Annotated in this window: 54 protein-coding genes; 28 read left to right on the top strand and 26 right to left on the bottom strand. The window is 32.2% G+C overall.

Features of this window, described 5'->3' with window-relative positions; all coding sequences use genetic code 11:
- From CHB81_RS05525 to CHB81_RS05570, 10 genes are all read left to right on the top strand, one after another.
- Positions 1-292, top strand: a 292-nt coding sequence (locus CHB81_RS05525) for an integrase core domain-containing protein (protein ID WP_141130362.1), incomplete at its 5' end; no start/stop codon positions are given.
- Between the two features lie 90 nt (positions 293-382).
- Positions 383-3,127 (top strand): histidine kinase, encoded by a 2,745-nt coding sequence (locus CHB81_RS05530; protein ID WP_089350903.1) that lies wholly within the window; start codon positions 383-385, stop codon positions 3,125-3,127.
- A 243-nt stretch (positions 3,128-3,370) separates the two neighbouring features.
- Entirely contained in the window at positions 3,371-6,400 is a 3,030-nt protein-coding gene (locus CHB81_RS05535; RefSeq protein ID WP_089350904.1) for a SusC/RagA family TonB-linked outer membrane protein, read from the top strand.
- A 4-nt stretch (positions 6,401-6,404) separates the two neighbouring features.
- A complete protein-coding gene (locus CHB81_RS05540; protein WP_089350905.1) occupies positions 6,405-7,880 on the top strand; it encodes a RagB/SusD family nutrient uptake outer membrane protein in 1,476 nt (491 codons plus the stop codon).
- A 71-nt stretch (positions 7,881-7,951) separates the two neighbouring features.
- Positions 7,952-9,322, top strand: coding sequence for a glucoamylase family protein (locus CHB81_RS05545; protein WP_089350906.1), 1,371 nt, complete (start codon positions 7,952-7,954; stop codon positions 9,320-9,322).
- Between the two features lie 11 nt (positions 9,323-9,333).
- Positions 9,334-10,047, top strand: coding sequence for a prolyl oligopeptidase family serine peptidase (locus CHB81_RS05550; protein ID WP_089351196.1), 714 nt, complete (start codon positions 9,334-9,336; stop codon positions 10,045-10,047).
- Between the two features lie 93 nt (positions 10,048-10,140).
- Complete coding sequence (bglX, locus tag CHB81_RS05555; protein WP_089350907.1) at positions 10,141-12,441, top strand: beta-glucosidase BglX; 2,301 nt, start codon at positions 10,141-10,143, stop codon at positions 12,439-12,441.
- Between the two features lie 132 nt (positions 12,442-12,573).
- Positions 12,574-13,356 (top strand): glycerophosphodiester phosphodiesterase family protein, encoded by a 783-nt coding sequence (locus tag CHB81_RS05560; protein WP_089350908.1) that lies wholly within the window; start codon positions 12,574-12,576, stop codon positions 13,354-13,356.
- A gap of 38 nt (positions 13,357-13,394) precedes the next feature.
- The gene (locus CHB81_RS05565; RefSeq protein WP_089350909.1) at positions 13,395-15,314 is read left to right on the top strand and encodes a discoidin domain-containing protein; all 1,920 of its coding nucleotides are present in this window, start codon (positions 13,395-13,397) and stop codon (positions 15,312-15,314) included.
- Positions 15,315-15,409: 95 nt separating this feature from the next.
- Positions 15,410-16,801: a M20/M25/M40 family metallo-hydrolase gene (locus tag CHB81_RS05570; protein ID WP_089350910.1), complete on the top strand. Its 1,392-nt coding sequence runs from the start codon at positions 15,410-15,412 to the stop codon at positions 16,799-16,801.
- A gap of 105 nt (positions 16,802-16,906) precedes the next feature.
- On the opposite strand, the gene CHB81_RS05575 is transcribed toward CHB81_RS05570, so the two are convergent.
- The 12 genes from CHB81_RS05575 to prmA all read right to left on the bottom strand — a co-directional run bounded on the left by CHB81_RS05575 (position 16,907) and on the right by prmA (position 27,314).
- The gene (locus tag CHB81_RS05575; protein ID WP_089351197.1) at positions 16,907-17,590 is read right to left on the bottom strand and encodes a YiiX family permuted papain-like enzyme; all 684 of its coding nucleotides are present in this window, start codon (positions 17,588-17,590) and stop codon (positions 16,907-16,909) included.
- Positions 17,591-17,842: 252 nt separating this feature from the next.
- The gene (locus CHB81_RS05580) at positions 17,843-18,757 is read right to left on the bottom strand and encodes a hypothetical protein (RefSeq protein ID WP_089350911.1); all 915 of its coding nucleotides are present in this window, start codon (positions 18,755-18,757) and stop codon (positions 17,843-17,845) included.
- 17 nt (positions 18,758-18,774) lie between these two features.
- The gene (gene kdsA / locus CHB81_RS05585; RefSeq protein WP_072971167.1) at positions 18,775-19,593 is read right to left on the bottom strand and encodes a 3-deoxy-8-phosphooctulonate synthase; all 819 of its coding nucleotides are present in this window, start codon (positions 19,591-19,593) and stop codon (positions 18,775-18,777) included.
- A gap of 339 nt (positions 19,594-19,932) precedes the next feature.
- On the bottom strand, positions 19,933-20,565 hold the full coding sequence (locus CHB81_RS05590; protein WP_089350912.1) for a hypothetical protein: 633 nt from the start codon (positions 20,563-20,565) through the stop codon (positions 19,933-19,935).
- A 480-nt stretch (positions 20,566-21,045) separates the two neighbouring features.
- Complete coding sequence (locus CHB81_RS05600) at positions 21,046-21,351, bottom strand: hypothetical protein (protein ID WP_089350914.1); 306 nt, start codon at positions 21,349-21,351, stop codon at positions 21,046-21,048.
- 71 nt (positions 21,352-21,422) lie between these two features.
- Entirely contained in the window at positions 21,423-21,755 is a 333-nt protein-coding gene (locus CHB81_RS05605; RefSeq protein WP_089350915.1) for a hypothetical protein, read from the bottom strand.
- Positions 21,756-21,777: 22 nt separating this feature from the next.
- A complete protein-coding gene (locus CHB81_RS05610; protein ID WP_089350916.1) occupies positions 21,778-22,230 on the bottom strand; it encodes a 2-dehydro-3-deoxyphosphooctonate aldolase in 453 nt (150 codons plus the stop codon).
- A 137-nt stretch (positions 22,231-22,367) separates the two neighbouring features.
- On the bottom strand, positions 22,368-23,048 hold the full coding sequence (locus tag CHB81_RS05615) for a lysoplasmalogenase (protein ID WP_089350917.1): 681 nt from the start codon (positions 23,046-23,048) through the stop codon (positions 22,368-22,370).
- A 7-nt stretch (positions 23,049-23,055) separates the two neighbouring features.
- Positions 23,056-24,327 carry a sterol desaturase family protein gene (locus CHB81_RS05620; RefSeq protein ID WP_089350918.1) on the bottom strand — a complete coding sequence of 424 codons (1,272 nt, stop codon included), beginning with the start codon at positions 24,325-24,327 and terminating at the stop codon, positions 23,056-23,058.
- 137 nt (positions 24,328-24,464) lie between these two features.
- Positions 24,465-25,973: a WG repeat-containing protein gene (locus CHB81_RS05625; RefSeq protein WP_089350919.1), complete on the bottom strand. Its 1,509-nt coding sequence runs from the start codon at positions 25,971-25,973 to the stop codon at positions 24,465-24,467.
- Between the two features lie 86 nt (positions 25,974-26,059).
- Complete coding sequence (locus CHB81_RS05630; protein ID WP_089350920.1) at positions 26,060-26,335, bottom strand: ATP-dependent Clp protease adaptor ClpS; 276 nt, start codon at positions 26,333-26,335, stop codon at positions 26,060-26,062.
- Positions 26,336-26,480: 145 nt separating this feature from the next.
- Positions 26,481-27,314, bottom strand: coding sequence for a 50S ribosomal protein L11 methyltransferase (prmA, locus tag CHB81_RS05635; protein ID WP_089350921.1), 834 nt, complete (start codon positions 27,312-27,314; stop codon positions 26,481-26,483).
- 113 nt (positions 27,315-27,427) lie between these two features.
- Here prmA and CHB81_RS05640 point away from each other — a divergent pair, with 113 nt between their 5' ends.
- From CHB81_RS05640 to CHB81_RS27105, 3 genes are read left to right on the top strand one after another with little or no spacing between them, the layout of a single operon-like run.
- Positions 27,428-28,564 (top strand): hypothetical protein, encoded by a 1,137-nt coding sequence (locus tag CHB81_RS05640; RefSeq protein ID WP_089350922.1) that lies wholly within the window; start codon positions 27,428-27,430, stop codon positions 28,562-28,564.
- Complete coding sequence (locus tag CHB81_RS27100) at positions 28,524-30,005, top strand: hypothetical protein (protein WP_254920979.1); 1,482 nt, start codon at positions 28,524-28,526, stop codon at positions 30,003-30,005. Before CHB81_RS05640 ends, CHB81_RS27100 begins: the two co-directional genes overlap by 41 nt.
- Positions 30,006-30,007: 2 nt before the next feature.
- On the top strand, positions 30,008-30,862 hold the full coding sequence (locus CHB81_RS27105; RefSeq protein WP_254920980.1) for a hypothetical protein: 855 nt from the start codon (positions 30,008-30,010) through the stop codon (positions 30,860-30,862).
- Positions 30,863-31,176: 314 nt separating this feature from the next.
- Here the strand turns inward: CHB81_RS27105 and tpiA are convergent, their stop codons facing one another.
- The 6 genes from tpiA to CHB81_RS05675 form a co-directional block, all read right to left on the bottom strand.
- On the bottom strand, positions 31,177-31,929 hold the full coding sequence (tpiA, locus tag CHB81_RS05650; protein WP_089350923.1) for a triose-phosphate isomerase: 753 nt from the start codon (positions 31,927-31,929) through the stop codon (positions 31,177-31,179).
- Positions 31,930-32,030: 101 nt separating this feature from the next.
- Entirely contained in the window at positions 32,031-32,525 is a 495-nt protein-coding gene (locus CHB81_RS05655; RefSeq protein WP_089350924.1) for a TlpA disulfide reductase family protein, read from the bottom strand.
- A gap of 405 nt (positions 32,526-32,930) precedes the next feature.
- Positions 32,931-33,590, bottom strand: coding sequence for a dienelactone hydrolase family protein (locus tag CHB81_RS05660; RefSeq protein ID WP_089350925.1), 660 nt, complete (start codon positions 33,588-33,590; stop codon positions 32,931-32,933).
- Positions 33,591-33,661: 71 nt separating this feature from the next.
- Positions 33,662-34,687 carry a hypothetical protein gene (locus CHB81_RS05665; protein WP_089350926.1) on the bottom strand — a complete coding sequence of 342 codons (1,026 nt, stop codon included), beginning with the start codon at positions 34,685-34,687 and terminating at the stop codon, positions 33,662-33,664.
- 85 nt (positions 34,688-34,772) lie between these two features.
- Positions 34,773-35,894, bottom strand: a complete 1,122-nt coding sequence (locus CHB81_RS05670) for a BT_3928 family protein (protein ID WP_089351198.1) — start codon at positions 35,892-35,894, stop codon at positions 34,773-34,775.
- A gap of 82 nt (positions 35,895-35,976) precedes the next feature.
- On the bottom strand, positions 35,977-36,516 hold the full coding sequence (locus CHB81_RS05675) for a DUF1599 domain-containing protein (protein WP_089350927.1): 540 nt from the start codon (positions 36,514-36,516) through the stop codon (positions 35,977-35,979).
- Between the two features lie 194 nt (positions 36,517-36,710).
- On the opposite strand from CHB81_RS05675, the gene folP reads away from it, so the two are divergent.
- The 3 genes from folP to CHB81_RS05690 all read left to right on the top strand — a co-directional run bounded on the left by folP (position 36,711) and on the right by CHB81_RS05690 (position 38,899).
- Positions 36,711-37,538 (top strand): dihydropteroate synthase, encoded by an 828-nt coding sequence (folP, locus tag CHB81_RS05680; protein ID WP_089350928.1) that lies wholly within the window; start codon positions 36,711-36,713, stop codon positions 37,536-37,538.
- Positions 37,539-37,559: 21 nt separating this feature from the next.
- Positions 37,560-38,216: a hypothetical protein gene (locus CHB81_RS05685; RefSeq protein WP_089350929.1), complete on the top strand. Its 657-nt coding sequence runs from the start codon at positions 37,560-37,562 to the stop codon at positions 38,214-38,216.
- A gap of 140 nt (positions 38,217-38,356) precedes the next feature.
- Positions 38,357-38,899, top strand: a complete 543-nt coding sequence (locus CHB81_RS05690; RefSeq protein ID WP_254920981.1) for a hypothetical protein — start codon at positions 38,357-38,359, stop codon at positions 38,897-38,899.
- Between the two features lie 18 nt (positions 38,900-38,917).
- On the opposite strand, the gene rlmH is transcribed toward CHB81_RS05690, so the two are convergent.
- From rlmH to CHB81_RS05725, 7 genes are all read right to left on the bottom strand, one after another.
- Positions 38,918-39,391 (bottom strand): 23S rRNA (pseudouridine(1915)-N(3))-methyltransferase RlmH, encoded by a 474-nt coding sequence (gene rlmH, locus CHB81_RS05695; protein WP_026982293.1) that lies wholly within the window; start codon positions 39,389-39,391, stop codon positions 38,918-38,920.
- A gap of 86 nt (positions 39,392-39,477) precedes the next feature.
- On the bottom strand, positions 39,478-39,780 hold the full coding sequence (locus CHB81_RS05700; RefSeq protein ID WP_089350931.1) for an antibiotic biosynthesis monooxygenase: 303 nt from the start codon (positions 39,778-39,780) through the stop codon (positions 39,478-39,480).
- A gap of 128 nt (positions 39,781-39,908) precedes the next feature.
- Positions 39,909-41,324: an adenosine deaminase gene (locus CHB81_RS05705; RefSeq protein ID WP_089350932.1), complete on the bottom strand. Its 1,416-nt coding sequence runs from the start codon at positions 41,322-41,324 to the stop codon at positions 39,909-39,911.
- 343 nt (positions 41,325-41,667) lie between these two features.
- Positions 41,668-41,952 (bottom strand): GNAT family N-acetyltransferase, encoded by a 285-nt coding sequence (locus CHB81_RS05710; protein WP_089350933.1) that lies wholly within the window; start codon positions 41,950-41,952, stop codon positions 41,668-41,670.
- A 6-nt stretch (positions 41,953-41,958) separates the two neighbouring features.
- On the bottom strand, positions 41,959-42,354 hold the full coding sequence (locus CHB81_RS05715) for an OsmC family protein (RefSeq protein ID WP_089350934.1): 396 nt from the start codon (positions 42,352-42,354) through the stop codon (positions 41,959-41,961).
- 3 nt (positions 42,355-42,357) lie between these two features.
- Positions 42,358-43,239, bottom strand: a complete 882-nt coding sequence (locus CHB81_RS05720; protein WP_089350935.1) for a pirin family protein — start codon at positions 43,237-43,239, stop codon at positions 42,358-42,360.
- 431 nt (positions 43,240-43,670) lie between these two features.
- A complete protein-coding gene (locus CHB81_RS05725; RefSeq protein WP_089350936.1) occupies positions 43,671-44,771 on the bottom strand; it encodes a DNA alkylation repair protein in 1,101 nt (366 codons plus the stop codon).
- 327 nt (positions 44,772-45,098) lie between these two features.
- Here CHB81_RS05725 and nadC point away from each other — a divergent pair, with 327 nt between their 5' ends.
- The 7 genes from nadC (at position 45,099) to priA (ending at position 51,327) form a co-directional block, all read left to right on the top strand.
- Positions 45,099-45,956, top strand: a complete 858-nt coding sequence (gene nadC / locus CHB81_RS05730; RefSeq protein WP_089350937.1) for a carboxylating nicotinate-nucleotide diphosphorylase — start codon at positions 45,099-45,101, stop codon at positions 45,954-45,956.
- 110 nt (positions 45,957-46,066) lie between these two features.
- On the top strand, positions 46,067-46,990 hold the full coding sequence (locus CHB81_RS05735; protein ID WP_089350938.1) for a YihY/virulence factor BrkB family protein: 924 nt from the start codon (positions 46,067-46,069) through the stop codon (positions 46,988-46,990).
- Between the two features lies 1 nt (position 46,991).
- Positions 46,992-47,423: a DUF2147 domain-containing protein gene (locus CHB81_RS05740; protein ID WP_089350939.1), complete on the top strand. Its 432-nt coding sequence runs from the start codon at positions 46,992-46,994 to the stop codon at positions 47,421-47,423.
- Positions 47,424-47,437: 14 nt separating this feature from the next.
- Entirely contained in the window at positions 47,438-48,178 is a 741-nt protein-coding gene (gene bla-B1-FLAV / locus CHB81_RS05745; protein WP_089350940.1) for a subclass B1 metallo-beta-lactamase, read from the top strand.
- A gap of 34 nt (positions 48,179-48,212) precedes the next feature.
- Positions 48,213-48,512 (top strand): nucleotidyltransferase family protein, encoded by a 300-nt coding sequence (locus tag CHB81_RS05750; protein ID WP_089350941.1) that lies wholly within the window; start codon positions 48,213-48,215, stop codon positions 48,510-48,512.
- Entirely contained in the window at positions 48,505-48,798 is a 294-nt protein-coding gene (locus CHB81_RS05755; RefSeq protein ID WP_089350942.1) for a DUF86 domain-containing protein, read from the top strand. The genes CHB81_RS05750 and CHB81_RS05755 overlap by 8 nt, the downstream gene beginning before the upstream one ends.
- A 78-nt stretch (positions 48,799-48,876) precedes the next feature.
- A complete protein-coding gene (gene priA / locus CHB81_RS05760; protein ID WP_089350943.1) occupies positions 48,877-51,327 on the top strand; it encodes a primosomal protein N' in 2,451 nt (816 codons plus the stop codon).
- A gap of 1 nt (position 51,328) precedes the next feature.
- Here priA and CHB81_RS05765 read toward each other — a convergent pair whose 3' ends face one another.
- A complete protein-coding gene (locus tag CHB81_RS05765) occupies positions 51,329-52,027 on the bottom strand; it encodes a LytTR family DNA-binding domain-containing protein (protein WP_026729423.1) in 699 nt (232 codons plus the stop codon).
- Positions 52,028-52,205: 178 nt separating this feature from the next.
- On the opposite strand from CHB81_RS05765, the gene rpsF reads away from it, so the two are divergent.
- The 5 genes from rpsF (at position 52,206) to CHB81_RS05790 (ending at position 57,218) form a co-directional block, all read left to right on the top strand.
- Positions 52,206-52,547 carry a 30S ribosomal protein S6 gene (gene rpsF, locus CHB81_RS05770; RefSeq protein ID WP_007810575.1) on the top strand — a complete coding sequence of 114 codons (342 nt, stop codon included), beginning with the start codon at positions 52,206-52,208 and terminating at the stop codon, positions 52,545-52,547.
- A 5-nt stretch (positions 52,548-52,552) separates the two neighbouring features.
- Positions 52,553-52,849, top strand: a complete 297-nt coding sequence (gene rpsR, locus CHB81_RS05775) for a 30S ribosomal protein S18 (RefSeq protein WP_002987043.1) — start codon at positions 52,553-52,555, stop codon at positions 52,847-52,849.
- Between the two features lie 65 nt (positions 52,850-52,914).
- Complete coding sequence (gene rplI / locus CHB81_RS05780) at positions 52,915-53,355, top strand: 50S ribosomal protein L9 (protein ID WP_089350944.1); 441 nt, start codon at positions 52,915-52,917, stop codon at positions 53,353-53,355.
- A 101-nt stretch (positions 53,356-53,456) separates the two neighbouring features.
- Complete coding sequence (locus CHB81_RS05785) at positions 53,457-56,636, top strand: carboxypeptidase regulatory-like domain-containing protein (protein ID WP_089350945.1); 3,180 nt, start codon at positions 53,457-53,459, stop codon at positions 56,634-56,636.
- Positions 56,637-56,744: 108 nt separating this feature from the next.
- On the top strand, positions 56,745-57,218 hold the full coding sequence (locus CHB81_RS05790; RefSeq protein ID WP_089350946.1) for a DUF6495 family protein: 474 nt from the start codon (positions 56,745-56,747) through the stop codon (positions 57,216-57,218).
- The last annotated feature ends 453 nt before the right edge of the window (positions 57,219-57,671 follow it).

A 57,671-nucleotide genomic window follows, 5' to 3' on the forward strand; every position in this document is an offset into this window, starting at 1 on the left:
AATCAAAAATAAAGTCTTATGCAGTATGACCCAAAACTCAGACCCGTATGAAAATGCCGTAGCAGAAAGAATTAATGGAATTTTAAAACAAGAATTTATGATCGATAAATATCATCAAAAAATAAAAATTACAAAACAAATTATAAAAGAATCGATCAATATTTACAATGAACAAAGACCACATTATTCTAATCATATGCTAACACCAAATCAAATGCATTGTCAAAATCAAATCCAAATAAGAACCTATAAAAACAAAAACAGTTGCAAGAACGTTCTTGCAACTGTTTAATTAATTATTTTTATCTAATAATCAGTGTCGTTTTTTTAGGACGAGACAATTAAATATTTGTCATTATCTTTGAATATAAAATACCATATTTTGAAATCGATACTTATAAAAACGTTATTTTTCTTTTTCGTAGCTTTTCAAATTCAAGCACAAGAATTACTTCCTTTTGTAGAAAATTATAATAAATCTGATTACCAGGGCGATAACCAAATTTGGAATGTTGTTCAGGGAAAAGATAATGCGATGTATTTTGCCAATAATCACTATTTACTGCGATATGATGGTGTTCTTTGGGAAAAATACTCATTACCTAATAAAACCATTATCAGATCAATTTTGATTGAAGGTGATAAAATTTATTCTGGTTCCTATAAAGAATTTGGATATTGGTACAGGAAAGAGGGTAAAATGCATTATGTTTCAATTACAAAAAATCTGCGTTTATTTGATGAAAAAGATAATGAAGAGATTTGGAAAATTTTCAGATTTAAGGATTCCTTGTATTTTCAATCTTTCAATGATGTTTTCATTTATGATGGTAAACATATTAAAAAAATCAGATTTCCTTTTTTAATTTCCTATTGTTTTGTGGTTGACGATAATGTATATGTTGCTTCTGTTGCAAAAGGTATTTTTAAGATGGATGGCTCCCGAATTGCGAATCCAAAAGGATGGGACGTTCTAAAAAAGACTGTAGTTCATGCCATCGAAAAATACCAAAACAAAACCTATGTGTTTACTCAGAAAAAAGGAATTTTTATTCTGGAAAATGGAAGTTTAAAGTCCTGGGATAATCCTTTGAATGAAACTTTTAAAGCAGCTACAATTAATATTGCTAAATTTATTAGAAACAATAAATTGGTTGTTGGAACAGGTAATCGGGGTGTTTTTATTTATGATTTCAACTCAAATACCTACAAGAATATCGACAGAAATAATGTGTTGATGAACAACTCTGTCTTAAGTATTGGTTTTGATAAAGAAAATGATTTATGGCTGGGATTAGACAACGGAATTGCTCATGTAGAAGTAAATTCTCCAATATCTTTTTTCTACGATAACTCAGGAATTTTGGGTTCTGTTTATTCGGTAGCAACCACGAATAAAGGGTATTTGATTGCTTCAAATCATGGTATTTATGAGTTTTATGCAGGAAAATTTAATATGCTGCCTAACACTCAGGGGCAAGCATGGAATATTACAAAAATTGATAATAAATATATCATTGGACATAACGATGGAACATTCTCTTATGACAACGGTTCTTTGGTCAAAATAAATAATATAAGCGGAGGGTGGAATTTATCGAAAAGCAGTATCAATAACACTTATTTTCAGTCTACTTATAGTGGTGTTATATTGTATGATAATCCATCAGATTTTGCACAGCGTAAAATTATTAAAGGGCTTTCGAAACCCATAAAATATGTCGCTCAGAATAAAAAGAACGAAATTTGGGCAGCAGATAATTATCGGGGATTATATCGCGTTTTGTATGATGATGATTATAAAACCAGAAAAGTCGAAAACGTTTCGCAGCAAAGTAAAATAAAGAACGATTTTGGCGTTAAGATTTTTGAATTTAGAAGTGAGATTCTTTTTCTAATCAATAATGTATGGTATACTTATAATTCGCTTGCAGGTAAATTAGAAGAAAACCAATTATTTAATTCTAATTTCAAGAATATAACTGATGTCGTATCTATTGATGAGGATCATTTTATGGTTTTGCAAAACGGAATCTTATACCATATTTACGCAAATGGAAATAAATTTTTATGGAATATCATTCAGGAGAAATATTATAAAGGAAAACTGATCAATGATAATCTTAGAATTTTTAAAACTCAAAATCACTATTTGTTGAATTTGGATGATGGTTTTATTTCGCTTCAATTGAAATATGAAAACAAACAAAATTCAGATATTAAAGTAGAAGCGTTTAACGATGGTAATTTAGTTCCTAATGATGCTGAAATCAAATTTAACACAGAATTAAAAATTAATGTGATATCTGGAATTTATGGTGCAAGTAAGCCTAATTTGTTCTATAAACTGAATAATAGTAAAGATTTTATCTCAGTAAAAGATGGATTAATTGTGTTGAATAATTTAAGCAGTGGTTACCATTCAATTGCTATTTTTAATCATAATGGAGCTAGTTATGAAAAAGTAGCAAATTTTGATTTTAAAGTTGCCGAACCCTGGTATTTTTCAATTTGGATGATTTTATTGTATTTTTTGGTCATAGCAGGAGTTTTATTTTTCTATTATAAATGGAATAAATTTCGCTATATGCAAAAATTAAAATTGCAGGCAGAAGAATTAAAACATCAAAGAGAAATTCTGGAAATGGAATTAAAAGCCGAAAATGAATTGAATGTTCAGGAATACGAAAAGCATATTTTGGAACTTGAATTGCAGACAAAATCATCTGAAGTTGCCGGAAAATCATTGTCTATTGCGAAGCAAAGTGAAATGATTGAAAATATTCAAAGTATCCTTGATTCAGAGAAAGATTTTAGTAAGCTTAAAAGCGAAATCAAAAAAGCAATTAAAATAAATGAAGTAAATAAACACGAATGGGAAATTTTTGAAACAAACCTGAATCAAATTCACAACGAGTTTATCATTAATCTTTCAAAGAAATTTCCAAATCTTACTCCAAAAGATATAAAGCTGTGTGTTTATCTTAAAATGAACCTTTCTTCAAAGGAAATTGCCCCTATGATGAACATCTCATTTAGAGGTGTAGAGCTACATCGTTATCGCTTAAGAAAGAAGCTAAACCTCCTTCAAGAAGATAATCTGTCAAAATTTTTACTTAATATCTAATTTCAGTTATTGAATTTTGGTGATATTTTATTTTTTAACCACTTTTTTTATGGTATTGTAATACATCATTAGTACATCATAAAGAAATGTTAATAATCTAAAATTAACATTTATAATATTGATTTGCAGTTGTTTATGTGTGTAATTTAACATAATGATGTATCTATGTTGTAGTGGTTTTGATGTACTACAACGTTGTAATTGTTTAATTTGGTCGAACTAACTTAAACGATTACAAACTGTATGAAAAATTTTATTTTTAGCTTTTTAGCGCTCTTGCTTCTTCCAGCTTATATGTCTGGACAAGCAATTAAAGGAAAAGTAGTAGACAGTAGCGGAATGGGAGTTCCCGGAGCAGTTATTAGCGCTCCGCAATCCCGAACATCTGCTGATGCTGATTTCGACGGAAATTTTACAATAAATGCCAAAGAAGGTGAGATTTTAAAAATCTCTATGCTGGGCTTTGATGCTGTTTCTATGGCAGCGAAATCTGGTATGACTGTTACATTAAAAGAAGCAGGTGATACTGCTCTAAAAGAAGTAGTTGTTATTGGGTATGGTACCAGAAAGAAAATTGATAATACTTCGGCAATTACTTCTATAAAAGCAGAAGAAATTACAAAAACTAAAGTATTGAATGCGTCACAGGCAATTCAAGGTAAAGCTGCGGGGGTTCAGGTAATATCTTCAGATTTGCCGGGAAGTACTCCATCGGTTGTTATTAGAGGTTTAGGTACAGCATTAGGAGGAAGGAGTCCTTTGTATATTGTTGATGGAATGCCAACGGAGAATATCAACAATATCAATACAAATGACATTACTTCTTATGAGATCCTTAAAGATGCTTCATCTTTAGCAATTTACGGTACCAGAGCTGCGAATGGAGTTATCATTATTACTACTAAAAAAGGTAAAGGTGAAAAAGTATCAGTAGAAATTGAAAGTTTTGCTGGTTTTAGACAACCGCTTAAAAAAGTAAAAATGGCAAATAGTAACCAATATGCAGCATATTCAAATGCGGCTTTAGGTAAAAATACTTTTGCAGCTAATCAACCTGTTAATACTAACTGGTTTGACGAAATTACAAGAACAGGATCATATACTCAGAATAACATCTCTATTTCTGGTGCTTCAGAAAATATTAAATATTTTTTCAGTGCAGGAAATTACGAAGAGCAAGCAATTTTGAACGGATTAAGTTATGGACGTACTACTTTTAGAAACAACAATGAATTTAAAATTTCTAAAAAAGTTACTTTAACCCAAAATCTAAGTTTTACTTCCGCTAATTCAAATCCAAAACCGCTTGGTGCTTTTACAAATGCTTACAAACAATCACCTTTAGTTCCAGTACGTTTTTCTGATGGGCAATATGGTGTATCTCGTTATGATGCAAATGGTGTTGCGAGTCAAATTGGTTCTTCTTTTAATAACGTTGGTAATCCAGTAGCTCAATTGGATTTTTATAATGAAAGACAAAAAAGTATTACTCTTCAAGGTGGTCTAAAATTAGATTATGAAATCATAAAAGGATTAAAATTTACTTCACAGTTTAATGGAGAGTATTATTCTTGGAACCAATACAATTTTGAGGATAAACAGGGTATTTGGATGGCAGCAAACCCAAATACAACAGCTGCTGATTATGTAAATAGTCATAAAAGTGATCCTGTAAATTTATTAACAAGAGGTAGAGAACAATATTTTAATTGGAACTTATCTAACTATTTTACTTATAATAAAGTTTTTGGAAATATTCACGATGTTGAATTAACTGCAGGTATGGAGGCTTCTGTAAAAGGGCCAAGAGAAACTTTATCTATTGCAAGAAAAAATGTTAGTTCAAACTCTAACTACTGGTCTTTATATAATGCTAAAGATGCACATGGTGTAGAATACGTTAGCGATATTACAAGTTTATATGATGTAACGTATAACGAAAGTAGATTAGCGTCATATTTTGGTAGATTCCAGTATAAGTTAATGGATAGATATTTAGTTACAGGAACAATCAGACGTGATGGATCTTCAAATTTTGCTAAAGATTATCGTTGGGGAACTTTCCCATCTTTTGGTATTGGTTGGATTATGACTAAAGAAAACTTTTTGTCAAATATTAAAGGTTTAGACTTATTAAAATTAAGAGGTTCTTGGGGTAAATTAGGAAATCAAAATGTTCCATTAAACAGTCAGGCTTATGCTTCAGGTCTTGACGGTTATTTAGGAGGTTCAATTTTATACCCAGGTACAACAATTAACTCACAAATTGATCCAAGCTTATCATGGGAAATCACAGAGGAAACTTCTGTAGGTCTTGATTTTGAATTGCTAAATAACAGATTAAAAGGATCGTTCGATGTTTATGATAAAAACACAAGTAATGTAATTTTAAATACAAAACCTTACATGACTTCAGGATTGACAATACCATCTCCTGCGCACGTTGGTGAAGTTTCAAATAGAGGTTATGAAATTGCTTTACGTTGGGATGATAAAATCTCAGATAACTTAAGTTACTGGATAGGTGGAAACTATTCTTATAATAAAAATGAGCTTTCTAGCTTAAAAGATTTTGATATTTCACCACTTGTTGGAGGAAATTTAGGAAATGGTCAAGATACAAAAATGCTTAACAAAACCTCTATAGGTCAGCCATTAGGTAGCTTTTATCTTTACGAATATGCAGGTGTAGATTCTGCAACGGGTAAAATGTTGTATTACAACGCTGCTGGCAATAAAGTAGTTCAAACTGAATTGGATGCTAATAAAGATAAAAGATATGCAGGTTCAATTTTACCAAAAAGTAATTACGGTGTAACATTAGGAGTAAATTATAAAAACTTTGATTTCTCTGTTGACGGATACGGTACAGGAGGAGCAAAAGTTTATAATGGTAAAAAAGCACAACGTTTTACAGGTGAGAACGTTGAGGAATCTTTAACAAATAATTTCTGGACGGCTGCAGGTCAAAATAGTGTAAACCCTAAGCCATTTAATGAAGTGCCTTATGCATCGACTTACTATTTAGAATCAGGTGATTTCTTTAGAATTAACAATATCACTTTAGGATATAAACTTCCTTTAAATGAGACAAGTTTTGTTAACTATTGCAGAATTTATGTAAATGCTATTAATCCATTTATTACGCAAAAATTCTCTGGATTTTCGCCAGAATTAAATGGAGATGGAAATCCTTACGGAACTCAAGGAATTGAGCTTGATGCTTATCCTTCTTTAAGATCTTTCGTTATTGGTGCTAATTTAAAATTTTAATATTATGAAAAAGATATATATATCAATGTTTGCGCTGTCAGCATTGTTTTTTACAGGTTGCGCAGACGACTTTTTAGATGTTAATCCTACCCAAGCTATACCAACAACAGATGTTGAATTGTACAATACTGACAATGGAGCAAAAACATTTGTAACTTCAATTTACGCCAAATTCCTTGATTGGGATATGAGTTCATTTGGTTGGATTGGTTTAGCAAGTATTACATCTGATGATGCTGACAAAGGATCTTCACCAGGAGATGGAGGAACAGATAAAGATGTTCTAGACGCGTTAAGTTATAATTCATCAAACCCATCTGCAGAAAGTACTTTTATTGCTCAGTATGATGGAATTAACAGATGTAATCAGGCATTAAATATTATTCCAAAATTAGATAAAGCTGATCCTGCTTTAAGAGAAAGATTAATGGGGGAGGCTAAATTTTTAAGAGCTTTCATGTATTTTACTTTAGTAAAATGTTACGGAGGAGTTCCTATTGTAGATCGTTTACAAAATCCAACTTCTGAAGCAGATAAAATAATGTTACTTACTCGTAAACCACTTGCTGAGGTTTATACTTTTATTGAAAAAGACTTAGCAGATGCAATTGCAGTTTTACCAAACAGAGGTGCTTACTCAGCAGATGAAAAAGAGAGAGCGACAAAAGGTTCTGCTTATGCTTTATTGGCTAAAGTTAGTTTGTACCAAAAGAAATGGCAACAAGTAGTTGACAACTGTAATTTAATTACAGGATATGCGCTTAATCCAAGTTATGCTAGAATGTTCCGATTAGAAGGTGAGAATGATATCGAATCTTTGTTTGAAATTAACGGAAACGGTGCGGTACCAACTAAAGGAATCGTGGGATATTCAAACGTTCAGGGTGCTCGTGGTGCCGGTGGATGGGGATGGGGTTTCAACACACCATCTGTAAGTTTGCTAAACGCTTATGAGACTGGAGATCTTAGAAGAGACGCTACTATTATTTTCAGAAATTCAACTTTATATGATGGAAGAGTTGTTCCTGCAACAGTTGAAAATCCAATGTATAATTTTAAAGCTTATTCTTCTTCATTTACAGATGCATGGGAAACAAATGCAAACATTAAATATCTAAGATATGGTGAAGTATTGTTGATGAAAGCTGAAGCATTGAATGAACTAAATCTGACTTCTCAAGCGATTCCATTATTAAATGAAATTAGACACAGAGCAGGATTAGGTGATACTCCAGCAACATCACAAGCCGATGTTAGAAAAGCAATTTGGAAAGAGAGAAGAGTTGAGTTGGCTTTTGAATTTGACAGATTCTTTGATTTAGTAAGAACTGGACAAGCAAAAGATGCTTTTGCAGCTGATAAAAGCGATATTTTCCCTAACGGAAGAACATTTACAGAAGGTAAAAATGAATTATTCCCAATACCGGCATCATTCATATTGCAAGCCAACGGTTTATCACAACAAAACCCTGGTTATTAATTAAAATCCTTAAATCACTTCCCTCAGTTTTGAGGGAAGTGATTATTTATTCAATATTTAAATTTTTGATAATGGTTAAAATTTCAGTTTTATTATTAGTTTTTAGTTTATTTGGTTGCGGATCTAATTCTGATAAATCAAAAGAAAAAGAAGGAGAAAATGTTACAACTGTAAAATTAACAGATGAAGAACTTTTAGCTACTGTTCAAAAACAAACTTTTAAGTATTTCTGGGATTATGCTGAACCAAATTCAGGATTGGCCAGAGAGCGTTTTCATCCAGATGGGAATTACCCTGAAAATGATTCCAATATTGTTACAACCGGAGGTTCTGGTTTTGGATTAATGGCGATCGTTTCGGGAATGTCTCAAGGATATATTACCAAAGCACAAGGAGTTGAAAGACTAAACAAAATAGCAGATTTTTTAGGCAAAGCAGATCGTTTTCATGGAGCATGGTCGCATTGGATCGACGGAAATACAGGAAAAGTAAAGCCTTTTGGAACCAAGGATAATGGTGGAGATTTAGTCGAAACTTCATTTTTGGTTGCGGGAATGATTACAGTTCGTGAATATCTAAAAGATGGTTCTGTAAATGAGAAAGCAGTTGCTCAAAAATATGATGCACTTTGGAAAGGTGTTGACTGGCAATGGTACACAAACAATAAAAATGTATTGTATTGGCACTGGTCGCCAACGTACGATTGGCAAATGAATTTCCCGCTTGAAGGATACAACGAATGTTTGATTACTTATGTACTGGGAGCATCTTCGCCAACACATGCAATTAATGCAAAAGCATATCACGAAGGATGGGCGAGAAGTGGCGGAATTGTTTCTCCAAAAACTAAATATAATATTCCGTTAATTTTAAAACACAATGGAGCAGAAGAATTTGGAGGACCATTATTTTGGGCTCATTATTCTTATGTTGGGCTTGATCCAAATCAGTTAAGTGATAAATATGCTAATTATTGGGATTTGAATGTAAATCAGACAAAAATCAATTATGAGTATTGTGTTCAAAATCCTAAAAAAGGTTACAGTGCAGATTATTGGGGATTAACAGCGTCTTATTCCAGAAATCCAGATGGATCAATCGGGTACAACGCACATATGCCAAGCAATGATCAGGGCGTTATGTCACCAACAGCGGCAATAAGTTCAATTGTTTATACCCCAAAAGAGTCAATGGCAGTAATTCGTAATTTGTACGAAAACCATAAAAAAGAAACGTGGGGAGAAGCAGGATTTTATGATGCTTTGAGTTTGCAAAATAATAACTGGGTTGCAAAACGCTATTTAGCAATCGACCAAGGGCCGGAAGTAGTTATGATCGAAAACTACAGAAGTGGTTTATTATGGAAGCTATTTATGAATGCCCCTGAAGTAAAACAAGGATTAGTTAAACTTGGTTTCAAATCTGGAAAATACGGGTTTTAATGGCATTTAATATGAAATATAAATTAGCATTAATTACACTACTATTTTCTGTGTTGAGTTTTGCACAAAGCGATATTACCGGAACAATAAAAACAGAGGTGATGGTAAAACATGAATTAGGTTACGCTTTACACAAACCTGCAAATACAAAAGAAAATAAGCCATTAATAGTCTTTATTTCGGGAGATGGAGAGAAGGGAACGGACATTGAGAAAGTAAAAATTAATGGACCTTTAAAATATTTAAAAACACATCAATTAGATGCTTACGTTTTGGCTCCGCAATGCAAAGAAGATGAAAATTGGGATATTGAATCGATTAATGAATTGATTTTAAAAATTCAAAAAGAGAATAAAATAGATCCAAACAGAATATATGTTACAGGTTTAAGTTCCGGAGGTTGGGCAGCATGGAATTTAGCGCTTTCATACCCGGATAAGTTTGCTGCAATAGTGCCAATTTCGGGTTTTGTTGATTTGATCGAATTAGAAAGTGTTTGTAAAATTGCTACTATTCCAACCAGAATTTTTCACGGATTATTAGACGATGTGGTAAAAGTAGATTACGCAATTACCATTTACAAAGAGCTAAAAAAATGTAATGCCAAAGATGTTCAATTAACCATTTTTGATGATGCAGGTCACGATAGTTGGTCACGAGTTTATGACAATCCTGAGATTTATAACTGGATGTTTAAACAAATAAAAACGAATACGAACAAATAAATATAATAGAATGAAATCGCTTCGATTCCAAATTATAAACAGAATGAAGAAAAGCGATTCCATGTTCCATTAAGAAATAAATATTAAATACACATGAAAAACAAATTAGTCTTACTTTTTTTAGGATGTGCTGTTTTGGGTTACGCTCAAAAAAAGACCACTAAAAATACAGTAAAAATTAAACCAAAATCAGAGTTTGTAGCGGAGTTGATGTCGAAAATGACGTTAGATGAAAAATTAGGGCAGCTTAATTTACCAACTTCTGGAGATATTACGACAGGACAAGCAAATAGCTCTAATGTGGCTAAAAATATTGCTGAAGGTAAGGTTGGAGGTTTATTCAATATTAAATCTGTTCAAAAAATTAAAGAAGTACAAAAAATTGCTGTTGAACAAAGCCGTTTGAAAATTCCATTGCTTTTTGGTATGGATGTAATTCACGGTTACGAAACAACATTCCCAATTCCGTTAGGATTATCTTGTACTTGGGATATGGGTTTAATCGAAAGAAGTGCACAAATCGCTGCTCAGGAAGCAAGTGCTGACGGTATCAACTGGACATTCTCTCCAATGGTAGACGTTTCTCGTGACCCTCGTTGGGGAAGAGTTTCTGAAGGTTCAGGAGAAGATCCATATTTAGGAAGCCAGATTGCAAAAGCAATGGTTAACGGATACCAACAACACGATCTTTCAAAAAATAATTCTATCATGGCGTGCGTAAAACACTTCGCTTTATATGGTGCGCCAGAAGCAGGACGTGATTACAATACTGTTGACATGAGTCATATCAGAATGTTTAATGATTATTTCCCTCCTTACAAAGCTGCTGTTGATGCAGGAGTAGGTTCTGTAATGGCTTCTTTCAATGAAATTGACGGAATTCCTGCAACAGGAAACAAATGGTTAATGACAGATGTTTTAAGAAAACAATGGGGCTTTAAAGGTTTCGTAGTAACAGATTTTACCGGAATCCCTGAAATGATCGAACACGGAATGGGTGATTTACAAGCGGTTTCGGCTTTATCATTAAATGCCGGTGTTGAAATGGATATGGTTGGTGAAGGTTTCTTAGGTACTTTGAAAAAATCTTTAGACGAGAAAAAAGTAACAATCGAAACAATTGATAATGCTGTTAAACTTATTTTAGAAGCAAAATATGATTTAGGATTGTTTAGCGATCCTTATAAATATTGTGATGTAAACAGAGCAAAAACAGAAATTTTTACAGCAAGCAGTAGAAAAGAAGCAAGATCAATTTCAGCACAATCATTGGTTTTATTAAAAAATCAAAATCAAGTATTACCTCTTAAAAAATCAGGTACAATTGCTTTAATCGGACCATTGGCTGATGCCAAAGAAAATATGCCGGGAACCTGGAGTGTAGCTACAAAAATGGAAAATGCTATTTCATTATTAGCAGGAATCAAAGAAGTAGCAGGATCTTCTACAAAAGTATTATATGCTAAAGGAAGCAACTTAGATTACGATGAAACTTTTGAAACTAACGCAACAATGTTTGGTAAAACCTTACACCGCGATGGTCGTTCTAAAGAAGAATTATTAGCAGAAGCATTAAAAGTAGCGAATCAATCAGATGTAATTGTTGCAGCACTTGGAGAATCTGCAGAGATGAGTGGAGAATCTAGCAGCCGTACGAATTTAGAAATTCCACAAGCTCAAAAAGATTTATTAAACGCTTTATTAAAAACAGGAAAACCAGTTGTTTTAGTATTATTCGATGGTCGTCCGTTGGTTATTAAAGAAGAGAATGAAACTGTTCCTGCAATTTTAAATGTTTGGTTTGCAGGTAGTGAAGCAGGTTATGCTATTGCCGATGTTTTATTTGGAGATGTAAATCCTTCAGGAAAATTGACTTCAACTTTCCCAAGAAGCGTTGGACAATTGCCAATTTATTACGCACATAAAAACACAGGAAGACCACTTTCTAACACAGAAGGTAAATTTGAAAAATTCAGATCTAACTATATCGACGAAAGAAACGAGCCATTATTTCCATTTGGTTTTGGATTAAGCTATACTTCTTTTGAATATTCTAACTTGAAAATTTCATCTGATAAAATGAATTTCAACGGAAAATTAAAAGTAACCGTTGATGTTGCAAACACAGGAAATTATGACGGAAAAGAAACCGTTCAATTATACATTAGAGATTTAGTAGGTTCAGTAACAAGACCAGTTAGAGAATTGAAAAATTTCCAAAAAATAACTCTTAAAAAAGGAGAGAAGCAAACTGTGTCATTTGACATCACAGTTGAAGATTTAAAATTTTATAATTCTGATTTACAATTCGTAGCAGAATCTGGACAGTTTGATGTTTTCGTTGGTGGAAATTCAAATGCAGACAAGAAAGTTAGTTTTGAATTAACTAAATAGTTGGTTTATTTATTGCAATTAGCCCTTCGGAATTGGTTGACGAAGGGCTTTTTTTTCGCTTTTTGGTTAGTGGTTTATAGGTAAAATCGTTAGTCAGGACTTTTAGAAAAATATAAATTTAATTTTTATAAAATGAAAATAAGTAAAACATTCCAAGTATGTTCTTTAGCCATCGTAGTTGTTTTTTCTTCTTGTAATGTCGGAAAAAATGCGATTGTTGCACATCGCGGCGCATGGAAGAAAAATAATTTACCTGAAAATTCAATTGCTTCCCTTAGACATGCAATTGATTTAAAACTCGCAGGTTCAGAATTTGATGTTTGGAGAACTGCCGATGATTCCCTTGTGATCAATCACGATGCGCATTATAATAAATTGCTCATTGAAGAAACAAATTATGAAGATCTGATAAAGTTTAAACTTTCAAACGGAGAGAAGCTGCCAACTTTACACGAATATATTACAGAAGGGAAAAGAAATAACAAACACACACTTTTGGTTTGTGAAATAAAACCTTCGGAAATAAGTAAAGAAAGAGGAAAACAAACTGCCATAAAAACGGTTGAAACCATCAAAAAACTTAAGGCAGATAAAATAACGTCTTACATAAGTTTTGACTACGAAATTCTGAAACAAATTCAACAAATAGATCCCAAAGCTTCTTTACAATATCTGGAAGGAAATAAATCTCCAGCAGAAGTAAAAAAGGATAATATTTCTGGTGTTGATTATCATTTCTCTGTTTTTCAAAAACATCCTGAGTGGATAAAAGAAGCAAAAGACAATAAGATTATTTTAAATGTCTGGACGGTTAATGATGCTGATGTTATGGATTGGATTATCGGGAATAATTTTGATTACATAACTACCAATGAACCTGAATTACTTGCTGAAAGATTAATGAAGAAAAAATAACTCTATTATATGGAGTCTATTTAACTAAAAAATAAATTATGAAAAAACTATATTTAATCCCCGTTTTGCTAATGATTATTGGTTTCAATACCAAGATATTGGCACAAAACATTATTCCGGGTAAAACGGAATGGTTTGATCCAAATAAACCTGCAACTACTTATTGTAATCCAATTAATATTGGATATAATTATACAACAGAAAATCATAATGGTATTCCGGAATCCCGCCGTTCAAGCGCAGATCCGGTAATTATTACTTTTAAAGGCGAATATTATTTATTTGCTACAAATCAGGCAGGATTTTTTTGGAGTAAAGACATGTCTGACTGGAAATTTGTTTATGGAAGTTTTCAAAGAAAACCTGCAGATGATGATCAATGTGCACCGGCGGCTTGGGTAGTAAATGATACTTTATTCTATGTGGGTTCAACTTGGAAAAGAGATCATCCAATCTGGAAAACAGCCGATCCAAAATCAGGACAATGGTTGCGACATGTAGACAAAGCAATGCTGCCAACCTGGGATCCTGCGATTTTTCAGGATGACGATAAAAAAGTATATATGTACTACGGATCAAGCGGAAAATTACCTCTTGTAGGCGTAGAAGTAGATTATGATACCTGGTTGCCGAAAGGAAATCAGGCAGATTACGAAAAACTATACAAAGCGACAGAAGTTGAGGATATTCAGCGTCCATACGGTCAGATTAAAGAAGTCGTTGGATTAGATCCTGCAAATCACGGTTGGGAACGTTTTGGACCTAATAACGATATGGAACCAGCACCTTGGGGCAACTTTATTGAAGGAGCATGGATGACTAAACACAACGGAAAATATTATATGCAATACGGAGCTCCGGCAACCGAGTTTAAAGGTTATGCAAATGGAGTACATGTTGGAGATAATCCGTTAGGGCCATTTGTATATCAAAAACACAATCCAATGTCATATAAACCAGGAGGATTTGTGATTGGAGCCGGACACGGAAATACCTTTGCAGATAATTATGGAAATTACTGGAATACTGGAACTTGTAAAATCTCTATTAAAGACCGTTTTGAGCGTCGTATTGATATGTTCCCGGCTGGATTTGACAAAGACGATGTAATGTATTCGATAACTTCTTATGGAGATTTTCCAATAGTATTACCAACTGCAGAACGCAATCAGGAAAAAGGAGCTTCTTCAGGATGGATGTTGCTTTCTTATAAAAAGCCGGTAACAGTTTCTTCTTCAGAAGAATGTATGGAAGTTGAAACACACAGAATGGACAATGGCGGTAAAAAAGTATATGAGAAATTTTGTTATGGAGCGAATAATCTAACGGATGAAAATATTCAGACCTATTGGTCAGCAAAAACAGATAAATCGGGAGAATGGTTACAACTTGATTTGGGTAAACAAATGCAAATAAATGCTTTGCAAGTAAACTATGCAGATCATAAAGCAACGCAATATAACAAAGCGATGGATATTTATTATCAATATAAAATTTTCATGTCTGATGATGCTGTAAATTGGACCTTAGTAGTTGATAAATCTCAAAATGCTAAAGATGTTCCTCATGATTATGTCGAATTGACAAAACCAATTAAAGCGCGTTATATCAAAATGGTGAATATTCACACTGCATCGGGATTATTTGCAGTTTCTGATTTTAGAGTTTTTGGAAATGGATTATCAGAAAAGCCAAAAGCAGTTTCGGATTTTAAAGTGAACAGAAATGCAAAGGATTCACGAAATGCAATGATTACATGGAAAAAGCAAGCAGATGCAATTGGTTATAATATTTATTACGGAATTAGTCCTGATAAATTATACAATAGCATTATGGTTTATGACGAAGGTTCATATGATTTTAGAGGTTTAGATAAAGGCACTAAATATTATTTTACAATTGAAGCATTTAATGAAAGTGGAATAGGAGCAAAAAACAAACTAAAAGAAGTAAAATAATTCTGGTTTTATTTAAGAAAAGGTTGTAAAAAAATTATTGCAATTATAAAGAATTTTGTTCCTTTGTTATACAACCCAAAATGCTATAAAACACCATGAAAAAAACGATTCTTTTAACTGTTTTGGCTTTAAACGGCTTAACATCTTTTGCACAATCAAACGATGAGAAAAACATTAAATTATTTTACAAAAAAGCCTTAACCGAAGCGAAGTGCTACACTTGGTTAGAATATTTATCAAACGATATTGGTAGTCGTTTATCAGGATCTGCAAGTGCCGAAGAAGCAGTTCAATACACCAAAAGACAACTAGAAACTCTTGGACTTGATAAAGTATATTTACAAGACGTTATGGTTCCGCATTGGGTTCGTGGCGAAAAAGAAACGGCTTATATTTTAGATAATAAAACAAAAACCGTAGTGCCAATTTGTGCTTTAGGAGCCTCAATTGCAACACCTAAAACAGGAATTACTGCTGAGGTAATTGAAGTTCACAGCATAAAAGAACTGAAAGAACTAGGAGATAAAGTAAAAGGTAAGATTGTATTTTACAACAGACCAATGGATCCTGAAAATGTACCAACCTTTACGTCTTATTCAGAAGCGGGAGATCAAAGACGTAGCGGAGCTCAGGAAGCTGCAAAACTAGGTGCAGTTGGAACAATTGTACGTTCTTTAAGTTTACGATTAGATGATTTCCCACATACAGGAAATCAAAGTTATGGTGATTTACCAAAAGAACAATATATTCCGGCAGCAGCAATTAGCACAAATGGAGCAGAATTGTTGAGCAAGCTGTTAAAAAATAATCCAGCATTAAAGTTCTATTTCAAACAATCTTGTCAAACATTGCCAGATGTGTTGTCACACAACGTGATTGGTGAATTAACAGGAACAGTAACTCCGGAAAACGTTATGGTTGTTGGAGGTCATTTAGATTCTTGGGATCTTGCCGATGGTTCTCATGATGATGGTGCAGGAGTAGTGCAAAGTATGGAAGTAGTTCGCATCCTTAAAAACCTAAACTATAAGCCTAAGAATACAATTCGTGTTGTATTATTTATGAACGAAGAAAATGGCGGAAAAGGTGGAGCTAAATATGAAGAAGTTTCAAAAGAAAAGAAAGAGAATCATATTTTTGCTTTAGAAAGTGATTCAGGCGGATTTACACCAAGAGGATTTTCATTAGAAGCTGATGATGCTAACTTGAAAAAAATACAAGGATATAAAGACTTTTTTGAGCCTTATTTTATAAACAGCTTCATAAAAGGGCACGCAGGTTCAGATATTGAGCATTTAACGTCTAAAACAATCGTTAAAGCTGGTTTAATGCCAGATTCGCAACGTTATTTTGATTATCATCACGCTGCAAACGATAAGTTTGATGCTATAAACAAAAGAGAGTTAGAACTTGGAGCAGCAACAATGACGTCATTAATCTATTTAGTAGATCAAAACGGAATCGTTCTTCCAACAGCGACGAATTAAGTTGTAAAAAACAGAAATAAAAAAGCGATGAGTATCTCATCGCTTTTTTTATATAGAAAAAACTGCGTAAAGCCGTTTAATCAGTTCAATCCGTGGGGAATAAATTTAATAAGTATCTATTACAGTTTTCAATAAAGCAGAATCAACCAAATCAGATGGAGCAACAACTTTCTCATCAAGTGGAATATCGTTTCCATATCTTTCTTTTATTATTTTCTGAACCCTTTCATCACTTAAATTGAAATCCTTCAATTGTCTAAGTTTTGATAATTCGATGCCAGCGCCATTTTTGTATATTTTCCAAACCAGTTCTGAGCAATAAATGCGTGTATCATCCCATTCAAAAAAGGCATCATATTCTTTACCCATAAATTGCTGGCTGTAATCCTTCATTTTTTGCAAAGTTTCAGGCTTCAAAACCGTATCTGCATTTTTAAGCCTTTTTACAACATACTTTTGACCTTTTCCGTGTTGAATCCAATCAGTAAGTAAAGTGAGTTTTACAGGCTGAACGGCTTCAAAAACAAACAAATTTCCGTTTATTTTATAGATAATTCCGCAATGCGAAAATTTTGAATTAGTTGCAATTCGTACCGCTTCACATTGTTTAGATTCCGAAGTTTGAAAAATAATATCACCATCCTGAATTTTATCAAGTAAAGTAGTTTCCTGCTTCGTTTTTGTATGCGAAAATGGATTGTTCGGAAAAACCTTCATGGCAACAAACAATGCACATCCAAAACTGAGTAAAAATGTAATTAAGGGAAAGAGATATTTAGGTTTTTTCATTTTTAAATTTAATATAAAATATTTTATGTTATCATTGTAGAGAAAAAAAGCCCACGGGTTCAACGGATTAAACAAATTTACACAGATATCCGTTAAAACAAATGTGCACGCTTTTTATGAAAATTAGAAATCTGGGAGGATCAGTTTAATCCGCTGAATCCATGGACAAAGTAATTAAATCTCAGCAAATAAATGGCAAAAAAAAATAGTTACCAAAATGATAACTATTTTTTAAATATGTTTTATGAAATATTAGAGTCTAAAAATTCCACCAACAGCGATAATTCTTTGAAAAAAGAAGAAATCTTGCGAAGCTTTATCGTCGCTGCTTGTTGTAGTTCTGATATCCTGCATATTGATGTAACCACCTTTTAACTCACCTTGTAAGTAAAAATATTTGAAAAAAGTAAAGTTAATTCCCGCTTTTGCAGATAAACCGTAACCAGAAATGTGAAAATCATCATGACGTTCCATTCCTAATAAAGTTGTATTTGTTTTTGGGTATAAAACTCCAACTCCTACACCTTCAGTTAAGTTAATTTGGACTTTATCTATATTTGGCAAACCAAACCATTTCGAAATATCGTCATGTCTGGAAACCTCAGTATTAATATAGTTCAAACCATCTGTATGTTCGTACATTAAAAAAGCAGTACCATTTGGATTAGTAACACCTTTATCATAACCACCTTCAATAGCACCACCTTGAGACATATCTACAGGTCTATTATTATAATATGAGCTATCTCCGTTGTAAATAGATCCAGCTTGATCAGCAGGCAAATTAATATAACCAGTAACATTAGCTGTTTGATTTTGTGTCATCACATATTTCATGTGATCCCAACCAATAGAAACGCTATAGTGATCGTTAATGAAATATCCCATTCTAAAATTAGTTTGTGGGATAGTCATGTTTGCTGGATTTACATAATCAATATGATATCCTTTTGGTTTATCATGAGCTTTCATATCAGCAACCGTAAAGTTGTAATCTTTTCCTCTAAAATTCACATCAGATTTAGTATAACTATCTCTGTTACCTCCCCAGGAAATAAAGAATTTTCCTTTATTATGAGCCGTATATTTTTGTACTGCGATTTCTTCTTGAGCAAAAGTGTTTAAAGAAACACACATCATGAAGAAAAATAAAATTTTTGTTTTCAATGAACTAGTATTAAAAATTAAAATGAGTTAACTGTTTTTCTGATGGCAACCAACTTCGTCATTAAACCTTCAAAATAGTCTAAATGAAGCATATTAGCACCATCGCTTTTTGCATTTGCAGGATCAAAATGAGTTTCGATAAAAATACCGTCAACACCCACAGCAATACCCGCTTTGGCAACAGTTTCAATCATATCAGGTCTTCCGCCTGTAACACCGGCAGTTTGGTTAGGTTGTTGCAACGAGTGTGTTACATCAAGAACCGTAGATGCATATTGCTGCATAGTAGGGATTCCTCTAAAATCAACAATCATGTCCTGGTAACCAAACATAGTACCACGATCTGTAACCATAACATTCTCATTATGACAATCTAATACTTTTTGAACCGCGTGTTTCATGCTTTCAGGACTCATAAATTGTCCTTTTTTTAAATTCACCACTTTTCCAGTATTTGCAGCCGCCACAACAAGGTCAGTCTGACGAACTAAGAAAGCAGGAATTTGCAATACATCAACGTATTGAGCAGCCATATCAGCATCTTCATTAGTATGAATATCTGTTACAGTTGGAACATGAAAAGTTTCAGAAACTTTTCTTAATATTTTTAATGCTTTTTCGTCACCAATTCCAGAAAAACTATCGATTCTGGAACGGTTGGCTTTTTTAAACGATCCTTTAAATACATAAGGAATCTGAAGTTTGTCGGTAATACCAACTAATTTTTCAGCAATTCTGAGAGCCATTTCTTCACCTTCAATGGCGCAAGGTCCCGCCAATAAAAAGAAATTCCCACTATCAGTATGCTTAATTTGTGGAATATGTTGTATGTTCATAATATGATTTTTTGACAGTGCAAAGGTAGTTATGATTTGTGAATAGCAGATGAAGATTTAAGTTTTTTTTAAGAAGCTATTCCCGCTATTCACTGCAATCTTTTTCTCTAAACCCTTTTTTTCTTGGCATTTGCAGGAGCTTCCTCCGGTCGCTCTGCAAAAACCAGAAAAAATGGGCTTTCTCAAAAAAGGATTTCCTCCCGAAGCATCGGGACTATCAGGGCTAGAGCCGTAGTGGAATTATAGTTCTTTTAAGAAATTGTGTGAGTAATATTTCCGTAATTGAAATTTGAAATGCAGATGAATATTTTGTGTACCCTAAGATTCAGTTAAGAATTATTAATCATTCTCAATTTTCTTTCTCAACAAAATTGTTTTAATGACACTATGCAAAATGTTTGTATTCCAGTCCTTTAAGTAGCTATATCCAACATTGATATTTATTGCGTCATCTTTAGAATAAATTGCAAAATATGTCACATAACTTTTAAATCTAACTTTCTCCCAAGGGATAAATTCACTTTTAGGCTTCAAAGATGCATTACTCAGGATATTTAAACCGTCTTTAGTAAATGTAACTTTTCCAATTTTAAATTCCTCTCCTAATTCTTGTCTTTGAATATAATTTGTTGCTATATCTTTAAAATACAAATCCCAAAGTGAAGCCAGAATTTCATTGCAAAGTTTATGATATTCATTTTTTCTTCTGCCAAAATAAGTTTTGAAATTGATCTTCATAACCTGATTATCATAATTGCGAATTGATATCACGTATTCACGTCCAAAAACAAATTTATACTGCATCCAATTTATACCAAAATGATATTCAGCAATTTCGTCTTTTTGAAAGGTTATGAAAGAATCATTTTTTAAATCCTTGCTGTCAAATTTTATTTCGTTTGGATTTAATATTAATTTTCTGGGGTAGTTATCCGTAACTCCTCTTTGAATGGTAAATTCTTTTGGATTCATGTTTCGTTTCTTAGGTTTTGGGTTATTGCTGAAAATCTAATTTTCCTCTGAAATTTCACATAAAATATCCAAAACAAAATCTGTCCAAGAAAAAACAAAATATTGATAAAAGTATTAATATAAATTACCATTTTTATTTGAGACAGGAAGCTTTCAGGATCGTGTAAATTCATTTCGACGAATTCGTATACATTTAAATTTGCAGCTAAAATTGCTGGAAGTGTTAGTGATAAATGAATTGTGAATTTCTTTAAATCTATTTTTTCAGTATTTTTAGAAAGTTTCCAGTAATAAAAACTAACAACACTTAGAACTATAAACTTAATCAAGTTTGAAACTATGCGAAGACCAAAAATATCAGTATTCCAGCCGGGAACTTTTGAAGATAAAAAATCGGAATTGAGATATAGTATATAATATGGAAATATAATTATCGATAGAAGAACAAAAATTAAAAAAGCTGTTTTTGTTTTGACCATTTTATTCCTCATAAGATCTTTTTATAAAATACTGTACGATTATAACAATCAGAAGTATTATTGTAAAAAGAAAAGAAAACGCAAATATCCCTATTAAACCCATTCCGCATCTGTATGGCTGGCCTTGAAGCTGCTCTTCAAAGTTATTTGAAGCAATTAAAAATGCGATAATTGTTAAAGCAATTTGTAAAATAATGCTGATCATTGAAATAGTTCCAAATTCTAAAGTAATAGACTCAGCAATTGCTTTTCGACCAAATATAAGCTGGAAGAATATAGGTAAGATGATTATAATTAATGTAAACATTACGTGTATATAATTCTTAATAATAGTTTATATAGATTTTGCTTTTTCAGTTCCATTATTTTTTGAACAGATTATTTTATTTGATTTTTTTCGGAATATCTTTTTACAAAATATTGTATGGTCATAACTAATAAAATTATAATAAAACAAATAACAGCAAGCCCAAAAAGTCCTAAAAATCCCATTCCGCATCTGGTTGTATTTGGATGTTCCTCGAAGTATTTATTAAAGTTGTATGAAGCAACTGAATATGCGATAATAGTTAATATAATTTGTGAAATAATGCTGATCAAACAGACCGTTCCAAATTCTAGTGTAATATTTCTGTAGATTGCTTTTGTACCAAAAAATAATTGAAATAGTAAAGGTAAAATGATTAAGATTAAAGGAATGATTCCAAACATAGATTGTTGTTTTTCTAAATTATTACTCCTTCTTCAAACCTAATCCCATTGGAACCATCAAAATACCCTTTTCATAAATATTCAAATAAAGAGTAATAGGTTTCTTTTGACCTTCCCATCTTAATTCATAAACATTTAAAAAGCCAGCACCCATATTACTTCTTTTGGTCGGGAAAGGACAACAGGTTTCTAATCGTTTATAGGTTATTTTTTCGCCATTTGGTCCCGTAAGAGCATTTAAAAAACGAGATTCATTCAAAGCTTCGTCGGTAGTATTTCTATAAAAAATATTGACAGGATAATCAGGATCGTAACCGTATTTTTTGTCTTTACTAAAAAGCATAATAGCAAAGGTATTGTCTTTTTTCAGAACTAAATCGGGAGCATTGTCATCTACGTTTTTCAAAGTGGATTTTGTACTCACACAAGAAGCTGTAGTAAGAAGTAAAACGATAAAAAGGGCTATTTTTTTCATGGTTTAGGTTATTGGTAATGCAAATGTAAAAAGTTTTTTGCCACTCCCGATCGCTATCGGGATAAAGGATTAAAAAGATTAAATCTATGTAAAAAACAGAATCAGTGCAAATCAGTTCAATCTGTGAGATCAGTGTGCTATTCCGGATTTTTCTTTGGATTCAGTTTTAATATACCAACTACAATCAGATATTGTGCCACAAGATATGTTAGCATAATAAAAAACGAACTTTTCTCGATTGGTGTATAAAATTTATTTACCGCCAAAATACTATCGGAAAGAACAAATACTATCGCTCCCAGAAAAACGTATAAGTTCCCAGGTTTTTTCCAAATTAAAAAGCCATTAAAAGCAAACAAAAGCATGATCGAAATTACAGAAGCATATACCGTTACCGGAATTCTTAAATCGCCTAAAGTGGGCAATAAAACCGAAAGCATGCCTATTAAATAACAAGCAATTAAAATACTTCCGATTCCAAAAATAGCTGTATTTCTTTTGACTTCGCCCTTAATTTGTTTGTTAAAAAGTATAGAATAGGTGATATGTGAAATCAGAAAAGCAACTAATCCGAGGATAAAATAGATTTCGGCAATGTCAGTAAAGAGTAAAATTACATCGCCAATCCACGAGAATAATAAGGCAGTTAACAAGGTGTTTTTTGATGGGAACTTTCGATAAAAATAAACTCCAAAACCTAATAATGGAATCAAAATGGGTTTTAAAAATAGGTTTAAGCTTTCATATCCTAAAAACAAAATAAGCAAATAGACCACACTAAATGCAATATAGATTTTAAAAAACATCGAATTTCTCATAAGCGGTTTATGAATTTATGGTTTGGGTTTGGTAAGTTTTAAAATCAATTTTCACAAAGTAAATCGTAGTCAGGAGTGATAAACTTAAGTAGGCGAGAATAATATAATTGCCAATTGGTAAGACATTATTTAAGCCAAACCAATCACCGTAATAAGATATAATTGCAATTGCGACCGCTAAACGCAGACCTTCCCAAAAAACGGCATATTTGCTCTTATCCATCAATTCAGTGTAGCTGTAAATTGTTAACAGAATAAAAAAGCCATAGATAAAGATATTTGGTAAGCCAATTTTGGCAATATTATCAAATAGATAACTCACAAACAAAAGTGTGATTAAAACCTGTGCGACTGACCAATAAATCAGCTTTTGAGAATTTTGTGTGCCGTATTTGTCAAAATCAAAAACATTCTCGATTTTGTGTACAGGATATTTTTCTTCAAAGTTTTCTGGACGCCAGCCAGTTGGTTTAAACCAAATTGTGAGTTTGTCTTTCCAGTTTTCGGCTCGCCAAGCATCTTTAATTAACAAGCTTAAATGTTGAAAGTTTATTCGGATTGGATTCCAGGTTTGCGCTGGTCTTGTTATTCCAAAAACTGGAGGAACATTGTCTAATTCTGCTTGGAAAGTACCAAAAAGTTTGTCCCAAAAAATAAATATCTGCGAATGATTTTTGTCTAAATATTCAGGATTTATGGCATGATGCACACGATGGTGGGAAGGAGTTACAAGAATATATTCCAGAACCCCCATTTTTTTAATATGCTTGGTATGATACCAAAATTGTAAAAATAGATGCAATGGTAAAGTAATTGCAATTACCGAGGCCGGAACACCAATTATTGCGGCAGGAATTAATAGAAAAGTAAACAGATTTAATAAACTTGCAATAGGTTGACGTAAAGCGCAAGCGAGATTAAATTCTTCGCTGCTGTGATGAATAGCATGTTTGTTCCAGAGAAAATTAATTTGATGTGCCAGTCGATGGCTCCAATATCCATAAAAATCGATCACAAAAAAAGCAATACAGTACGAGAGAACATTAGGTTCGAGATGATTGATTGCCAATTTAGAAACCAGCCATTCATAGGATATAAAAGTAAGACTTAAGCCTAAAACATCCTTTACAGAATTGGTAATTCCTGAGCTAATGCTGGACACACTGTCTATTAAAGGAGCAGTGTCGTCTTTTTTATAAATGCCATATGCCTTTTCGATTACAATTAGGACTAAAAAAATAGGCATGGCGATAATCAATATCTTTCCATATTCTTCCATAAAAAAACATTCTATTTTATTCAAATATAGAATAAAATAGAATGTTTTTTTAATTATTTGCAATTAAACAATTAAATAGAATCTAAGTTTAAATTTTAGTAGAATGCTGAACTTCAAATTTGCAGGAAAACAATTATTTATTTTTCTTTTGAAAAATCGACAGAATAGAATTTCGGTGTTTTTTGATTGTTAATTCCAAATTTAACAACCTCCTTAATTATTTTATAAGAATCATATTTTAACTCTAAAAGGATTTGATTATTGCCGTTTATAATTCCGTATTTTTTGTTTTTCTGAACAATGAATTCTCCCGTAGAATATATTTCGGTAATGAAATCAAACTCTGACGGAATTGCAATTGTATTTTTATTACTGATTACACCAATTTTATTTTCGTTTTTGAAAATTTGATAATTACTTTTCGAAAACCCGCCGAAGTTAAATTTATTCTTAACAAATTCACCAGCAAAAACTTCTGTTTCAGAATAATTGTTGTCTTCAACGGTAAGAAGGTATTTTTTTGAGTTTTTTACAGCGAAAATTTTACTTTGGGACACATTATAGAAGTCATAATCTTCCGGAATTATAATTTCCCCTTTTGATGAAAACATTCCGTTTTTATTTTCCAAATTAGCTGTAATATAATATTTAGAAAGCTGTTCTATATGTTTATAAGAAACAGGAATTATTTCTTTTTCTAAAAATGGATTTATTACACCTTGTAAATCTTCTTTACGAGCAAAATATTGATTTTGAAATTGAATACTATCTTTATAAAAAGCAGAAGAAATATAATCGTAAATTAATGGTTTCAAAACAGAATCATTTTTAGTAATAAGACCGTCTTTTTTATTATTTTGTACAATATAAATTGAATTAGAAGGTGAAATATCATCGTATTTGCATTCAATTTTATATTGCCCTGAAGAATTTATGACACCTTTTTTCTTAGTGATCGTATTTTTGATAAGATAAGAATCTGATTCAAATACTCTTTCGAATTGATGATTGTTGATAGAATTTAGAATTATATTTCCTTGATCATCAATTATCAAAGTGTTTTTGTCTGTAAGTGTTACAATCGATCTTTTGCTTTTAAAATAGTCAATGTCCGCTGCTTTAAAATTAGTAAACTGCTTTCCGTTAGCATCAAATAAATCGATTGTATTATTAACCTGAACAAATAAAATACCGTTATCGTTCATTATATAATCATATTTTAGAGGCAGAATCGTTTTGTTTTTAGTATCTAGAACACCAGTTTTGTTATTTTTTGATACTCTGATCAGACCATTTCCTAAATAAAAAGCATCATCATAATCAAATGGAATTTTAACCTTGTTTTGTAAATCGATAAATCCTCTTTTGTATTTTTTATTTACAATGATTACAGCTTCAAATAGGTTTTTGAGATCTTTTTTATTGTCAATGTATTGATAAGTAGGTTTAATGATCACGTTTCCTATGCTGTCAATCAACCCCATTTTGTTATTGAAAGTTCTAAATGCAGCATAATTGTTTTCGAAATTGTAAACATATTCATATGTTTTATTTTCAATTAATTGTTTTCGAAGATGCTCAAATTTTGATTGGCCTTTTGAAATAAAAGGCAATAAAAGCAATATAAAAAATGCGATAATTCTCATTTATCTCAGATGGTTTAAAATGAAAACGCATTCTATTCAGTTTTCGTGTAAAACAAAATAGAATGCGTTTTTAGATGATAGGCAATTTAAACAATTTCGGCGCTTAGTCCAGCTTCCAAAAGTTGTGTGCATTGTGGTTTTAATTTGTCAAGAGGTCCCGTTTTTACGGTGCATTTTCCGTTATAATGTACAATCAGGGAACATTGTTCTGCCTGCTCAGCGGTATGGCTGCAAACACGCATTAAGGTTTCAATTACGTGATCAAAAGTGTTTACATCGTCGTTATAAACAATGATTTCGTTATTGAAAGCCGTAGCTTCCTTTTCGCGGACTCTTTCTCTTACTTTTTCTTTAGTACTCATTTTTTTAAGGTTTTTGTACTGATGTAATTACTAATTTTTTTGCCAAAGATTACAGAGATTAAATGGATTAAAAAATAATAAAAGCAATGCTAAATTCTTCAAATGTTTAATCTGTGAGCTCTTTAGTAAACAGATAATCAACTATCTAATTTACGTATTTTAATGAAACCCAGTTGTTTCTTTGAAATTTTTTAACATATGTTAATCCTTTCTCCGTGCATGATGCATCAATAAATGGAATATCTTCTTCATAAAAACCGCTAAAAAGTATAATCCCTTTTGGGTTTAAACAATCAACATAACTTTGCATGTCGTTCAACAAAATATTTCGGTTGATATTGGCAATGATCAAATCATATTTTTTACCTGCCAATAAAGCTGCATCGCCTTCGTAAACGGTAATATGTTTGCAATTATTGCGTTCAGCATTTTCGATAGAATTCAAATAACACCAATTGTCAATATCAATAGCATCGATTGGCTGAGCGCCTTTCATTTCGGCCAAAATTGCCAAAATAGCGGTTCCACAACCCATATCCAACGTTTTTAGGCCATCAACATCCATTTCAAGTAAATGTTGAATCATCATGTGTGTAGTTTCGTGATGACCAGTTCCAAAACTCATTTTTGGTTCGATTACGATATCAAATTCGGCATCAGTTTTTGGGTGAAAAGGAGCACGAACATGACATTTTCCATCAACATCAATCGCTTCAAAATTCTTTTCCCATTCCTCGTTCCAGTTTACCTGATCGATTTCTTCAACAGTATATTCGATTTTAAACTCTTCAGATTGTAAAATATAAATGTCATCCAGAATATTCTCATCCCATAAATCTTTCTTCACATAAGCCGAGATTCCAGTTTCTGTTTCTGTAAAAGTCTCAAATGCTTTTTCGCCTAATTCAGCAATTAAAATTTCTGATCCGGGTTCTTTCGGTTCAATCGTAAAATGGTATCCTAAATATATATTCGACATAAATGATTTTTTTGCAAAGGTAAGAATCCAAAGCAGAAGTTGTTCATAAATAATCGACATCGTTAGTTTAATTAATGTTAATTTTGATTGGAATTTGTAAGGATTTTTAAAATATGAAGAATATCATTTTTGTTTTGCTCTTTGTGGTACTTAATGGAGCAAGTTGTGAAAAAGAGCACGAAGTAGTGCGATCGTTTTGTTATTGGAAGACTGATTTAAATTTTGAAAATCAAGATGACTCTCTTATCAAAGATTTGAAAGTTCAGCATATGTACGTTCGTTTTTTTGATGTCGATTGGAATCCGTATGCCAAAGAACCTTTGCCGGTTGCAACAATCAGAAACACAAGTTTAAACGAAAGTAACCCTGAGATTACGCCAAGTATTTTTATTACCAATGAAGTCGTTTTACAAGCCAATAAAAAACAATTGGATAGTTTGGCGATTAGAATTGCAAAACGTGTCGAGCAAATTGGTGTGAAAATAAATGAAGCTAAAGCTGATAAAATTGCTAACGGAATTGTATACCCAAAGGATTATTACAAACAGGAAAACTATAAAAGAATCAATTATGACTCCGTAAAATCAATTGAATTAGGAAAACTAAAAGTTGATTTTAAAGAAATCTTAGTCGATTGCGATTGGTCCGAAAAATCAAAAGACAATTATTTTTATTTGTTGACGCAAATCAAGAAAGGATTTCCAACAGCACAAATTTCGGCTACAATAAGGCTTTGGCAATATAAATATGCTTCAAAAGCCGGAATTCCTCCTGTAGACAAAGGTTTATTGATGTGTTACAATTTGGCAAAACCAGACGATTTTAAGACCAAAAATTCTATAGGAACAAGCGAAGAATTGGCGCAATATATTACGCACGACCAATATAAACTAAAACTAGATATTGCCTTACCGCTTTATAGTTGGGCAGTAGTTTTTAGAGGAGATAAGTTTAAGGGTATTTTATCAGATTATGATCAGATTAGAAACGATTCTATTAAACTGAAAAAAGTATCAGATAGCAAATACATTTTGCAAGATGATATTCTTATTGGACAAACGTATTTGAGAAATGGAGATGAAATCAGGATTGAGAAAATTTCAGAAGAGGAACTTGATAAAATGATTTCGATTGTAAAAAGTAAAATCCCAATTGATAATCAAACCAAAGTGACATTTTTCTCTTTCGATAAAAAATACATTAACGATTATGGAACCCAAAATATATCCAATTATTATGCGCGTTTTTAGTAGTTTACTCTTAGTTTTTAGCTTTCAGGTTTCTTTTGCCTGTGGTTGGAGTGTTTCGCCGGAAACAAGCCGATTAGCTTTGTTTAAAGCGCAAAGAGAAGGTTTTTTTAAACTGACTCCGTTTTATTATTCGGCAGATTATTACTATTCTACCAATACGGTTTCTGGTGTAGATCAGGAATTAAATTGTTTAGAATGGAAGAAAAAATTAGGCAATTCAATTGATCCAAAAGATATACATACTATTTTGTATGAAACAGATTCTGAGCAATTTGAAAATGCTTTTGAATCCAAATCATTAAAGAAGGTATTTGAGAAAAACACTTTTATTGAAGCTTTGCTACTATCAAAAAATAAAGCTTTTTTGAATTATATCGTATTTGCCAAAAAACTGGAATACAATAGTAATGTTGATGTAAAATGGGAATCCTGGAATCAAATAGGCTACGGAAGCAAAGATCATAAACTAGCAGATTTAGAAGATTTTGAAAAGAAAATCAAAACAGCTAAAGATCCTTTTTTGAAACAGCGATATGCATTTTTAATTTTGAGATATAGTTTTTATGCTCAGGATAAGAATGAAGTAATTCATTTGTATGATACTTATTTTGCCGCAAACAAGAGCACCATTTTAGAACCTTGGGCTTTGTATTATAAAGCTTTGTGTATTGATAATTTTCCGTTGCAAAATTATTTATTGAGTAAAGTTTTTGCTTCTTGCGAAGAAAAATCGTTTGCCGTTTTGCAGCATTATAATTGGAAACTGACCGAAGAAACTTTGGCTCTTGCCCAAAACGACCAAGAACGAAGTGTTATTCTGGCTATTGAAAGTTTTAGAAATCCAGCACCGGATTTAAAGACAATCGAAGAAGTTTATAAACTAAGTCCGAATAGTATTAATTTTAGTTTTTTGATAGGAAGGGAAATCAACAAACTCGAAGATTGGATTTTCACTCCTCAATATACCAATGATGGAAGTCCATCGGTTGTGTTTGAAGGAACAGATTGGTATGGAGATTATGCTAAAGCAAAAGAGGAAAATCTGAACAAAGACATTTTGAATCTTAGAGCGTTAGAATACTTTTTGATTTCGATTAGGGAGCAGACTTCGGGCGAGCAAAAGGATTATATCACCGCTGCAATTGCACAGCTTTGTTTTATGGACGATCAAATTGACGAAGGGAAAAAATACACCGATATGATTTCTGATAAAGCTAATGCATCAATACAAATGCAGAAAAATATTCAATTGGCTTTAGTTTCCTTAAAACAAGATGACTTGAAAAGCGAGAAAGTTCAAAACCAACTTTTTCAATACTTTGATTCGGTTGAAAATTTGATTGAAACCGATAATGGATTGTTCAAAAACTTATACAGTTTATACCGAATTGCCAGTGCAGATTTTGCTAAAAAGGCGATCGCGTTACTGCTGGATTATTAATGATGAAATCAGATCTTAAAAGCGACGGAGAATATTCAGGATATTATAATAGTCCTTATTTTTACAGTTATATAGGTTATTTTGACCGAAGCGCAACTATAGAAGATGTTGATCGTTTGATGGCGCTTCAGCAGAAAAAAGATAAAACAGCTTTTGAAAAATACATTTGTTCCGGGACAATAGCGCCAAATATTAATTATTATAAAGATTTAAAAGGAACAATAGCTTTTAGAAACAATAATTTAGAATTGGCTTATGAAACTTTTTCGAGTATGCCAAAAGATTTTTGGGAGAAGAATTATTCTTATAAGGATTATTTAAATGAAAACCCGTTCACGCCCAAAATTCTTCAAAAAGATAAAGAGAGAAAGTTTGATTATCGTTTTAATAAAACTGAGTTTATTGCCAAACTAATTGAATTAAAAAAGCAAAATACAGCATCGAGTAATTTGCAATTAGCGCATGCGTATTTTAATGTTTCCTATCTTGGAAATTCCTGGATGATGGTAGCGTACGACTGGACTTCGGGCGAATCGTATGTTGATTATGTTTATGGAGATAACACTGAGATCGAAAAGACCTATCAAAAAGGGAATTATTACAGCTTGACAATGGCAAAGATGTATTACGAAAAAGCATTAAAAATGTCGAAGAATAATAACGAAAAAGCACTGGCAAGTTTAATGATTTTTGAATGTAATTATTACGGGCACTACGCTAGTATTGTTTCTGCCGAAGAAGAAGAAAAAAATCCGTTTAAAGCAGGGAAGGAGCTTATGAATTTTTATTCCCTTTATAAAACAACACCAACTTTCAGAAAATATAATTGCCCATTATTGAAAGCATTTATAAACTAAAATGTTTTTTCTCACCATATAAGTGATATAAGTAAATGTAAATTCAGTTTGAAATAATTACTAGAATAATTTATATCACATATAAAAAACAAACCTCTGCACTGAAAGTGCAGAGGTTTGTTTGACGAGAGACTGAAAGTCTCTCAACTTTGAAAACCATTATCAATACTAAAAAGTCAAAAGATTATATTTTTTCGCATTACTAGTACTGCAATAAATTGTAGGGTTTTAAATCCCGATCTGAGACCAATAAAGGCATAAAAAAAAGCGTTCGAAGAACGCTTTTTTTTATAGTAAAATCTAAAATCTAAAATTTAGATAGCAGTTACAATAGCTAAGAAATCATCAGCTTTTAAAGCAGCACCTCCAATTAAACCACCGTCTACGTCTGGTTTGCCAAAAATTTCTTTAGCGTTATCTGGTTTTACAGAACCACCGTATAAAATAGAAACTTCGTCAGCGATATCAGCTCCGTAAGCTTTACGAACAACTTCTCTGATGAATTCGTGCATTTCCTGAGCTTGTTCTGGTGAAGCAGTTTCTCCGGTTCCAATTGCCCAAACTGGCTCATAAGCTAAAACAATTTTAGACCATGATTCTTTTGCAATTTGGAATAATCCATCACGCAATTGATTCTCAACAATGTTGAAATGGTTTCCTGATTGACGATCTTTTAATTCTTCTCCAAAACAGAAAATAACAGTTAAATCATGTTTCAAAGCTGTATCAACTTTGCTCGCGATTAATGCATCAGTTTCGTGAAAAATAGCACGACGCTCAGAGTGACCAAGAATTACAGTGTTTACACCAATGCTAGTTAACATATCAGCAGAAATTTCTCCTGTAAAAGCACCGCCTTCAGCTTGGTGAACGTTTTGAGCAGAAACTCCAATAGTTGTGTTTTTTAATTTAGCGACTGCAGCTTGTAAGTTTACAAATGTTGGTGCAACAATTACTTGAGCAGTTGTTTTTGCAGGTATTTTAGCAATTAATTCGTTTAATAATTCTTCAGTTTGTTCTGCGTTTTTATGCATTTTCCAGTTTCCTGCAACAATCTTTTTTCTCATTTTGGTAGTTTTTATTTTTATTCTTTTTTGTTTTTTATTCTTGTATTGATCTTGAAGTCTGCATTGACATTGAATTTTGAAATTGTCATTGCAATTGAATTTTATTTCAGGCTTTTTAAGGTTTCATTGATTTTATCAAAATCAGTTTCGATAGCACGGTACAATACAATTTTGCCTTTTTTATCGATAATAATGTATCTTGGAATCCAATCTAAATCGATCGCTTTTCCAAAAACACCTTTCATACCGTCGTTCATCATATAATGATCGCCTTTTAATTCGTGTTTTTCAATTCCGGCTTTCCATTTATCAGCTGTTTTATCAGCCGAAAGAAATAAGTATGAAACATCAGGATTATTAGCTTGTAATTCTTTTACTTTTGGCATTGCTTTTACACAATCACCACACCACGAAGCCCAAACTTCGATTACCAAAGTTTTGCCTTTGTAGTTTTTTAAAATGTTTTTGAAAGAAGTCTGACCTCCATCAACGGTTAATAATTTTTCAGACAAAGCTTCTTTAGAAAAACTTGTTTTCTGAGCTTGTGAACATGAAAAGGTAATGAATGCAATTAAGACAAGGGCTATTTGTTTCATACGGAAATAATGTTTGCTTTTTTAATTCGGATTAAAATCGTTTTTAATCTATTAATTTTTTAGGATTTAAAATTCTATCAAATTAATAGATTAAAAGTATCCGAACAAAGTTAAACAAACAAATTGAATGAGAAATAATCATTAACAAAATTTGAAGAGACGTTTAATTTATCACAAAACGGGAAATTTAGGTTAAAAAAAGCCGAATGAAAACGTAATAGTTAACCGAGAAATTGGGATTTTTTAGAAATAAACTTTTGGCGAAATACAAAACAGCCTGATTTTTTTATTTATAAAGTAATTTTAGAAGCAAAAAAACGTCAGGTTCGCATAAAAAAAGCCTTCAATACTTATTCTGATTTAGAATTTATTGAAGACTTTTTTTTTATTTTTCTTTGTTGATTTTTAATTCAAATCATAATCGCCATTTGCCCATTTTTTACTCGGAGTAATCCAATTATCTGAAGCTTTGTATAAAAAACCATGTTTCAGATTAGTATGCAATTCGATTTGTTTAAAATGATTTATTTTAAGTTTTGAAGTCTCTTTTCGTTTGGTCGCATCAACGCCTAAAACATCAGATTCTTCATAAATCATCAAGATGTTTCCACAGTAATTAATGTCTGGAATTTCTTCGATATCAATGTCTCTAAAACATCCAATAAAGACAAAACTCAGATCAGGATTTGCTAAAAAAGTCGAAACATATTGTGCAATATAACCTCCTTTTGAAGTTCCTATTACGGTAATTTTATTTGGAGAAACACCTTTCTTGATAAGCTTTTTAATTTGCTTGACAATCTTTTCGGCATAATCAGCAGCATTAGTATTCTTCTTTCTGATTTCGCTAAAAACAATAAAATTATCTTTTCTGAAAGAGGCTAAAATTTCATTGTATTCTGCCTTTCCATATTCAGGATGTGCTACATCTAAAGCATTTTCTTCAACAAATTTATTGTGAAAAAAGAAAACGTAACGTTGGTTTTCATTTTTTGTCTGGCTAAAAGATAAAATGCTAGATAAAATTGTAAGCGAAAGAGTAAAAGCTTTAATGAGTTTTTTCATTGATTAAATTTAGTTTTTGGTTTTAACCAAATGTAGGATTTTTAAAGCTTTCGCAGAAATAGGAAATGAGTTTATTTTTTCTTTTTTAGAAAATGATTATACGTCATTAAAAGAAATGGGAATGTTACAAAACTTAGCCAGATTATAAATTGCCTGGGAACGATTTCATAATAGTAATTTAAAAAGAAAATAGTACTAACAAAAAGAATACAGAACTTAGAATCTGATTTGCTTACTTGTGTATCCGAATATCTATCGATGTGTTTGTTTTTGAGTTCACTGATGGTGTCAGAATACTTTATAAAGAAGAACATTTTCCAACTGGGCAGAAAACCAATAAGCATCATAAAATTCTGAATCATGTAAATACTTGAAATGCCTAAAAGAAAATATTGAATTGCAATATAAGTTCCTTGTATTAATTCATTAGTACTTACAGCGCTTCCATTTTCTAAAAAACCAGATAAATTATCGATAGCAAAAAACATCATAATTATCGAACTCCAGATGCTTAGGATTAGTTTTTTAGTATCAGATAAAAAAGCTTTATTAAAAGCATTATACAAAGAAAATAAGGAAAGTGAAATTATAATAATAATAAATGTTCGTAAGATGATATTATCAAATTTTACCAAACCAGTATCTATAACCCAATAAATCATGGATATCGAAAGCATTAAGGTTATATCTTCTGTCAATTTGGGAACAATTCTTCTTTGATTAAATATTAGTGAAAAAGTAACATATAAAATAAAGAAAACAATAGGCCAAGCTAAAATACTTAGATTTAAAATAAGCCTCAAATCAAATTTTGAATTAGGCGAGATGTGATCTAAAAAAAGACCTAAAGAAAAAGTAAGTATAAAAGAAATAATTCCTATTGAAGCAGCTGTTTTCCACGTTTTTGTAATTCTTTTGCTTTCAAAAATAATACCTGCGATTAATGCTAGGATATGAAGAGGAAGCAAATGTACACCGTCAGTTTCGTAAAATTTAAAATCACAGATGGCATAAAGAATTAAAAAGAATAGAAATGAAAAAAGGTAAGGATTCTTAGAAAAAGTGGAACTTAATTCATTTTTTAGTTTTGAACTCATATTTCTTATTGATAAATTGTTTATTCAAAAAAACGCCAATAATCTAAAAGTAGAATATTGGCGTTGATTTCACTAATTTATAGTTTTAAAGATCATATGAAACATCAGATAGTTTCAAATCCTTGATATCGTTATAATGTACTTTTTGGACTATAGTTCCTTTGTGTAGTACTACAATACTTGGATTTGCTCTTTCGATTGTTTTTAGAGCCGTTGCATCACAGAAATAAAAGTCAATATCTAAACCATATTGTTTTTTTGCTTTTGCAATTTCATCAGCTCCGGAAGCTGTCATGGCAATTACTTTATATCCTTTTGCTTTAGCATCTTTTGCTACACCTTCTAGTTTTTTCATTCCTTCAGGATTTGATAGTGTCAAATCATAAGTTACGAAAACCAATAATTTAGGTTCTTTTAATAATTCAGCTTTATAATCTGAATCTTCTTTTACCATTGTAAAATCGTGAATTGGCGGAACATAACCTTCAGTAATAACTTTGTCCTTTCTATCTACAAACGTTGCACCTTCAGGGATGTTCATCAAATCTTTTTCAGAGAATTCTTTGTCAACTCCGTTTACTTTATAGATAAAAATCATTTCAACTACAGATTTTGGAGCACCTTCCGGAATTTCCATTCCTTTCTCAATGTTTGTTCCCACTTTGTAAGGACGGAAATCTTTTATAGGATTATGATTCAATACCCAAACAGCCATAAAAACACATAAAATTATAGCAAGAAGTGTCACTAAATTAGTTGCCATTTTTGGGAATAAAGGTTTAACTAATTTTTTATTGACGAATAAAATCACAATGAAAAATAATAAAACAATATCTTTTGTAAACGATTGCCAAGGCGTTAAATGCAACGCATCTCCAAAACAACCACAATCTTTAACTACATCAAAATATGCAGAGTAGAAGGTAAGGAAAGTAAAGAAAACGATCAGTAATAATAAAGCCCAAATGGTAAGTTTAGATTTGTAACCAACTAATAACATTACACCCAAAACTACTTCCAGAATTACTAAAAATATTGCTAATCCTAAAGCCAATGGCTCTAAAAATGGCATATTAAAAACAGGTTCACTAAAATATTCGGCTAATTTATAAGAGAAACCAACGGGATCATTGAGTTTAATTAATCCTGAAATAATAAACAATACGCCGACAAATAATCTTGAGAATTGAGTAATGATGTTTTTCATGTTTTTTTGTTTTTTTTTGCCATGAATTTCGCCAATTAACACAAATTAATTCGTGATCATTCGTGAAATTAGTGGCTAAATTTTATTTCAATGGGTTTAATATCAGAGCAAACACAGAATAATTAATCATGTCCTGATAATTGGCATCAATGCCTTCAGAAACTAAAGTTTTACCTTTATTATCTTCAATTTGTTTAACGCGAAGTATTTTTTGCAGAATCAAATCAGTTAATGAGCTTACACGCATATCACGCCACGCTTCACCATAATCATGATTTTTGGCTTCCATTAACTCTTTGGTCAGTTTAACTTTAGCATCATATAATTCAGTTGCTTTTTCAACATCCAAATCAGGCTGATCAACAACACCCAATTCTAACTGAATCAAAGCCATAATCGAATAGTTAATAATTCCAATGAATTCTCCTTGTTCATCTTCATCAACTTTACGGACTTCATTTTCCTGTAAACTTCTGATTCTTTGCGCTTTTATAAAGATTTGATCAGTTAATGATGGCAGTCTTAAAATACGCCATGCACTACCATAATCTGTCATTTTATTGATAAATAAAGTTCGGCAAACCGTAATTACATTATCATATTCAAGGGAAGTATTCTTCATTTATTGCTGTATATTTGCTAAAATTTCTTCAAAAATAAGGATAAAATTAAAGAGTTTATGAAAAAAGTTTCAAGTTTCAAGTTTCAGGTTGAAGTACATTGCGCAAGCTGAGTAACTTGAAACCTGAAACAAAAATAACTTGAAACAAAAGTCGTGAAACTTGAAACCTGAAACAAATAAAAATTTCAAACAAAATGTTAATGAACTGCAAGGGACAACTGATAGACTTGTCGATTCCTAAAGTAATGGGGATTTTGAATGTGACGCCAAACTCTTTTTTTGATGGAGGAAAGTATAAAAATGAAGCGGAAATTATTTCGCAAGTCGATAAAATGCTGTCTGAAGGTGCAACATTTATAGATATTGGTGCTTATTCCAGTAAGCCAAGTGCCGAATTTGTTACCGAACAAGAAGAGATCGAACGAATTGTTCCGGTTATCAAATTGATTTTAAAGCATTTTCCGGAAACGTTATTGTCAATTGATACTTTTAGAGCCGCTGTTGCAAAAGCGAGTATAGAAAGTGGCGCAGCGATTATAAACGATATTGCAGCGGGAGAACTGGACGATAAAATGTTTGAGGTAATTGCAAAATACAATGTTCCGTATATCATGATGCACATGCGTGGAAATCCGCAAACGATGCAAAGTTTGACACAATATGATGATATTGTAAAAGAAATGCTTTTTTATTTTTCTAAGAAAGTAAAACACGCAAGAAGTCTTGGAATCAACGATTTGATCTTAGATCCAGGTTTTGGATTTGCTAAAACAACGGATCAGAATTATGAGGTTTTGCAAAAAATGGAACTTTTTAATTTGTTGGAATTGCCAGTTTTAGCCGGAGTTTCCAGAAAATCAATGATTTATAAAACACTTGGCAATACAGCGCAAGAAGCTTTAAACGGAACAACAGTTATTAATACAATTGCTTTGACAAAAAGGGCTAAAATTTTACGTGTGCATGATGTAAAAGAAGCTGTAGAATGTGTTACTTTGTTTGTGAAAATTGGTTTGAAATAGATAACTTGTCAGGTTTAAATTATGGAAAAACCAAATATCATAAATAGTTTTAATGTCCTTCAAAATATCATAATAGAAGAAAATAATATATTGTTTTCTTTTTGTGATGTTCATAATTGGGAAAAAAACGAAGTAATAAATTATCAGCTCCAGTCCAGTGATTTTTATGAAATCGTAGAAGTAAATTTTAATTTAGATCATGCAGATTTGCTTGAATTATATTGGAAAATTAGAAGATATATAGGTGAAGAACTTTTCATAGTAGAGAATGACGTTAAAATAAATTTCTACAAAGGTGAAATAAGTGAGTATGACGAAGAGTGGGGACTTTTTGATGATTTAGACGATGAAATTTTAATTCTGAATTATAAAAAGTATAACATTCAAAAATCTTTGCAAGATTGGAAGAATGATTATGAGAGTTTACAAAAAAGATATTACTCGTTATATAAAAAGAAAAGAATACAAGTAGAAAATTTTAGAGAAAAAATAAAATTAGAATTAAAAGAAAAAATTGAAAAACGCTTGGAACAACAAATTATTTCAAATAAATATTATAAAAATAACGATGTTTTGAGCCACGAAGAAGTGAATAAAATAATTGAGATAGCTTTGGATGATAATTATAATGGTCTAAAGAACGATTTGTTTACTGAGTTTTTATTCGATGAATTATAAATTTGATTAATTATTCAGATTTATTCAATAATTAAAATAAAAAGCAAAACATGAAATACTTCAGCCTAATATTCCTATTTCTTCTTTTTTCCTGCCAAGAAAAAAAAGACGTCCTACTTCCAAAAGCAAACATTTCTATAGTGAAAGATGTACAGGATCATTCACCAATTTATATCTTTTTTAAAACAGAAGGAAAAGATACAATCGCTGATGTAAACCGAAAAAATAGCATCATTTCAACCAATTGGATTTTTAATATCGACAAGCGTTTACCATTAAGATTGGTAATTCCGGAAGTAATGAAACTTCAGGAAAAAAAGCGAGTAGAAAAAGCCCATAAAAACGAAAAAGCTGAAAATTATTATTCTTACGCAGATTCGATCGGGAAGAATATGGCCTTTTTACCTTTCACGAAAGTGTATTATAAAACAGAAAAACCAACTCAAGGAACTTTTGTATTTTATTTTAGAAAAGGAAAAGAACAAGTTTTGATGGGAAATAAGGAAATAAAAATATCAGAAATATTAAAATATTTTTATAGTATAAAATTCGAAAGAGTACCAGATCTAGTGTTTTTATTTGATAAGAACATGAGTTATGAAGAGTACATTCAAGATAAAATTTTACTGCAAAAATACGTTTCTCACAATCTTGATAAACTTCCTGTAGAATTCATTTACTAAAACCTGAAACAAACCTTTTTATTGATGATGATAAGGTTCATTTCTTAAAATCGTAAATCCGCGATACAATTGTTCGATAAAAAACAAACGAACCATTTGATGCGAAAATGTCATTAGCGAAAGTGAAATCTTTCCTTGTGCTTTACTGTAAACAGTGTCAGAGAACCCATAAGGACCGCCAATTACAAAAACCAGTGTTTTGATTCCGGAGTTCATTTTCTTTTGTAATTCTTCAGAAAAACCAACGCTGGAAAAGTTTTTCCCGTTTTCATCCAATAAAATCAATTGATCGGTTGGCGAAAGTTTTGACAAAATCAATTCACCTTCTTTTTCCTTTTGCTGACTTTCAGATAAATTCTTGACGTTTTTGATATCCGGAATAATTTCCAAATCAAATTTGATATAAAACGACAAACGTTTGGTATAATCGTCAATTAAAGTCTGCAACGATTTATTATCGGTTTTGCCAATGGCGATAAGTTTGATGTTCATTTTGGTGTTTTTTTTGCCACGAATTACACGAATGAGCACGAATTAAAAAATCTGCGTTTCTCCGTTTAATCCGCTAAATCTGTGGGCTATTTTCTATTCTCAAAAACGGTTTCGAAATGCTCTACAACAGGAAACGGTTCATAGTAATGATGTAAAATCTTTTTCCATTCCAGATAAGCTTCAGAAGTTCTAAAACCTACGGTATGATCTTCAAGCGTGTTCCAATCTACTAATAAAAGATATTTGTTCTCAACCTCAAGACATTTCTCTAAACGATGTCCTAAATAACCATCAATTGATGAAATATATTGACTTGCTTTTGCAAAATCATTTTCAAACTGAATTGCAAAATCAGGTTTTACGTAAAGAAAAGCAGCTTCTAGAATCATATGATTTTTTATTTTTTTTTCACGCAGATTAGGCAGATTTAATTTTTGATATTTACAATAAATAAATCTGCGTTTATCAGCTTTAATCTGTTTAAAATCTGCGTGAAACTCGCACCTAGATTATAAATTTAGTTCTTGGAAAATTTATCTTCAAAAGTTTTGAATCTTGCGTCTAAATCTTTCAATAATTGTTTTTTAACTGTTGCATCCTGAATAAAACTATAATTGATACTATTGTAAACATATTGCTTTATAATCGCGTACGAAACATCAGGATATCTTTTGGCAAGCAAAACATATTGCTCTGTCATGTTTGTTCTTAAAATTCCGGCATCGTCTGTACTAATCACGATTGGGACATTAAATTCTTTATAAAGCGTAAACGGATGTCTGTTTTCTTTTACTTTCAGAATGAATTCGTTACTCGTTAAGTTGATCTCAATTGGAATGTTATTTTTTGCCATATAACGCAATAAATCGTATGAATTGGCTTCATACGCAATATCAACTCCGTGACCAATTCTGTTAGCGCCGGCGACATGAATTGCATCGTTAATATGCCATGTTAAATCTTCTGGCTGAACCAATCCTAAAGTTAATTCTCCCGCATGAAGCGTGTATTTTACGTCAGGATATTTAGAATGACAGTATTTAAACATTAGCATGTGAAGCCAATAATCTTTCATCGAATTTTCGCCGTGTTCCGGAGAAACAATGTTCACACCAGCAACCAATTTGCTATCGTTTGCCGAGATAAAAGCAATCGTCAGGTTTTTGAATAAATCAACCGGATCCATAAAGCGAAGCACAAAATTTTGATAACGCATTGTGAATTTGTCATCGTCAATTTTTAAGTCTTTGTGCAGTTTTGCAATGAAATTAGTATTGAAATCTACAGCATATTTTTTAGCATCTTTTTGCTGAATTGATTTATACAATTCATCTAAAAGTTTTAGGACCGCTTTTTCGTCTTTTTGAGCTGCGGCCTGACGTAATTTCGAATTAAAATCGGTTAAATCAGAAACGTTCATATCACACGGAATCGTTGATAATTGAGTTTCGATATAACTTACGTTTTCAGCTATCGCACGTTTTTTTAGTTCCAGCATTCCTTCAGCAAAATGCCCCTGGATAGTAGGCTCGAATTTTTGAAAAGAGTCAAAAAATAAATCATCAGAAGGAACAGAGCCATTATAATCTTTAGCAGACCAGGTTTGCATGACTTGCTGTTCGTAAAAAGCTAGTTTGCCTTCGTTTTTAAGAGAAGAGAAAGTTTGCCAATTGCCTTTTGAAGGTTTGGTTTTAGAAACTTCCATAGTTTCCAGATTCAAATAAAAATCCTCAGCAATCGCTCTTTCTAAAAGAGATTCTGCATAAACTGATCCTGAAAAATGATGGTGTAAATCGCCGCCTTTTGGCATTTGTTGAAAGAAAGCTGTTAAGAGAGCTTCGTTATTTCTGTTTTTATTTAAATAATTTTCAGCCGTTTGAGAAAAGCCGATTTGTGCTATGAAAATACAGAAAAGTGTAATTATCCTCGTCATACTCTAAGTTTAAATTACATGCAAATGTAATGGTTTTTGAGGAGATTTGAAAATTTTGTTTAAAGAGGCAAAGGCTCAAAGCAGCAAAGGAACAAAGGTTCGAGTAAAGTTCACTTAGCTTTGCGTCATTTTTGTCATCTCGACGAAGGAGAGATCACACTAGAAATTCCACAATCAAAATCGCCAATCTTTGTAGAGCTGAGAGTGTGATCTCTTCTTCGTCGAGATGACAAACAAAAAACCGACAATTGTCTATAAACAAAAAAGAGACGCACTGCGGTGCGTCTCTACTTTGATATGAAGATGAAACCTCTGAACCTTTGTGTCTTTGCAACTTTGAACCTTAAGAAAAAAGCACATCATGAATATCCTCAGTTTTATCAAAAACACTCTTCGCAAAAGGACAAAGTGGGATAATTTTCAGGTTGTTAGTTCTGGCATATTCTACGGCAGCCATAACCAGTTTTTTACCAACACCTTTTCCGTTAAAACCTTCACTAACTTCAGTATGATCTATGATAAATTTTGAATCTCCAGCCCATGTATAGGTCATTTTTCCGGCTTCTTTTCCGTCTTCTATAGCTTCAAAATAGCCTCTTCTTGTATCGTTTATTTGATTTATTTCCATGATGGGTTATATTAATGTGGTTTTAATTTCGATTGAATGCGTAAGTGTTTTATGAATTGGACAGCTATTTGCAATCGTTTCCAATCTTTGTCTTTGTGTTTCGTCGACTTCGCCAATTACTTCGATTTTTCGGGTAAATACGGCTACATTTCGTTCCGAATCTCTTTCAAAATCAATTTTGACATTTATTTCAGAAACTTCCCATTGTTTGCGATTGATGTACATTCGCAAAGTAATTACGGTACAGGAAGCCAATGATGCCGCCAAAAGCTCTGTTGGATTTAATCCTAAATTCTTGCCTCCAATTTCCTGAGGTTCATCAGAAATTAAAATATTTCCGCTGGCAGATGTTATTTCTGTTCGATACAAGCGTGTATCAATTTGTGCTGATATAGTATTCATAATTTATTTGATTCGGGGTTCTGGTAAAGGCACAAATTCAGTTTCACCCGGAACTTTCGGGAAAGTTTGTTCTGTCCAGTCTTTTTTTGCTTTTTCGATGAGGTTTTTGTCCGAAGAAACGAAGTTCCAAAAGATAAAATGTTCTTCAGGAAAAGGAGTTCCTCCAAAAATATAAACCGTACTGTTTTCTGCTAATTCAAACTCACATAAAGTGCTGTCGGTGGTAATTAAAATTTGTTTTGGATCATAAACGTGTTCGCCACTTTTAATGCTTCCTTCTAAAATATATAAACCGCTTTCGCCAAATAAATCTTTCCCTATATTGATTTTTTTGGCTTCGGTACTCTTGATTTCAATAAAATATAATGGACTGTAAACAGGAACTGGTGATTTTTTACCAAATGCTTCTCCTGCAATTAATTTATAAGAAACCCCGTCTTCTTCCCAACTCGGAATATCACTGGCTTCAACATGAGCAAAATTCGGATCCATTTGTTCCAGTTCTTTTGGTAACGCGACCCAAATTTGCAAACCATGAAGCATTTTATCAGAATGTCTTAAATACTCCGGCGTTCTTTCAGAATGTACAATTCCTTTTCCAGAGGTCATCCAGTTTACGGCGCCTGGTTTTATTTCTAACTCGGTTCCTAAACTATCGCGGTGCATGATACTTCCTTCAAACAAAAAAGTAAGCGTCGAAAGTCCAATGTGCGGATGCGGAGGAACGTCCATATTTTCATGATCACTTAGATGTGCCGGTCCCATGTGATCGATAAATACAAATGGTCCAACGGCTCTTTTTTCACGGAAAGGCAATAATCTGCCTACCATAAAGTTGCCAATATTGGCAGCGCGTTCTTCGATAATTAAACTGATATTTGACATGTTCTTCGTTTTAGTTGAAAGCAAAATTACAGTTGTAGTCACAATCTGTAACTTAATTTAGATTAAGAAAACTTATTTTTTGTATTTATAAAAGTAAGAAATAGAATTAAAAGGATTTCATTAGCGTTAAAAATATAACACGAATTTCATAGATTTACACAAATGAATTGGTAAAAAAACGGTGTGTATTATGTCCTTTTTGTCATTTCGAGGGAGGAGAAATCACACGCGTAACTCTACAAAGATTGACGATTTTGATTGCGAATGATGGATTAAAATCCATCCCTGCAATATACTTTGTTCCTTTGGAACTCATCTGAAAAATTCCAGAGGAATTATTTATATTGTAGCAACGGATTTTAATCCGTTGAAACGAACAAAAATAAAAAAAAATAATTCGTGTTAATTCGTGAAATTCGTGTTGATTATTTTTATTCAATCAATTCAAATTCCAAAGCCTCACTTTCAGTTCCATTAATAATAATAGACAATTGATGCAATCCGGTATGAAAAACTCGGGTTGTAATGATTTTAAAAGATTGGTTTCTTTCGACCTTGGTTAACTGATTTGGCTGGTAGATTTTCTCACTGATTTTAAAGACCTTTTTTGCCAAATGTCCTTTTGATTTTTTGTAATGAATTGCATATTCTAAACGAACAGTTTTAGCTTTATCATTTTTATTATTTAAGTGAAATTGAAACTGCAAATAATCCCCAATTTTTACGATTGGTGTTTTGATTTCGAAAGAAGAAAGTTCAATATTAGTGCTTTCTAAACCATAATGGCTTAGAATTTCAGGATGTCCTTGTTTTAGTAAAGTGCGACAGCCGTGTTTGATAATTGCGTCAGTTTCTTTGCTGATTCCGCGCCATTTTGCAGCGATTTCTAAGACTATTTTGGGATTATCTTTAACAATATCATTTAGGTTATTGGCAACACTTCGGCGTACGTATTCTGATGGATCGTTTTTTAGGTTTTCTAAAATCGGTAAAATAGAAGTTGGATCTTTCTTTAGGTACGGAATCGCCATTGCCCACGGTAATCTCGGGCGGCTTCCTTCGCTGGCTAATCGTCGAACATGATGATTTTCATGCAACGACCATTTTGTCATTTCTTCGATCATTTTTTCTTTATATTTTAAAATGAAAGGACGAACGGCAAATTCGCAGCTAATAAATTGTGTGATCGAAACAAAGGCTTTCGCCGAAGTTTTAAAATCCTCCAAACCATATATTTCGATATAATCGGCAAAGAAAATAAAGGCCAGATTTCCATCGATAAACTTATTTTTCTTAAGATTTTCAATGATTTTATCGATTAATGAAACAGCTTCGGGAAAATTTTGAGGCATAAATTGATGTAAAACTACTGTAGTATGTTTCATGCGATCTTTCCATTCTTTTTTGGCAAAATCTCCCGCATAAATGGCATTTATAAATTTTTGTTTGTCGAATGTTGGATGCACTTCGGCAACAGCCTGACCAAAATTTTCGAAAAAAGTAACGGAGTAAATATCTTTAATTAATCCCATGATTTTGTTTGAATGAACCTCAAAGATATTTAATGTTTTGAATTAAAGTTGTAGATTTTGATTGAAAAAATTAAACACAAATTAAAATTGGAAAATTGAAGGTTTTTGAAAAAATCCAGATTTAAAAACATAACATTATTGTGAATTTATGAAAGGGAAATGTTTTTTTAATATACTTAAAAACTGTATATCTATGTGTTAGATAATTTTAATACTTTTCTGCCTAATATTTTCAGATATTTTAGTGTTTTGGATTTTTTGGCAGAGGTTTAACTTTCAAATCCACAAAATATGTCCTACTTTAGCATCTTATAAAATTTAAGAAAAATGATTAGCGAAGTACAATTTCAAGCCGAATTACAATTATTGATTAGTAATGCAATTCGAGAAGATGTAGGCACGGGAGATTACAGTTCATTGGCATGTATTCCCGATACAGCGCACGGACAAGCTAAATTATTGGTGAAAGATCAAGGCGTTATTGCGGGTGTTACACTGGCAAAAATGATTTTTGAATTTGTTGATTCAAAATTAAAAATCAAGACTTTTATTGAGGATGGCACACATGTAGAATATGGCGATGTTGTTTTTGAAGTTTCTGGAAGCTCACAATCGATTTTAAAAGCTGAACGAGTGGTTTTGAATACCATGCAGCGTATGTCTGCAATTGCGACAAAAACAGCTCAATATGTGCAGCTTTTAGATGGAACCGAAGCTAAAATTTTAGATACCCGTAAAACAACTCCAAATTTTAGAGTTGCCGAAAAATGGGCTGTGAAAATAGGCGGAGGAGAAAATCATCGTTTTGCGCTTTATGATATGGTGATGCTTAAAGATAATCATATCGATTTTGCGGGCGGAATTACTTTAGCTATAAAGAAAACCAAAGAGTATTTGAAAGCCAATAATCTTGATTTGAAAATTATTGTTGAGGCCAGAAATTTGGATGAAATCCGTGAAATTCTTTTAAGTGACGGCGTTCACAGAATCCTGATCGATAACTTTAATTATGAAGATACTAAAACAGCAGTTCAATTAATTGGCAAAAAATGCCAAACAGAATCTTCAGGAAATATCAACGAAAAAACGATTCGTGAATATGCATTATGTGGCGTAAATTATATTTCGTCAGGAGCATTAACACATTCTGTTTACAATATGGATTTGAGTTTGAAGGCTTTTTAGGAAGAAATTATGAGTTGTGAATCATGAATTATGAGTTTAAAATAATCTAACAAAAACGTAACTCTAACCCGAGCGCTAGTGAATTGGCGCGGCAAATCTAAAATAATAATATGTCTCAAGAGATAGAAGATCGGATTGAAAAAATTCCATTAATATGTTATTTAGCTCGGTTTCTGAAAAGAATAAAACTGCCGTGGCTGGAAGGTTTTTCGTTGTATGATTTGCTTGAAATGTATACCATTGGTATTATTGACGGTGCATTTTCGTATCATGCAAGTGCGGTTTCTTTTAGCTTTTTTATGGCTTTATTTCCTTTTGCGCTGTTTATTTTAAACTTGATTCCTTTTATTCCAATTGAAGGATTTCAACAGGATTTTCTGCAATTTGTACAACAAGGAGTTCCGCCAAATACCTACGATGCAATTAGTAAAATTATCAGTGATATTTTAAACAATAGTCACTCGGGATTACTGTCGTCCGGATTCTTGCTTTCTATTTTTTTGATGGCAAATGGTATTAACGGAATTTTAAGTGGCTTTGAATCTTCTAAACACGTTTTTGATAAACGTGGTTTTCTGAATCAGTATTTAGTGGCATTGGCGATCTCGCTTGTTATGACAATTATTTTGTTTGTAACAGTGGCAACAATTGTCGTTTTTGAGGTATTTATTCAAAAAACAATCATTCAGGATGTGTTGAGTGATCGTATTCCGCTGATAATTTTGGGACGATATTTGTTTGTTATCTTGATGATTTTGATAACATCTTCAATATTATTACGTTATGGTACAAAGCAGTATAATAAAGTGCCTTTTATAAGTATTGGATCTGTTTTTACAACCATCTTAATTGTTATATCTTCGTTCTTTTTTGGGATTTGGGTTATAAAATTCTCAAAATATAATGAACTTTATGGCTCAATTGGGACATTATTGATTCTAATGTTTTATATTTGGATAAACTGTATGATTCTGCTTTTGGGATTTGAATTGAATGCCTCTATCAGAAAATTAAAACAAAAAAAAAATAAATAATATGAAAAATTGGATGTTAACAATTGGAATTTTCTTTTTAACCTTAGGTACAATTCAGGGCCAAAGTGTTATTGGAAAATGGAAAACAATTGATGATGAAACCGGAGAAGCAAAATCTGTTGTAGAGATTTACGAAAAGTCAGGAAAAGTGTATGGTAAAGTGGTAGAAATACTTCGTGCCGATCATAAAAAAGATGTCTGTACAAAATGTGAAGGTGCAGATAAAAACAAACCAATTTTAGGTTTAAACATTATTAACGGACTTAAAAAAGATGGTGATGAATATGGCGGAGGAACTATTTTTGATCCTACTAATGGTAAAAAATATAAATGCTATATAACACTTGAATCTGCTGATAAACTTAAGTTACGTGGTTATATTGGTATTTCTATTATGGGAAGAACACAATACTGGACCAGAGTAAAGAATTAATTATATAAATAAAAATGCGAAAATTAGCATCGATAGTTTTATTTCTGACAATACTATCCAATAGTTTTGCTCAGTCTAAGAATTCGCCATTACAAATTAGTCATCTTATGGGTGACTTTTATGTTTATAAGACGTTTCATGATTATAAAGGAACTTTGATTTCAGCAAATGCCATGTATCTGGTTACAGATAAAGGCGTTGTGTTGTTTGATGCTCCTTGGGATAAAACACAATTTCAGCCTTTATTAGATAGTATAAAAGCAAGACATCATAAAGAAGTTGTGATGTGTTTTGCAACGCATTCTCATGAAGACAGGGCAGGAGGTTTGGAGTTTTATGGTAAAAAAGGAATTAAAACTTATACTATAAAATTAACGGATCAGATTCTTGAAAAGAATAACGAAAAAAGAGCCGAATTTATAATCCCAAATGATACAACATTTACGGTTGGGCAACATACTTTTGAGGTTTATTATCCTGGAAAAGGTCATGCTCCGGATAATATTATAGTTTGGTTTAATAAAGAAAAAGTCCTTTATGGAGGTTGTTTTATCAAAAGTACCGAAGCAAAAGATTTAGGATATTTAGGCGATTCAGATGTGAAAGAATGGGAGAAATCAATTAAAAAAGTACAATCAAAATTTAAAAAACCTAAATATATTATTACGGGTCATGATGATTGGAAAGATTTGTCTTCGTTAAATCATACGCTGAAATTGGTTCAGGAATATAATACTGCATCAGGTAAAAAGTAATTTTTGCTTATATTTGAAATAAAATTATACGTTAATGAATTTTTTAGAACATCATTTATCGGAGATCTCTAAACTTTGCAAAAGTCACAAGGTAAGGGCTTTGTATGCTTTTGGTTCAGTACTTACGGAAGATTTTAGCGATAAAAGTGATGTTGATTTAGTTGTAGATTTTCAATCTTTTGATGTGTTGGATTACGCTGATAATTATTTTGATCTTAAGTTTTCATTAGAAGATATTTTAAACCGTCCAGTTGATTTATTGGAAGAAAAAGCAATTAAAAATCCTTATTTCAAACAAAATCTCGATAAACAAAGACAATTAATTTATGGATAATAATATTAAAACCTGGTTGTTTGATATTTTGAGTTCTATAAATGAAATTGAAAGTTATTTTGTTAATCAATCTATGCAATTTCAAAATTATCAAAAAGACCTGCGTACTAAACGTGCTGTGGAGCGGAATATTGAAATTATTGGTGAGGCAATGAATAGAATTTTAAAAGAAAATAGCGAAATTCAAATTTCAGATTCCCGAAAAATTGTTGCTGTAAGAAATAGAATAATTCATGGTTACGACTCTGTATCTGATGAAGTTATTTGGGGAATTGTTATTAAATAGCTTCCAATTCTTAAAGCCGAAGTAGAAAAAATGCTTTCAGAATAATTACAAATTATTCAAATCTTATAAAATATTTCCATGTTTTTTGTCGAAGTTGTTTTACCGCTTTCCTTAGCCAAAACCTTTACTTATCGTATTTCTGAGGCCGAATTTCATTTCATTAAAAAAGGAATGCGGGTTGCGGTGCCTTTTGGTAAAAGTAAAATATATACCGCATTGGTAATTGATATTCATCAGAACGAGCCGAGTTTATATGATGCCAAAGAAATTCATCAAATTCTTGACGAAAAACCTATTGCAACCGAAATCCAGATTAAGCACTGGCTTTGGGTAGCGAATTATTATATGTGCGGAATTGGTGATGTGTATCGTGGTGCTTTCCCAACAGGATTATTATTAGAAAGTGAAACTATAATTTCGCTTAAAGCGGAAATCGTAGTAAATGATTCTGAACTTTCTGATGATGAATTTTTGGTTTATGAAGCCTTGCAGCATCAAAGTTCGCTTAAAGTTCAAGAGATTATTTCGATATTAAATAAGAAGAATATTTTTCCGATTCTTCAAAAAATGATGGCTAAAGATATCGTTGTTTTAGAAGAAGAAATAAAGGAAAGTTATAAGCCTAAGTTAGTTCGGTATGTAAAATTACATGCAAAATATGACTCGGAAAGTGGTCTTGGAGCATTACTGGAAGTATTGAAAAGTGCCAATAAACAGAAAGAAATTGTTTTGGCGTATTTTCAAATTATGGCTTCTGAAAAGAAACCTATTACGGTAAAGAAACTGGTTGAGGTTTCGGGTTCAACTTCGACGACGGTTAAAGCTTTGATTGATAAAGAAATTTTTGAAGAATATCTTTTACAGCACGATCGTGTTTCTTTTACGGGAGAAGCTTCGGATAAACAATTGTTGTTAAGCGAAGCTCAGGAAAATGCTTTTACGGCAATTAAAAATAATCTTTTAGAAAAAGAAGTTTGTTTGCTTCACGGTGTTACGTCAAGCGGAAAAACAGAAATTTATATAAAATTAATTGAAGAATATTTAGCTACAGGAAAACAGGTTTTGTATTTATTGCCTGAAATTGCATTAACCACACAATTAGTTTCTCGTTTGCGACTTCATTTTGGGGATAAAGTAGCTGTTTTTCATTCTAAATATAGTAATAACGAAAGAGTAGAAGTTTGGAAGCAAACACTTGAAAATTCAGAAAAAGCTCAGATTGTAATAGGAGCGAGGTCAGCTTTGTTTTTGCCTTTCGATAATTTAGGATTGTTGATTGTTGATGAAGAACACGAACAGACTTTTAAGCAAACTGATCCTGCACCACGTTATCATGCGCGCGATGCTGCAATTGTTCTGGCTAACTTTCATAATGCAAAAGTCCTTTTGGGATCTGCAACGCCAAGTATTGAGACCTATTTTAATACACAAAGTGATAAATACGGTTTAGTAACGCTTACGGAGCGTTATAATAATGTTCGAATGCCTGAAATTCTTTTGGTCGATTTGAAAGACAAACATTTCAGAAAACGAATGACAGGGCATTTTAGTGATCTTTTAATAGAAGAAATTACGGAAGCTTTGTCTTTGGGTGAGCAAGTGATTTTGTTTCAAAACAGACGCGGATATTCACCAATAATCGAATGTATGACTTGTGGACACGTTCCGCATTGTCAGCAATGCGATGTGAGTCTGACTTTTCATAAACATAAAAATCAATTGCGTTGTCATTATTGTGGTTATTCGATTGCGAAACCTACGCATTGTCATAGTTGTTCCAGTATTGATTTGACTACAAAAGGCTTTGGAACGGAACAGATTGAACAAGAATTAATTTCTCTTTTTCCGAAGGCTAAAACCGGAAGAATGGATCAGGATACTACTCGTGGAAAATATGGTTTTGAGAAAATAATTGATTCTTTTAAAAACCGTGAAATTGATATTTTGGTCGGAACACAAATGCTTGCCAAAGGCTTGGATTTTGATAATGTAAGTTTGGTAGGAATCATGAATGCGGATAATATGCTGCATCATCCTGATTTCAGGGCTTTTGAGCGTAGTTTTCAGATGATGACCCAAGTTGCGGGAAGAGCCGGAAGATCTGAAAAGCAAGGAAAAGTTGTAATTCAGACTTATAATCCAAATCACAATACAATTCAGCAAGTTACAAGTCATAATTATATAGGTATGTATAAGGAGCAATTATACGACCGACAAATCTATAAGTATCCGCCTTATTTCAGAATCATAAAGCTGACACTGAAACACCGTGAATTTGAAAAATTAAAAGAGGGCTCGATGTGGCTGTATCAGGTTTTAAGTCAAAACCTTAATATGCCTGTTTTAGGACCGGAAGAACCTGCGATAAGCAGAATCAGAAATGAATATATCAGAACGATTCTGATTAAGATTCCGAACAATCTGCCTCTGGCGGGCACAAAAAAAACTATTCAGAAAATGTTGAATAGTTTTGAGGCTGTTGCGCAATACAGAGCTATAAAGGTAATTGCCAATGTCGATTTTTATTAAATTAAGACGATGTTGACAATGCTTTTACTAAATCTTCTTTTTTGTTTCGGCTAAGGGGGATTTTGGTAATACCAATTTCTGCAAATTTACTGTTAAAACGCTCTACCTTATCTATATTAATAATATAGGACTTGTGTACACGAATAAATTTGTCTTTTGAAAGATCATTTTCAAAAGATTTCATAGTTGAAAGTACCAAATTACTATCGTCTTCTGTAACCACTCTTACATAATCTCCAAAAGCTTCAATCCATTTGATTTTTGCGGTGAAAATTTTAAGTTTTTTAAGGTTACTCTTGATGAAAATATGTTCGCCTTCTTCTTCTTTTACTTCTTTTTTGAGTAAATGCATGTCTATTGCTCTTTTTACAGAAGCATTGAACCGGTCTACGGCAATAGGTTTTTGCAGATAATCAGTGGCATCATAGTCAAAAGCTTTTAAAGCATATTCGGCTTTAGAAGTAATAAATATAATTTGAGGTTTTGATTTTAGTCCGTCAAGGAAGTCAAAACCGTTAATAACAGGCATTTCAATATCAAGGAATATAAGATCGATATTATTTAGAGAGATACAACTTTTTGCTTCTATTGCATTAGAAAAATCCCCGATTAAGTGCAAACCTGGGTGATTATTAACTAATTTTGCAATAATTGTCCTCTGTATAGAACTATCATCTACAACAACACAGTTTAGTTTCATAACATTTAAAATTTAGAATAAATTCAGGATAGCAGTAGTAAATGTATTATTTTTTTGTAAAAAAAACTAGAGTGAGCGTGTATTTTTTGCATTACGACGAATAAAACTAAAAAAGTGTTGTATATATAAATTAAATGGTTACTTTTGCACCCAATTTTAACAAATAAATATTGTATTTATGAATCATTATGAAACTGTTTTCATTTTAAATCCCGTTTTATCTGAGGTTCAGGTGAAGGAAACAGTAACGAAATTTGAAGAATTTCTTACTAGTAGAGGAGCTGAAATGGTATCTAAAGAGGATTGGGGTCTGAAAAAAATGGCTTACGAAATCCAAAACAAAAAAAGTGGTTTTTATCACTTATTCGAATTCAAAGTAGCTGGAGAAGTTCTAATTGCTTTTGAAACTGAATTTAGACGTGACGAAAGAGTTATGCGTTTCTTAACTGTAAGTTTAGACAAACATGCTATTTCATGGGCTGAAAGAAGAAGAGCCAAATTAAAATCTACTAAAGCTTAATTATTATGTCTACAATAGAGCAATCTGCAAAAGGAAAAAAAGACGGAGATATCAGATATTTAACGCCTTTAAACATTGAAACTAACAAAACTAAAAAGTACTGTCGTTTCAAAAAATCAGGAATCAAATATATCGATTATAAAGATGCTGATTTCTTATTGAAATTCGTTAATGAGCAAGGAAAAATTCTTCCTCGTCGTTTAACTGGAACTTCATTAAAATACCAAAGAAAAGTTTCTGTAGCTGTAAAAAGAGCTCGTCACTTAGCTTTAATGCCATACGTGGCCGATTTATTAAAATAATTAAAAACTCTAGTCGCTGGTTTCTGTTTAGCAGAACCTAACTTCTAACATATAAGGACAACAACATGGAACTTATTTTAAAACAAGACGTACAAAACTTAGGATTTAAAGATGATGTAGTATCAGTTAAAGCTGGTTACGGTCGTAACTTTTTAATTCCTCAAGGATTCGCACATTTAGCTACACCTTCTGCAAAGAAAGTTTTGGCTGAAAACCTAAAACAAAGAGCTCATAAAGAAGCTAAAGTTGTTGCTGACGCAAAAGCATTAGCTGAAACATTGAAAGCAATTGAAATTAAACTTTTTGCAAAAGCAGGTGGTGAAAAATTATTCGGTTCAATCACGAATATTGATATCGCTGAAGCTTTAGCTAAAGGTGGACAAGTAATTGATAGAAAATTCATCACTAGCGGTATCGTTAAACGTACTGGTAAATACACTGCAAGTGTACGTTTACACAGAGATGTTGTCGTTGAATTACCATACGAAATCGTTGCTGAAAAATAACATTTTGTTAACTTCTTGTTAATAAAATATAAAAACCACTCTTAGGAGTGGTTTTTTTTTGCCTATTTTTGAGTTTAACCAACTAATTCAAAATCAGCAAAATGAAAAAAACCTTTGCATTATTAGTATGTTTTTTCGCACTAGCCGTCGCTACTGGGCAAACAACGACTTCGAGTATTAAGGGTATTGTAAAGAGTTCATCAAATGAACTATTACCGGGAGCTTCTATTTTGGCAGTTCATACCCCAACAGGAACTAAATATTCAGCTGTTTCCAATGAAGATGGAAGATTCAGTATTTTGAATATGAGAATTGGAGGTCCGTATAAAATTACGGTAACTTTTGTAGGGTTCCAAAATCAGGAATATACAGATATCAATCTTGATTTGGGAAAACCCTTTAATCTGACTGTTCAATTGGCAGATGAAAGTCAGGCTTTGGACGAGGTTAAAATTGTTTCTAAAGACAAAGTTTTTAAAAGCGGAAAAACCGGAGCAGAAACTACAATTGGGCGAAGAGAATTAACTGCTTTACCTACAATTTCAAGATCGGCTGAAGATTTTACCCGTTTAGAACCTACCGCAAGTGGTGGATCTTTTGGCGGTAGAAACGATCAGTATAATAATTATTCTTTGAACGGTGCAGTTTTTAATAATCCTTTTGGGTTAGATGCTGCAACTCCGGGTGGGCAAACTGGCGCTCAGCCAATATCATTGGATGCAATTGAGCAAATTCAGGTTGCAACGGCTCCTTACGACGTTACATTATCCGGTTTTACGGGAGCTTCTGTAAATGCGGTTACAAAATCCGGAACAAATGAGTTTCATGGTACTGCTTATGTTTTTTACAGAGATCAGGATTTAACAGGGGATAAGATTAAAGGCGAAAAAATATTTGTACCAACATTAGAGCAAACTCAGGCAGGTTTTAGTTTGGGCGCACCAATTATTAAAGACAAATTATTCATTTTCGGAAATTTCGAAATTGACAGAAGAAGTGATTTGGGATCTAATTTTGTGGCTAATAATAATGATGGTGTTACGGGAATTAACGAATCCAGAGTTATGGAATCTGATTTAATTGCAGTTTCAAATGCTTTGAAAGGTTTAGGATATGACCCAGGTGCATATCAGGGATTTATACATGAATCAAACTCAAATAAAGGTATTATCAAAGTAGATTGGAATATTAATGATAATCATAAATTGGCTGTGATTTATAATTTTCTGGATGCTTCAAAAGATAAAACTGCACATCCAACAGCGCTTGGTTTTAGAGGTCCAAATGCTTCGATTTTGCAATTTCAAAACTCAGGATATCAAATCAATAATAATTTAAGTTCTTTTTTGGCTGAGTTAAATTCAAAATTCAGCGAAAGCGTTTCTAATAAATTACAGGCTGGATATTCTCATTTTAATGATTACAGAGTTCCATTTTCTGTTCCGGCGCCTGTAATTACGATACAGGATGGCGGAGGTTCTAATTATATTATTGCGGGACACGAGCCATTTTCGATCAATAATACATTGGATCAAAAAGTAATTCAAATCACTGATAATTTGACTTATACCGTTGGGAAGCATGCCTTTACTTTTGGTGCTTCATTTGAAAAATTCGGATTTAAAAATTCTTTTAATCTGGCAGGTTATGATAAATTCCGTAATCAAGCTACTGATCCCGTACCTTATTATGGTACATTTAGACCTTATGGAAGTGTGACAGATTTTTTAGCAGATGCGGCTTTGCCATTTGCGTCTAGTTCTTTGAAGCAAAATTTTCAACATGCACAAGACGTTTTTAATACTAAAAGTCAGTTTGAAGTTGGAACCGATGGCGGATGGAAATTGGCGGAATTAAACGTGGGACAATTGGCATTTTATGCGCAGGATGATTTTAGTGTAAGTGATGATTTTAAATTGTCTGTTGGTTTAAGAATTGACAAACCCTTGTATTTTAATACGGCAGATTTGATTCAGAAATATATTGATACTGATAATGGTGGCGCTGGAAGAAATAACGACATACTTTATTACAATCCTCAAACAGGTCAGGCTGTACCATTAATTTCAACAGATTTGCCAAGTGACAAGATTCTTTGGTCGCCTAGAGTTGGTTTTAACTGGGATGTAAATGGTGATGCAACTTCTCAGCTTCGAGGAGGTTCCGGAATTTTTACAGGAAGAATTCCTTTTGTTTGGTTAGGGAATCAGGTTAGTGGGGCTGATGATAGCTTTTTGCAAATTATGGATCCGGATTATAAATGGCCACAAGTCTGGAGAACAAGTTTAGGTTTTGATCATAGATTTAAAAGTAATTATATCGTAACACTTGATTTGTCTTATAATAAAGATATTAATGCGGTACAGGTTCAAAACTGGGGTTTAAAACCTCCTACAGGAACATTGGCCGGTGTAGATAACAGGGCGATTTATGTTGCGGCTGATCATGGAGCAAATAATGCTTATGTAATGACTAATTCAAATAAAGGAAGTGCTTTTAACGCAACGGTTAAAGTGCAAAAAACTTTTGAAAATGGTTTGTATGCAAGTGTGGCTTATAATTATTTAAAATCAAAAGATGTGAATTCTATTGAAGCAGAAATTACGGGAGATGCTTTTGCTTTTAATCCGGCTTTAGGAAATGTAAATAATGCTGTTCTTTCGAACTCTAAATATGGAGATAATCATCGTTTTATTGGTGTAGCATCTAAAAAATGGAAATATGGAAAGGATAAATGGGCAACGACCGTTTCAACCTTTCTTGAATATGCTCAGGGCGGACGTTTTAATTATACTTATGGTGGTGATATTAATGGTGATGGTTCTGCTGTAAATGATTTAATTTATATACCAACAACTGCAGAAATTGCCCTGATGACTTTTAGCGGTCCCGGACAAGGCGAGGCGTTTGATAAATTTATTTCTCAGGATGATTATATGAAAAATCATAGAGGGCAATATGCGGATCGTTACGGCGCTATATCTCCATGGAGAGGTAGATGTGATCTTAAACTGATGCAGGATTATAACTTTAGAGTTTCTTCGGCATCTGAGAAAAAGAACACAATTCAATTTAGTATCGATATTTTGAATTTTGGAAATTTAATAAATTCAGATTGGGGAGTTGTTCAGGTTCCAACCAGCGTTCAGCCAATTGGCGTAACAGTTGTAGGAAACACTCCGACTTATACCTTCAATAATACACAAACTAAAACGTTTAGTTATGATGCGAGTTTAACCTCAAGATGGCAGGCTCAATTTGGTATCAGATACATCTTTTAGTAAAGCAAAAAAAGTTATAAATTTGCCTTCGCATTTGCGAGGGCTTTTTTATGGATAAGAAATTTTACCTGAGCTCTTTTAAAGGTGTTTTAAAACAAAAAAGAAAAAATGAAATACGCAAGATTAACAAAAGAGCAATTTGATGAATTGCACGCAGAATTCGCTAGTTTTCTAGCTACTCAGGCAATTGATAAAGCAGAGTGGGATTCTCTTAAATTAAATAAACCGGAAGTTGCAGAACAGGAATTAGATGTTTTTTCAGATTTAATTTGGGAAGGTGTTTTGTCAAGAGCAGAATATTTAGAGCATTTCTCTAAGAATCATATCTTTTTGTTTCAGTGTTTTGAGGAGCATGTTCAGTCAATAGTTCTCAAATCATTGGTTCCTGAAACTGATTTTTTAACTAAAGATGGCTTGCAATGGTTGAGTGACAATATGTTTACTGAGAACATCGAAATGAAAGTAGGAAAGAAAGTATTCACAGAAGATAGAAATACTTCTATTTTTGAATTGATTCAACAAGGTGCGTTTTTAAGTGACGGACAATTGTTTACTCAAATTAATACTATTATCGAGTCTTAATTTGAGTATTTAGTATTTAAAAAAGGTAAATAGTTGATGTTGAATTGTTTACCTTTTTTTAGTTTTTTAACTCTTGTTTATACTTTTCTGTTTTTTATACCCCGTATTTCTACGTGTTTTTTTTGAATTGTTTAAGAAATTTGCATTTGTATGAAAAAATGTAGGTTTTGCTCTTTGTTTTTGGTTTTTTATCTCAATTTCAATCGATTATGTATTTAAAAAAGTAAGAATTTACTTGTTTTGTTAAAATATTATGAAATAATATGATTTTTTTTATGATATCTCTAACAGTGTTTATTGGCTCAAAACTATTGATTTTTCTCATATTTCGAAGTTTTACGGCGATATACGTTTTTGTTAAAATTTAAAACATAAGAATTTTACGCTTGTTTTGTAAGTTTGTTTTTCCTAATTTTAATATAAGAAAAGTTAAACAAAATGTTTTTCTATTCT

The organism is Flavobacterium sp. ov086 (genome assembly GCF_900187965.1).
GTDB lineage: Bacteria > Bacteroidota > Bacteroidia > Flavobacteriales > Flavobacteriaceae > Flavobacterium.

What these genes read in the sequence shown, in the direction of transcription:
- CHB81_RS05535 (WP_089350904.1), top strand. Translation starts at nt 3,371, where the DNA reads ATGAAAAATTTTATTTTTAGCTTTTTAGCGCTCTTGCTTCTTCCAGCT.
- CHB81_RS05540 (WP_089350905.1), top strand. Translation starts at nt 6,405, where the DNA reads ATGAAAAAGATATATATATCAATGTTTGCGCTGTCAGCATTGTTTTTT.
- CHB81_RS05545 (WP_089350906.1), top strand. Translation starts at nt 7,952, where the DNA reads ATGGTTAAAATTTCAGTTTTATTATTAGTTTTTAGTTTATTTGGTTGC.
- CHB81_RS05550 (WP_089351196.1), top strand. Translation starts at nt 9,334, where the DNA reads ATGAAATATAAATTAGCATTAATTACACTACTATTTTCTGTGTTGAGT.
- bglX (WP_089350907.1), top strand. Translation starts at nt 10,141, where the DNA reads ATGAAAAACAAATTAGTCTTACTTTTTTTAGGATGTGCTGTTTTGGGT.
- CHB81_RS05560 (WP_089350908.1), top strand. Translation starts at nt 12,574, where the DNA reads ATGAAAATAAGTAAAACATTCCAAGTATGTTCTTTAGCCATCGTAGTT.
- CHB81_RS05565 (WP_089350909.1), top strand. Translation starts at nt 13,395, where the DNA reads ATGAAAAAACTATATTTAATCCCCGTTTTGCTAATGATTATTGGTTTC.
- CHB81_RS05570 (WP_089350910.1), top strand. Translation starts at nt 15,410, where the DNA reads ATGAAAAAAACGATTCTTTTAACTGTTTTGGCTTTAAACGGCTTAACA.
- CHB81_RS05575 (WP_089351197.1), bottom strand. Translation starts at nt 17,590, where the DNA reads ATGAAAAAACCTAAATATCTCTTTCCCTTAATTACATTTTTACTCAGT.
- kdsA (WP_072971167.1), bottom strand. Translation starts at nt 19,593, where the DNA reads ATGAACATACAACATATTCCACAAATTAAGCATACTGATAGTGGGAAT.
- CHB81_RS05590 (WP_089350912.1), bottom strand. Translation starts at nt 20,565, where the DNA reads ATGAATCCAAAAGAATTTACCATTCAAAGAGGAGTTACGGATAACTAC.
- CHB81_RS05600 (WP_089350914.1), bottom strand. Translation starts at nt 21,351, where the DNA reads ATGTTTACATTAATTATAATCATCTTACCTATATTCTTCCAGCTTATA.
- CHB81_RS05605 (WP_089350915.1), bottom strand. Translation starts at nt 21,755, where the DNA reads ATGTTTGGAATCATTCCTTTAATCTTAATCATTTTACCTTTACTATTT.
- CHB81_RS05610 (WP_089350916.1), bottom strand. Translation starts at nt 22,230, where the DNA reads ATGAAAAAAATAGCCCTTTTTATCGTTTTACTTCTTACTACAGCTTCT.
- CHB81_RS05615 (WP_089350917.1), bottom strand. Translation starts at nt 23,048, where the DNA reads ATGAGAAATTCGATGTTTTTTAAAATCTATATTGCATTTAGTGTGGTC.
- CHB81_RS05620 (WP_089350918.1), bottom strand. Translation starts at nt 24,327, where the DNA reads ATGGAAGAATATGGAAAGATATTGATTATCGCCATGCCTATTTTTTTA.
- CHB81_RS05625 (WP_089350919.1), bottom strand. Translation starts at nt 25,973, where the DNA reads ATGAGAATTATCGCATTTTTTATATTGCTTTTATTGCCTTTTATTTCA.
- CHB81_RS05630 (WP_089350920.1), bottom strand. Translation starts at nt 26,335, where the DNA reads ATGAGTACTAAAGAAAAAGTAAGAGAAAGAGTCCGCGAAAAGGAAGCT.
- prmA (WP_089350921.1), bottom strand. Translation starts at nt 27,314, where the DNA reads ATGTCGAATATATATTTAGGATACCATTTTACGATTGAACCGAAAGAA.
- CHB81_RS05640 (WP_089350922.1), top strand. Translation starts at nt 27,428, where the DNA reads ATGAAGAATATCATTTTTGTTTTGCTCTTTGTGGTACTTAATGGAGCA.
- CHB81_RS27100 (WP_254920979.1), top strand. Translation starts at nt 28,524, where the DNA reads ATGGAACCCAAAATATATCCAATTATTATGCGCGTTTTTAGTAGTTTA.
- CHB81_RS27105 (WP_254920980.1), top strand. Translation starts at nt 30,008, where the DNA reads ATGAAATCAGATCTTAAAAGCGACGGAGAATATTCAGGATATTATAAT.
- tpiA (WP_089350923.1), bottom strand. Translation starts at nt 31,929, where the DNA reads ATGAGAAAAAAGATTGTTGCAGGAAACTGGAAAATGCATAAAAACGCA.
- CHB81_RS05655 (WP_089350924.1), bottom strand. Translation starts at nt 32,525, where the DNA reads ATGAAACAAATAGCCCTTGTCTTAATTGCATTCATTACCTTTTCATGT.
- CHB81_RS05660 (WP_089350925.1), bottom strand. Translation starts at nt 33,590, where the DNA reads ATGAAAAAACTCATTAAAGCTTTTACTCTTTCGCTTACAATTTTATCT.
- CHB81_RS05665 (WP_089350926.1), bottom strand. Translation starts at nt 34,687, where the DNA reads ATGAGTTCAAAACTAAAAAATGAATTAAGTTCCACTTTTTCTAAGAAT.
- CHB81_RS05670 (WP_089351198.1), bottom strand. Translation starts at nt 35,894, where the DNA reads ATGAAAAACATCATTACTCAATTCTCAAGATTATTTGTCGGCGTATTG.
- CHB81_RS05675 (WP_089350927.1), bottom strand. Translation starts at nt 36,516, where the DNA reads ATGAAGAATACTTCCCTTGAATATGATAATGTAATTACGGTTTGCCGA.
- folP (WP_089350928.1), top strand. Translation starts at nt 36,711, where the DNA reads ATGTTAATGAACTGCAAGGGACAACTGATAGACTTGTCGATTCCTAAA.
- CHB81_RS05685 (WP_089350929.1), top strand. Translation starts at nt 37,560, where the DNA reads ATGGAAAAACCAAATATCATAAATAGTTTTAATGTCCTTCAAAATATC.
- rlmH (WP_026982293.1), bottom strand. Translation starts at nt 39,391, where the DNA reads ATGAACATCAAACTTATCGCCATTGGCAAAACCGATAATAAATCGTTG.
- CHB81_RS05700 (WP_089350931.1), bottom strand. Translation starts at nt 39,780, where the DNA reads ATGATTCTAGAAGCTGCTTTTCTTTACGTAAAACCTGATTTTGCAATT.
- CHB81_RS05705 (WP_089350932.1), bottom strand. Translation starts at nt 41,324, where the DNA reads ATGACGAGGATAATTACACTTTTCTGTATTTTCATAGCACAAATCGGC.
- CHB81_RS05710 (WP_089350933.1), bottom strand. Translation starts at nt 41,952, where the DNA reads ATGGAAATAAATCAAATAAACGATACAAGAAGAGGCTATTTTGAAGCT.
- CHB81_RS05715 (WP_089350934.1), bottom strand. Translation starts at nt 42,354, where the DNA reads ATGAATACTATATCAGCACAAATTGATACACGCTTGTATCGAACAGAA.
- CHB81_RS05720 (WP_089350935.1), bottom strand. Translation starts at nt 43,239, where the DNA reads ATGTCAAATATCAGTTTAATTATCGAAGAACGCGCTGCCAATATTGGC.
- CHB81_RS05725 (WP_089350936.1), bottom strand. Translation starts at nt 44,771, where the DNA reads ATGGGATTAATTAAAGATATTTACTCCGTTACTTTTTTCGAAAATTTT.
- nadC (WP_089350937.1), top strand. Translation starts at nt 45,099, where the DNA reads ATGATTAGCGAAGTACAATTTCAAGCCGAATTACAATTATTGATTAGT.
- CHB81_RS05735 (WP_089350938.1), top strand. Translation starts at nt 46,067, where the DNA reads ATGTCTCAAGAGATAGAAGATCGGATTGAAAAAATTCCATTAATATGT.
- CHB81_RS05740 (WP_089350939.1), top strand. Translation starts at nt 46,992, where the DNA reads ATGAAAAATTGGATGTTAACAATTGGAATTTTCTTTTTAACCTTAGGT.
- bla-B1-FLAV (WP_089350940.1), top strand. Translation starts at nt 47,438, where the DNA reads ATGCGAAAATTAGCATCGATAGTTTTATTTCTGACAATACTATCCAAT.
- CHB81_RS05750 (WP_089350941.1), top strand. Translation starts at nt 48,213, where the DNA reads ATGAATTTTTTAGAACATCATTTATCGGAGATCTCTAAACTTTGCAAA.
- CHB81_RS05755 (WP_089350942.1), top strand. Translation starts at nt 48,505, where the DNA reads ATGGATAATAATATTAAAACCTGGTTGTTTGATATTTTGAGTTCTATA.
- priA (WP_089350943.1), top strand. Translation starts at nt 48,877, where the DNA reads ATGTTTTTTGTCGAAGTTGTTTTACCGCTTTCCTTAGCCAAAACCTTT.
- CHB81_RS05765 (WP_026729423.1), bottom strand. Translation starts at nt 52,027, where the DNA reads ATGAAACTAAACTGTGTTGTTGTAGATGATAGTTCTATACAGAGGACA.
- rpsF (WP_007810575.1), top strand. Translation starts at nt 52,206, where the DNA reads ATGAATCATTATGAAACTGTTTTCATTTTAAATCCCGTTTTATCTGAG.
- rpsR (WP_002987043.1), top strand. Translation starts at nt 52,553, where the DNA reads ATGTCTACAATAGAGCAATCTGCAAAAGGAAAAAAAGACGGAGATATC.
- rplI (WP_089350944.1), top strand. Translation starts at nt 52,915, where the DNA reads ATGGAACTTATTTTAAAACAAGACGTACAAAACTTAGGATTTAAAGAT.
- CHB81_RS05785 (WP_089350945.1), top strand. Translation starts at nt 53,457, where the DNA reads ATGAAAAAAACCTTTGCATTATTAGTATGTTTTTTCGCACTAGCCGTC.
- CHB81_RS05790 (WP_089350946.1), top strand. Translation starts at nt 56,745, where the DNA reads ATGAAATACGCAAGATTAACAAAAGAGCAATTTGATGAATTGCACGCA.